Source organism: Leclercia sp. LSNIH3 (assembly GCF_002935105.1).
Classification (GTDB): Bacteria; Pseudomonadota; Gammaproteobacteria; order Enterobacterales; family Enterobacteriaceae; genus Enterobacter; species Enterobacter adecarboxylatus.
In genome coordinates this window covers 55,304-112,974 of the sequence record NZ_CP026390.1, presented here as the reverse complement: position 1 = coordinate 112,974, position 57,671 = coordinate 55,304, and the positions used below count along the sequence as shown (strand labels likewise).

Genomic DNA, 57,671 nt, shown 5'->3' with positions numbered 1-57,671 from the left:
CGCCTGACCACTGAAAACGATGCTATATCACTGATTACTATCGATATTGTTGCCCAGAGCCAGCCAAAAGGTGCGGCGCAAATCCGCATCTGGTGTGCCTGGTCTGTCTGTTATATTGCCGAACTGCAGGGAATAGCGATGGGATATGGCGTGCTGAACTACCATTTCTTCGGCTACGGCTTTATTGAAATGCTGATGGTAGGGGAACACTACCGCCGCAGGGGTATCGGTCTGGCGTTGATTGCAGCATTGAAGTCCCGCTGCCAGCACCCGAAGCTGTTCACCTCCACCCATCGTTCTAACCTGCCAATGCAACGGCTGCTGTTGAACGCCGGATTTATCCCCAGCGGTCAGGTCGACAATCTCGATGACGGGGACCCGGAAGCGATATTTTTTATTCCAGCCTTAACGTAGCGCAGAGAGAAGGGTACACAGACACCCATATCCAGGGTGCCAGGCTCAGCGAGGCCAGGGTTTTAGCGACCTCTGTATCTAACGGGAAGTGCCTCTCTGAGAAGGTTCTGGCAGTGAATCAGGCAAAAACTGGCCGGGTGTAAGGTAAATCATCTTTCTGATAAATCGGGTCTTTACCTTCAGGCTGCGTCTGAGATTGCTGCCGATAATTGATAACTGTTTTACGCAAATATTCCCGCAACGCTACCGGCTGCTGCCGCTCGGCTTGATGCGGCATCATCCTGACCTTTTCCCGGCTGTCTTTGACCGTCATCCCCGGCCAGCATTCCTCAACGTATCCGATAAGAAACCTCCCGATTGCCTTGCTGTCGATTGCGTTATCAATCATGGCAGCTAAGCTTAGTTGACACTTACCCGGTCGGGCAGCCACACCTTTCCGGCCGCAAGCAGGAGAAGATCATGAAAGCAGTTATTTACAACGGTCCCTATGATGTAAAAGTTAAAGACGTGCCGGATGCAAAAATTGTTCGCCCCACCGATGTGCTTGTCCGCATTACCACCACCAATATTTGTGGATCGGATTTGCACATGTACGAGGGTCGGACCAGCTTTGAGCAGGGACGTATTTTGGGGCACGAAAACCTGGGTGAGGTGGTTGAAATTGGCTCAGGAGTGGAGCGTGTTAAGGTCGGTGACTATGTCTGTCTGCCATTTAATGTCGGATGCGGTTTTTGCGAGAATTGTGAAAAAGGTCTGACCGGTTTTTGCCTCACCACCAATCCCGGTACTGTGGGCGCGGCCTATGGTTTTGCTGAAATGGGCTCCTGGGAGGGTGGTCAGGCGGAACTGCTTCGGGTCCCCTTTGCAGACTTTAACTGCCTGGTGCTTCCGCCTGACGCAGTAGAAAAAGAAGATGATTATGTGATGCTCTCTGACATTTTCCCTACCGGCTGGCATGCGACAGAACTCGCCGGATTAAAGCCTGGCGAAAGCGTAGCCATTTACGGCGCGGGGCCGGTGGGTCTGATGGCCGCACACTCAGCCATGATAAAAGGCGCTTCACAGGTATTTGTAGTGGATACACACCAGGACCGTTTAGCGCTGGCAGAGAAAATGGGGGCGACGGGCATCAATGCGACCGGCGATGAAGCCGTGCAACGAATTCTCGACTTAACTGACGGACGCGGCACTGACTGTGGCTGTGAATGCGTGGGCTATCAGTGCTGTAACAAACATGGCCATGAAGATAATTCGGTCACTATGAACAGCCTCGTTGCATCAACCAAAGCAACCGGGGGAATTGGTGTGGTTGGCGTGTTTATCCCGCAGGATCCGGGAGCTGCATCAGACCTTTCCAAAGAAGGTAAGATGCCGTTTGATTTCGGCAGTTTTTGGTTTAAAGGACAGTCAATCCGCACCGGCCAGGCGAACGTCAAAGCCTATAATCGTCAGCTGGCCCGTCTGATCCATCAGGGTAAAGCCAGCCCGGGCGGCATAATCTCACACCGTCTTTCACTTGCTGAGGCGCCTGAGGGATATAAGCACTTTGACGATCGCGATGAGGGATGGACGAAGGTTATCCTTAAGCCTTAACTGACGCTGATCGGTTATAAAAGTTAAATCGGAACAATTAAACCGGAACAATGTAGAAATATCGACGGGATACCATTGCGTATCCTGTCATAATATTTATCTTCTGCTGCCAGGCTCGCCCCTGTATCTATTGTGATGTTTAATGACGCATTATGAATATTATCAGGACCTGTGAATAGCGCCCGATCTTCTTCAGGCATAAACGAAATAAACGCTATTCATGTAATAACGATGAGAGTGGGTGAGAATGAAGTGCGATATTATAAGGATTCTATGTAACATCATGTCGGGATAGATCCAGAGTCAAAGCCACCTGAGTATTACAGGTGGCTTTTAAACGATTCTGAGCTGCGTTTTTACCTTAAGCTGGTTTTGAAAAACTGTTCAAACCTGGCAAAAGGGATCTTACCTGCAGCGTTGTCGTATAAGTCCACGTGGTTTGCGCCGGGGACGATCACAAGCTCTTTTTCAGTGCTGCCAACCGCTTTGTAGGCATCTTCTGCAAAATAGCGCGAGTGCGCTTTTTCACCTGTAACAATCAACACAGGAATAGTGATTTCATTTGCGTAGCTAAGCAGCGGCATATTCATAAACGACAAGGGCATCGTTGCATTCCATGCGCCATTAGAGTTAACAGAACGCCCATGGAAGCCGCGTGGCATTCTGTAATAATCAAAAAACTCTTTCAGTACCGGGTGTGGATTCGCGGGTAATGTTTCCGGCAGAATTCGCTCAGAAGCGCTTACGCTGCCATTCTTATCCACATTAATATCGTGACTACCGCGGGCGATAGTTCCGCTTTCAGCATCTTTCCAGCGCTGCTCGTTCAGGTACTGTAATACGGCACGGCGATCGGCTGTTGAATAACGGTCTTTGCCATCACCAACGCCATGTCCCATCGCCCGGCTCATGTCGTACATCACGCTGGTCGCAACTGCTTTTACGCGTGTATCCATCGCCGCCGCATTGAGTGCCATGCCTCCCCAGCCGCAAATACCGAGTAATCCAATACGATGGCGATCCACCTCTTTTTGTAATCCAAGGAAATCAACCGCCGCGCTAAAGTCCTCAGTGTTGATATCCGGAGAGGCGACATTACGCGGATAGCCACCACTTTCACCCGTGTAAGAAGGATCGAATGCCAGCGCAACAAATCCCTGTTCGGCCAGGGTCTGTGCATACAGGCCGCTTGATTGCTCTTTGACCGCACCGAAAGGACCACTTAATGCAATCGCAGCCAGTTTACGTTCGCCCCGGTTTTTGGGGATGTAAAGATCCCCTACTAATATGATCCCGTAACGGTTCTGGAATGCCACCTTGCGATGATCAACCTTATCGCTCTCTGCAAAGGTTTTATCCCATTTTTCTACCATTGAAACAGGCGAGTTCGGATTAGATGTGTCAGCATAACTCATTGTCGTAACTCCACTTAATGATACGCATAGCAGCATAGCGGGTAGCGCGGCTGTCAGCTTTCTGGTGAAAACATTCATTTAAATTCCCCTGAAAAAGAAAAGTGAGGTACCGGTTTCATACGGAGAGTACTGCTGTGCTTTGATGCAATGCGCTCATTATAGGTAGCAGAAATAGTGCTGATTAGAGGGTAAAAATTGCTAGGATTAATAGCATATTGTTATAAATGAAGGGCCGCAGCAGACATCATTTGCGGCCAGATATTCTGAGGACGCGCAAATGGCAAAACGGGAAAACTATAATGAGCTCTACTTGTTTATGCAGGTGGTGCGGGAGGGCAGTTTCACTGCAGCGGCACATCGTCTTGGACTTGCACAATCAGGCGTTAGTCGTTCTGTCCGTGAACTTGAAGAAAGGCTGGGTATACAGCTTCTGGTTCGCACTACGCGCAGGCTGTCGTTAACACAGGCAGGTGAGCAACTGTATCAGACAACAGAATCCGGATTTGATGCTTTAGATACGGGTTTTGCCACGCTGGCGTATTACCGGAATACCCCGTCCGGTACGGTACGCATCAATGCCAGCCAGCATGCTATTGATAAAGTTCTTTTACCGAAGCTGGCGCTATTTAAGCACCGTTACCCCGATATCAGGCTTGAACTCATCAGTGAAAGCCGGTTCGTCGATATTATCGCTGAGCGGTTTGATGCCGGCGTGCGGCTGGGGCCGGAGGTAGGACAGGGCATGGTCGCGGTGCGTATTACACCTGACATGGAGATGGTTGTTGTAGCTACGCCCGAGCATTTTCGTCGCTATGGCTTTCCACAAACACCGGCTGATTTAGTGATTCATCCTTGTATAGCCTACCAGTTTGCCGATGGTAGCCTTTATCAGTGGGAACTCCTTCAGGACGGTAAAAAAATAACGCACCGACCACAAGGACAGTGGGCCTTTTCTGACAGCTACATGGAAGCAAAAGCAGCCAGACTGGGGCTGGGGCTGGCTTATGTCCCGGAGGAACTGGTCGCTGATGATTTAGAGCAAGGCAATCTTATCAGGGCGTTGCCACGTTACAGCCAGCGCCTGGAAGGTTCATTCCTGTATTATCCTCACCGCAATGTGTCGCCGGCACTGAGAGTCGTCATTGATATACTGAAAATCTGAAGTTTAGCTATTTATATTCTTCGTTGTTCCGCTCTTTGTTATCGGAATAACGTCCGCTTATGGCACTAAGCGGACATTCTTACCTTCTGCATTCTTAATGTCGTCAGTTCACCCAGTCTTCCAGCACCAGGCCCGGCACCCGCTCAAACTCTCTCACATTATTCGTCACCAGAACCGCACCGGCGGCAATGGCGTGCCCGGCGATAGCCGTGTCGTTCGGGCTGATTGGCGTCCCGGCGAGGCGCAGCGCGACCTTTATATCCGTGGTCGCATCAACCGCGCCGAGGCCTTAGGACCGGTGGCACCGAAGCGCATTTCGGAGTATGTAATTGCCGAGACATCGATGCGCTGGTAGCGCAGCACTGCATGCTCCAGGCGCACGGCGGAAGGCCTTAACGCAGGACCGGGTGTCCGCTCTCATTTCGTCATCTTCCCACCTTTCGGCTCCGCCCGGGCCAGGATCAGCAACTCGGCCTGCAGGGCGCGGTTTTCTTCCCGGGCGTCCTTCAGCTCCCCCTTCGTTTCCTTCAGCTGTGCTGCCAGATGTTCGCCGGTTGCCGTCAGGCGGGCCACCTGCTCTCGCAGCGGCAGCGCCTCATCCCGCAGCTCCCGGACGTCCTGCAGCAGGCGGTCCCGCTCGGCCACCACCTCGCGCAGCACCGCCAGCTCGCTCTCCAGGGCGGTCACTTTCGCCAGGGCCTCATCCCGCTCCCGGTCGGCCTGCGCAATATCCGCGTCAGCCTGCTCGCGCGCCGCCAGGGTGACAGCGTCCGCCTGTTTCACAGCCGCCTGCCACAGCAGCCCCAGCTGGCCGGTCAGGAGCTGCGCCAGCTCCGGCGGCAGCGCCGGGGCCTGCTCGGCGCGCTGCTCCCGTTGCCGGGCGCGGAACGCGCGCATCACCGGGGAGATATGCGACAGGGAGCCGCCGCCGAGGTGGGCGCGGACCTGATCGTTGGTCGGGTTCGGGGTGCCGACGGCGATGAGGGCGGTGGCGGCGTCCTCGATACGGCGGACGGTTTCGGGTGGCAGTGTGCTCATGGTGGGCTCCGGGGAAAGTAAAGGGTCAGTGAGAGGATTTTACACGACGGGGAAAAATACACGATACAGGAAATACATATTGTACATAAAATACATTCATTACATACAATAAAATTAATACTTACATTTCTACAGTACGTACATTTCGTACTCGTTTACGCCGTCAGATCCGAAAAAAGGCAGAGCCGGATCCTTGTCCTCAGCGGGGCAGGTATAATGGATTTATAGTTTGTTACAGGTGGGTTCAAAATTCCGAGGCGGGTTAACAGGTCGCTGTAAGGAGTGGGTTCAATGTGGAAAGCTGGCCCTGTAAAAACTGTTCTGCCGGGGCATCCCTGCCGGTCACGAAGGGCGCAGAAAGCGCCCCCCACGGTTTATCATACACGGACTCAGATACCCACACCTCCCGTGCCAAAGGCCTCGCTGTGAATGCGCTCTTTTGCAATGCCCAGCGCCAGCAGGGAACGGTACTGTTCGTGCATAAACGGCACTGGCCCGCACAGATAAAAATCGGCGTCTGGCGGCAGATATTCCGCCGGTACCGCGCTGAGATCGAGCCGGCCCTGCACATGATAATCTTCCCCGAGCACCTCAGTTTCCTTCGCCTGCTCATAGGCGATAAAAATATGCAGATTACTGTTCTGCTTAGAGAGAGCCGCCAGTTCCTGGCGCAGGGCATGAACATCGGAACTGCGGGCCGCATGAAGGAAAAATATCTGCTTCCTGTCCTGAATCTGTGGCGCGTGGTCCGCTTTCAGGGAGGTATTCGGATCAGCTATTTCTGCCAGCAGATGGTGTGTCATGGACATCATGGGTGTCAGGCCGACGCCGGCACTGATAAGCACATTGTCCACTTCGGGATTTAATAAAAAGAAGTTGCCCGCCGGCGCGCTCAGTTCCACCGTGTCGCCTTCACTGACGGCATTGTGGAGGGTTGATGAGACATAACCCGGATCCTGTCCTTCCGCACGCGGATCTTCGCGTTTCACGGAGATACGCAAGTAACCGGCCCCGGGCTTGCCGGATAAGCTGTACTGTCGCGGCTGTTTCAGGCCCAGTTCAGTAACAAAGACGCGCAGCGTCACATACTGTCCCGGCCGGTAATCCGGCAGGGCCTGTCCGTCTGCGGGCGTCAGATAAAAAGAGGAGATCTCCTCGCTTTCTTTTACTTTTTTGCTAACATTAAAATCGCGCCAGCCAAGCCAGCTGCCGGGTGTGGTTCGGCGCTCATCATAAAGCCTTTTCTCGGCTCCGATAAATATGTCGGCCAGCTCCTGATACGCGGCACCCCAGGCCCCGATGAGTGGATTATCCATCGGGACGGAAAGCACTTCGCTGATGGAATGCAGTAAATTCTCACCGACAATACTGTAGTCCGGGGCCTTAATATTCAGGCTCACATGTTTATGGCAGATCAGCTCAATGACCGGCGCCAGAACCCCGGGCTCGTCAATATTCTCTGCATAGGCCAGCACCGCACCTGCCAGCGCTTTCGCCTGCGCGCCGCTGCGCTGATGACCCATATTAAAGACTTCCTGCAAATCAGGATTATTCCGTAACATCCTTTTATAGAAGTAATCCGTTAACGCAACGCCATTTTCCTTCAGTACCGGAACGGTATCTTTAACCAGTTGTTTCTGCTCTTGAGTTAGCATGCGATCCTCCGTGGGGTTTAATTCAGTAACAGTCATGGTCCTGATAAGCATAAACCATGCTGGGAAGTGTGACCCGGCGTAAAAATCCGGTACAGCCGCTGTAATCTTTCTGCCAGAAAATGGAACCGGACGCATATTTTTATACAGGGCTGATGGTGAAGATATGCGGTCCGACCGCTATGAATAAAATATGGTATAGAGTGATTTCATGTTGTCATGCACAGGGAAATGAAGATGAGGGCATTACTGGCGGAGCTGGTTGATATTATTGCGGAGCAGCATAAGTCTGAAAAGGAAGTGATTATTCAGACTGAAGCACTGAATCTGGTTGTAGCTGCCATTCTCATGCGACTGGATGACAGCGTTCGTATGCAACTGAAAAGTGAGATTGATGAGGCTTTCGCTTCACAGCATGGAGGTCACCCCTCATTTATGGATGAAACGCACATACTCCAGCGTGCTGTGGAAGAACTGTTTAATTTTCATAGGTGAATCGCCACGGGTTTAACAGACACCTCAGAGTCATTTAAGATGGCTTAAAGAGAGGTGCCCATGAGCGGTAAGCGTTATCCCGAAGAGTTTAAAACTGAAGCAGTCAAACAGGTTGTTGATCGCGGTTATTCTGTTGCCAGCGTTGCAACACGTCTCGATATCACCACCCACAGCCTTTACGCCTGAATAAAGAAGTACGGTCCGGATCCTTCCATTAATAAAGAACAGTCAGATGCTCAGGCCGAGATCCGCCGTCTCCAGAAAGAGCTGAAGCGGGTTACCGACGAACGGGACATATTAAAAAAAGCCGCGGCGTACTTCGCAAAGCTGTCCGACTGAGGTACGCCTTTATCCGTGACAACTCCTGTTGCTGGCCTGTTCGCCTGCTCTGTCGGGTGCTGGATGTTCATCCCAGTGGTTTTTACGCCTGGCTTCAGCAGCCGCATTCACAACGCCATCAGGCAGACCTGAGACTGACAGGACAGATTAAACAGTTCTGGCTGGAATCGGGATGCGTCTATGGTTATCGCAAAATCCATCTGGATCTGCGTGACAGCGGGCAACAGTGCGGAGTGAACAGAGTCTGGCGACTGATGAAACGTGTCGGGATAAAGGCTCAGGTCGGATACCGGAGCCCGCGGGCACGTAAAGGCGAGGCCAGTATCGTGTCGCCCAACAGGCTCCAGCGACAGTTCAATCCGGATGCTCCGGATAAGCGTTGGGTAACGGACATCACCTACAGTGTGCCCGGAGTTCAGGGCGGGCATGGATGCTTAAATGAACCGCGAGTCTGTCTGGAATATTGAACCGGTAACTCACGATGAGAAACCCAACAATCCCACCGGGTGTGACGGTGGAGAACCTGAGCGGCAGTGACCTGCGGCATGCCCGCAGGGTGATGTAACCCGCTGACAACGGGGATTGAGGCGAGATCACTAAGCCGAGATGATCCTCAAGGTTAAGTACTGAAAGGCTGAAGAACATGAACCCGTTAATCCGCCTCTGTGGGTTGAAAACGTCACCACGGCCTACGTGATCTGACAGGCCGTGCAGGAGGAACTGGCAGTGATACGTAAGCACTGCCGGTCGAAGGTGTTTTGACATGTATGCGAAACACCGGGGCAGCAGCGTCTATCACGCTTGCGTTGCTGACTTCTGCCAACTTGCGGCAAGCAAGGATAAAGAGTGCGACGGGCAGCCTCCTCAGTATGCCTGAGTCCAGGCAGGTAAACCGGGGAAGGTCAGCGACGGATGTTAAGGGGGCATGGCTCCGATGACGCGCTGGCTGGCGGAGCTTCCGTAGTAGTCCGCGATGGGGAAAGCCCATTACATGGCGAAGGGAAGCAGTTTGAATGTGTTTGCGACGTGAATTAACTGACCTAACGAGGTGAAGACCTTTGATAATCAGCGAAATGCAACGCAAGCTTGCCACATGGGCAGCCACCGATCCGTCCCTACGGATTCAACGGCTGCTGCGTCTGATAACACAACCAGAATGGCTGGCTGAAGCGGCGCGGATCACGCTTTCATCAAAGGGGGCCCATACCCCCGGCGTTGATGGCGTGAACAAAACAATGCTACAGGCCAGACTGGCTGTTGAGCTGCAAATCCTCAGGGATGAATTACTCTCAGGCCACTACCAGCCCTTGCCCGCCAGACGGGTTTACATCCCTAAAAGCAACGGCAAACTGCGACCACTGGGTATCCCCGCGTTGCGGGATCGTATTGTTCAGCGGGCCATGCTGATGGCGATGGAGCCGATATGGGAGAGTGATTTTCATACGCTCTCATATGGCTTCCGGCCTGAGCGCAGTGTCCACCACGCGATCCGCACGGTGAAATTACAGCTCACAGACTGTGGTGAAACCCGGGGACGCTGGGTGATTGAAGGCGACCTGTCCAGTTACTTCGACACCGTACATCATCGACTGCTGATGAAGGCTGTACGCCGCAGGATCAGTGACGCACGTTTCATGACTCTGCTGTGGAAAACCATCAAGGCGGGACATATCGATGTCGGTCTCTTTCGGGCGGCCAGTGAAGGTGTACCACAGGGCGGTGTTATATCGCCGCTATTATCGAACATCATGCTGAATGAGTTCGATCAATACCTGCATGAGCGCTACCTGAGCGGGAAAGCCAGAAAAGATCGGTGGTACTGGAATAACAGTATCCAACGGGGCCGAAGTACGGCGGTCAGAGAAAACTGGCAGTGGAAACCCGCGGTGGCGTACTGCCGCTATGCCGATGATTTTGTCCTCATCGTCAAAGGCACCAAAGCACAGGCGGAAGCCATCAGGGAGGAGTGTCGGGGTGTGCTCGAAGGCAGTCTGAAACTCAGGCTGAACATGGATAAGACTAAAATCACCCATGTTAATGACGGCTTTATCTTTCTGGGGCACAGGATCATTCGCAAACGCAGTCGTTATGGCGAGATGCGAGTGGTCTCAACGATCCCGCAGGAGAAAGCCAGAAACTTCGCCGCATCGCTGACAGCACTGTTATCAGGCAACTACAGTGAAAGCAAAGTCGATATGGCTGAACAACTCAACCGAAAACTGAAAGGCTGGGCCATGTTCTATCAGTTCGTTGATTTTAAGGCCAAAGTCTTCAGTTATATCGACCGTGTCGTGTTCTGGAAGCTGGCTCACTGGCTGGCCCGCAAATACCGTACAGGTATCGCTTCCCTGATGAGGTGGTGGTGTAAATCACCGAAACCGGGTCAGAGCAAAACGTGGGTTTTATTTGGTAAAACCAATCACGGCAAGCTCAGCGGCGAAATACTGTACCGGTTGGTGGGGCAAGGCAAGAAGCTGTTCCGCTGGCGGCTACCCGAAGGTAATCCCTATCTGAGGACGGAGACCAGAAACACGTATACATCGCGCTTTACAGAAGTGGCAATGGCGTTCGCCAGCATTTAAATGGAGAGCCGGATGCGCTGAAAGGTGCACGTCCGGTTCGGGGAGGAGAGGCAGGGAAATAGTCCGACTACGCCCTGCCTCTTACTCTACTCAGGACCCGCGAAGGCTGGCTGTATCTTGCCGTGGTTGTTGATCTGTTCTCACGCAAAATTATCGGCTGGTCCATGCAATCCCGGATGACAAAGGACATTGTCCTGAACGCACTGCTGATGGCTGTATGGCGCCGTAATCCCCAAAAACAGGTGCTGGTTCATTCGGATCAGGGCAGTCAGTACACAAGCCATGAGTGGCAGTCGTTCCTGAAATCACACGGCCTGGAGGGCAGCATGAGCCGTCGCGGTAACTGCCATGATAATGCGGTTGCAGAAAGCTTTTTCCAGTTGTTGAAACGCGAACGGATAAAGAAAAAGAGCTACGGAACGCGGGAAGAAGCCCGCAGTGATATTTTTGATTACATCGAAATGTTTTATAACAGTAAGCGTCGGCATGGTTCCAGCGATCAGATGTCACCGACAGAATATGAAAACCAGTATTATCAACGGCTCGGAAGTGTCTAGATTATCCGTGGCGATTCAGATAGTAGTATGTACAAAAGGGCGAGAAAAGGCAGGGAGATTAATTCCCTGCCTTTTTTATTATTTAATTAAGAAGTCATCAATATTGCCGCCGTTGGCAGCGTGTTCAGCCAGAACTTTTGGTGTACGGCCCTGGCCAGTCCATGTTTTAGTTTCACCGTTTTCATCGGTGTACTGGTATTTGGCCGGACGTGCTGCACGCTCTTTTTTAGGTTTTGTCTGGCCGGTGGAGTATTCAAGCAACTCTGACGGGTCAATACCATCATCCAGCATCAACTGGCGCAACTTATTCAGCTTCTCTGTACGTTCCGAAATCTCGTTACGTTTTGCTTCTTCTTCATCACGACGTTCCGAAACGATGACATTAAACTTCTCCAGAATGTCTTCCAGAGTTTCGAGAGGCAACTCACGCGCCTGAGCTCGCAGTGAACGGATGTTATTTAGTGTTTTCAGTTCTTCAGACATTTTAGCTCCAGAGAGTAGTAATCATAATCTCAGTTGATTATGAAACATTAAAAAATAAAATCAACAGAAAGCCGACTGAATTAATGAACAATGTCGAACGGCTTCACTTCTTTATGTTACTTAAAATGAATGAACTGCGCTTGAAGAGCTTCTGAGATATTGAGGCTTGTTATACGAGTAGTAACAGTCGCATGTAATCCATACCTGATAGATGGAAACGATACTTAAAGATGAAAGACAGGCAGGAATTTACCCGGCATATTTATGATAAGGAAAAGTTGGAAATTCAAAATTAGTTACAAAATCCTTAGGGCAACTCATACAACACGCCTGGTTTAAAAAGCATCAACCCTGACTACTTGAGAGTGTTTTGATAAGCGTGGGTCAGGGGTAAGGTTAACCCTTATATGAAGATAAACTGAGTTCAGCTTTAATGTAAGGTATTCGCTGATGGTGGCTATGGCGAGCATAATGCTGAGACAGGGCAATTTTGATCGTAGATAAATAAACGCACCCGGTTAAAGTTTTACTTACCATTGCAGTAGTAGTGGTTTACCGGGTGCGCATATTTTATGCTCTCTGTCGGTTACTTTGTGTTAAGCGGATTCATTTTTGCGAATCTTCTCATTTTCACGGCTTTCCTTTAAAAGCTCGTCAATCACACGTTCCGTTATTTTTTCCACGGCCTCGCTTCTTGAGAGACCTTCCATATCCGCAAGCCTGTCTATCTTCCGCAGTATTTTCATACGCAGCGATAAAGAGACCGCTGTTTTTTTATCTTTATCCAGAATGACGCGGCCACCTGACTCTGTGCTTTTCAGTTCGGCATTCTTTGCCAGATCATCACTCATCCGTCGCAGCGTTTTTTTATCAAGGTTACCCGGCGTGATCATCTGGTAAGAGTGACTGGCCTTGCTGTACTTTATTTCTGCTGAATAGTCTTCCCTGAGTGCTTTAAGGGCCCGTGTCAGGGTTGGCTCTGAACATTCCAGGCTGGTGATGATATCGGCGGCAGGAACCGGTTTCCCGGTGCCCAGTAAATTAGCCAGAGTGAAAATGCGGACCTGTCGCGTATTGAGTTGCATCGTTAGTTAAAGCCTGCGTCAAAAAAAAGTGGTTCAATTGCCTGAAAGATAAATGTCGTGCTCATCTTTCTGATAACCGGATAGTCTCCCAGCGCTTCCACCGGATCCACATGCTCTATCCCGGCAAAATTAATCGATGCCATCTGTGCTCTGCTGAATTTGCATGACAGGATGTATTCGTCTTCAAGATACCCGGTCCGTTTACTGATGCGCTGGGTAAAACCTGAGACCACCACGTAGTCAAAGGGTAGTGTATGCAGGGCAATACCGGCCAGGCGCAACAGGCACCCATGAACATGGCGTGCGTAATTTTCTCGCTGTACTTTTTGCGTCATGGCCTTTTCGGTGATTTCTGTACCGCGGGCATTCACACCGTAAGATTTATCAGGCATGTCTTCTATCTCAGGCAGATCGACATCGAGCCAGACCGTGGACTGTTCAGGTTTGACTTCGAACGTCACCAGAGTTTCCCGCGGCCACTCAGTTTGCGCCAGAACCTCACCCAGTCGGGACTCAAAGAAGGCGCTGTCCATCGCAAACTGGTCGCGGGCTTCAGCCTGCGATGCGATCAGCCTGCTTTCATGCTCCTTAGCCTCGAATTGCCAGTTGGCATACTGTTCAGCCCAGGCGGTGCGCTGCTGCTGATAGCGATGCTGGCGGAGCGTATTTTCTCGTTCCGTATCAGCCAGCGTCTGCTGCCACTGATTCCTGAGCTCCTCAAGTCGCTCTGCACGTGCCGCATCGGATTCAAACCATTTGCCAAAAAATCCTGCACCTGTGCTCTCATCCGGTTGCTCCGGTAAGGGCATTAACTCGGGTTTCGCCGGACGTACCGGCGCCGGTACCAGCCAGGGTTTCTGTCGACTGGCCAGATACTCTGTTTCCAGTTCGGACCAGCTGATGCCCCGGCGGGGATCCGGAGTCAGCTCATGGATATTGGCAATACTGCTCACAACAGACATCAGTGCGTCCACTTCCTGTTCGAGCTCCAGCCGCAGAGAAGGATCGGGTTGTGCGCTGCGGGCAGTACGTGAGCGGGCTGAGTTATCCAGTCTGGTGCGATAACTCAGCCCGGTACCCGGCAAACCCAGGTTGGCATAAGTGCCCCGGCTACCAATGGATACGGACGCCCCCCGCGGTCCTACGCTGAGACTCGGTGCGCCGTTACTTAAGTTCAGCCGTACGCCGGGAATGATGTTGATCGTTTTACGAAATCGAAATCCCATTACGACATCCTCAGTTTTTCTGTGACAGTGGCATAAGTCTGATAGCCTCTGCGCTTTGTTCCGGGATCATGCCATATATCCGTGCTCGTTCCAGGATGCTTGCTGCCCAGCGGCGATGCGTTGCCGGTTCGCACATCGCGCCCTGCGATTTGAATACAGCCTGAGTGGAGTTGAGGATCCGGAGCGCATCCGAATGTTCCCCAGCTGACACCTTCAGTGCGTTTTCGATAACATCAATCTGAGCGGGGTGGATGGCCGTTTTACCCACCAGCCCATGCGCCATATCAAGCGCCAGCTCACGCGCCATAATGTCATGATCGTCAATGTGCTCACAGACCGGCGCCGTCAGCGCAAAATCACGCGGACCGAATACTGACACCAGCATTTTAATCACGTAGCCCATAGGTCCGTCGTAAAGGGTCAGATTCCGCGGCCGTCTCAGCGAGACCACATTCATCAGGTCATTCCCGCCGATACGCAGGGCAATGATCCGCTCAAGGCATGGATGAGAAAGTAGCTTTTCCGCAAGTTCACGCATCCGGACGACATCAAACACATCGTCGGTTTCAAGGGTCGGCATAAGACAAAGGTGCGTGTCTGCCATTGCCGCCCACCATTCCGGCAACGAGGCCAGAGTGAATTTTGGAAGTACAAAACCGTCAACGGCGCTCAGGTCGACATTCTGAACCAGCCATTGCCCCATTTCCGTATGTCGCGGACGAATAAACACCAGCGGCCAGTCCTGGTTACCGGCGCGTAATTTTTCCTGACTCAGGCGCTGCAGCAGCTGTCTCAGATTTTCCAGCGCCCGCGGGATATCTGTTTCGCTGACCGCGTCCTCCAGACAAATGACCAGCGAGCGAAGTCCCGGGATCTTGCCGTCCAGGATAGCCCCTTCAATATCGTAACGGGTTGCGGGCATGTACAGCGTGGCGCCAAGATTCCAGGGCGAGAGGCGATTTTTCATCAGAGCACCTTTTTAATAATGGTCACGGCCCGGTACTGGCCAAGTGCATCACCCATTTCGGTAACGATGATCCCTTTATCGCGAGCCAGGCCTACCAGTAACTCGACATCCGGATCGCTGACTGAGCGTACAAACACATGATCGGGTACCCGGCGTAATACGGCGCGGGTTGCTTCAGCGATACCCGGTTTAATCCGGTTGATGCTGTCGACCGCATACCTGTCAGCAAGGAGGGTGATCACATCACGACTCTTCTGCCACAGGCCGGTATTCGCTGCCATATTCCAGTCGAGACCGGGTAAAGCCGCGGGATCGAGTTTTTCGCGATAAGCTGCAACCGTCCCGACCAGCGAGCGGCTGCATTCGTACTCATTCAGATGTTCGCACACGACGCAGCCGTGTAACCCTTCAGTAGTCCATACAGAGCGTGAAATAAGGCCTGATACCGGCGCCCCCATAATCCCGAACGGGATCAGCCAGTCATCATCGCCTGCCGCCAGCCAGGCGCAGCCACACGGGTCAGCGAGCACCACAAGGCGGGGGTGTTCCGGATAACCGCTGCGTCCTTCCAGTGAGCGAACCAGTTGACCCGTGATCGCGCCTTTACCGGTCCAGCCATCAACGAACACAATGCCCTGTGTGCCATGACGGGATTCAATGATATCCAGGGCAGCGGTATCGATGCCGCGATCACGAATGATGCTGATCCCGTAGTGGAAGGATGTTTTTCCCATGTCCCGCAGCGCCTGATGCAGCATCACGCCCAGCGGCACACCGGCCCGGACGAGACTTGCCAGAATAATGGGTTCATCACTAAAGCGGTTGGCCAGTTCGCGGGCAAGTTGTGTTACCTCGCGTGCCAGTCGGGCCGCGCCACGATCCAGTGCGCGTGAGAATAAATCCAGATGCCAGGAGGTAGGGGCAGGCTCCTGGCTCAGCATGTCAGAATAATGCTTTTTGCCGGACTGGATCAGCGCCTCTTTTTGGTCAACCGGCGTCATTTCCATGTCAATGGGTTTGAGCAGGAACTGGACATCACTGGCGTCGTAAGAGCCCGAAAAAGGAATGAGTGGCTGCATCTTACTGTTCTCCAAAAATTTTCATCGAGACGGCTTCAGCGAACTGGCTTTGACGCGGGATCCCGTACCAGCTGCAGAGCTTCATAAAGCGGTGATCGCTAAGGCTGTCACCGAGCCCAATCACCGGGAATACACCGCGCTCGGCACGTAATTTGTTCAGCAACCAGGTGACGGCCAGACCTTTTTCCACGGGGTGAGGAAGCCAGGCAACATTGTTGCTGTTACGGTGGATATAGAAGTCCGCGACCGGGAATACCGCTTCAATCTCGTCTGCAATGGCATACAGCTCATCAAGCCGTGTGCTGTCGCGGTGCTTCATCACCAGATAGACGGGCGTGCCGTCATATTCATAGTTGAGTCGCGCCCAGGCATTAATGCCTCTGGCTTCCATCATCTCTGTGATGGCACGTTGCATGGAGATAAGCCTCTCTTCGTACTGCGCCAGGCTCTGCAACATGTGCGCTTTCCAGTCCTCGTCAGGCTGACCCTGTGGGTTCAGAATAACGGCGCCATGGGTTGTAATCGCCCAAGAGCGGAAGGGGATCTGCACGCGGCTGATTTCTTCAGTGCCGCGGGCCGTCACCGGAATAAGTTCAGCCTGCTCCAGTAACCAGTCCACCAGCATGGACTGCTCTTCAGTCATGAAGCTGCGTGGCGCTAAACTTCTGTCCAGCGCTCCGGTTTTAAAGGGCTCCAGCGCGAGCTCATCCACCATTTTGCGTCGGGTCTGGAAGAGGGTGTCATCAAGGTCACTCAGGACAACGGGTTTATTCATAGCTAATAATCTCCACACTGGCGGCTACTCCGGCCAGCGTCTTCATCAGGTGACTGTCCACGCTGGCCGCTGGCGTCTCGGTGCAAAGCAGAACGCGATCAAACCGCTGGTGCGCAACGTTGTATAAAAAGTTGGGAATGCCAAGACCGTAGTTATCCGTGAAGGCAATGGCCGACTGAATAGCGAAGCCTGTGGCTATCGGTGATCGGGTAGTGGAACTGTAAAACGCATCCGCACCGGCCGCGGCCAGACGCTCAGCAAGCAGGAACGGTTCCCACACAAATTCACCTGTGCCCAGCACCAGCACACGTTCTCCCGGTGAGGTGGTGATATTGCGCCCCAGGTCATTAGCGGGCGCCGTCATCCCCAGTCGGCCCCAGGACTGTTTGCCGGTGATGGGGAAGTTACCGCGGGAAGTCACATTCACCGCTGGCATCACCGGGACGGGCGCGTCCGGGAGGGGTTCCCACTGCCATGCACCACTGACCAATGACAGCGTGCGCACCGGCAAAGGACAACGCGTTTCCAGCGCATCACCACTCCAGTCGGTGAGTGTGACAGCCACAACCTGCTCCAGCTGTGGCAACCGGCCAGTATTGCGCAATGCCGCAAGGAGATTGATGAAGGTGTTACCGGTTGTGGCTTCATCATCAATCAGAACCAGGGTTCGCGCTTCGGTCACTCTGCGGCGCATTTCCACATCAGCGGGCAGGTAGATCAGATGATCTGTCGCATGGCTGTGCTCTTCCTTAAATTCACACAGCAGTTCACCGTCCTGAGGATGGCGCGTTGAGGTCAGGTAAACGGAATCCGCGTACTGGTGGCGAAGTTCATCAAACACGCCAGCCCCGAGACCTACCGCAGTCTCGGCCATCCCGATAAACAGCACAGGTCCGGGAACAGACGCCGGAAACTGGCGGGCCAGACGCTGATATGCCTGACGCATTGTCGAAGGGGGAACCGGAATATGCCTGCCCAGCACTTTGCTGACAAAGAGAAAAGCACGTTTCGGGTTACGACGTTCAGCAATATCAAAAAGATCGTTAAGGGACATCTCGCCCCGGGCGCGTGTAACCTGAATCGTTCCGCACGACAATGCACGTCGATAAACAGTGTCTTCGTTCAACAGTGACATAGTGAGCCTTAATTAAGACGGTTGGTGAGGTCAGTTGGATAGACGATGACATCGGTAATGGATCGCACCGTTGCAGGCTTGAAGGAAACCATCTCGTTATCCATCACTTCATTTTTCGACATCAGGCCCAGCTGGTGGAAGGCAAACAACCCCGGCAGATTTACGCCGCTGCGCAACGTGTATCCAATCCCACCTGACGGACGCATGTTCGTTTCAAGCAGCACTGGCCTGCCGTTGTGGTCATTACGCGTCTGCACATTGATGAGGCCGTCCGCGTTCATAGCCCGGGCACAGTTACAGGCCAGCTCGTATGCTTCGCCGCAGTTGACAAGATACTGAAGCGCACCTTCTTTGCGACGTCCCACCGCAGCAAGGACTTCACCCTTGTGCGCCAGAATATCGACAGAATATTCGGGTCCAGGCAGATACGGCATCAAAACAAGGGGGGTAAACGACTTAGCGGCGCTCAGCGCTGCAATATACTGGCCGGGGTTCACGATCCGGTTGTCCGGGTTGTTGAATACCGCCATGGAGGAGGCCTCGTCATCGAAACGCCAGAATCCCATGCCATAAATACCCGTGACGGGTTTGACACAAAGCGGAGTATCCGCAAAAGGAGGATTAGCGAGATGGTCCTGCAGCGCCGAAATCGAGTTGATACGTACAGAAGGGACGACCGGCAGTCCACATTGCTGCATAAAGTCAGCGAAAGTAACTTTATCGTCGGCAAGCTTCAGCCAGTCAGAAGCCGTCGCGCCAGTGGTGAGCGTAGCGCCCGACGCTTCGATTGCAGCCCGATGTTGTTCGAACCACTGACAATTTCGTCCCGTATGAACAGCATTAATCCCATGTTTCCCGATAGTGTCGAGAATGAAAGCAAGGCGACTTTCCGGGTCAGAGGGCTCGATTAGCGCGTGGTCAGCAACGGCAAGTAATTCATTACGTTCATGACGATGAGAGGCATAAACAATAATATTAAAGTTATTAATTTTAGCGAAAGACTTCATTCCCTGAATAATATCACGCTGTGATGAAAGTCCTTCCATAAGCCAAATTTTGTTTTTCATTTTTAATTTATTACCTGATAAATTCAAGCTGTTAAGGCGGTTATGAGAGTCTAAGAATCTCTTTAGATGATGTCAATCATAATATGATTGTTAAATGCGGGTATTTTCAACGCTGTGACTGTGATCAGGCTGGGGATTTTTACACTTATATTTCAGTTATTTGAAAGGAATAAACACGTAGCAATGTAGCGAAAATACAGCCCTGGTTCAAAAAACCCTAAAAATTTGCTCTTGCCTCACAACTTCATCATGATATGATTTTTTACGTTAGTGGATAAACGTTATCTCTGGGTTAACTTTCTCATCACCATTTAAGGAAATAAATATGGTTTCATTAAGCAAGAATCAGACGGTTTCACTCACTAAACAATCTTCGGCACTCAGCCAGCTTCAGTTTGGCCTTGGCTGGGATCCAATCAAGAAAAAGGGGCTGCTGGGCGGGTTGTTTGGCGGCAGTGGCTCTATCGATCTGGATGCCGGATGTGTCCTGATGGACAGCGCCGGAAACAAAATCGACACCGTCTGGTTCCAGCAGCTGAAATCCAAATGTACGGCTGTTGTTCACAGCGGCGACAACCTGACGGGTGAAGGCGATGGTGATGATGAAGTGATCAATGTCTATCTGAGCAAGCTGCCTGCAAATGTCGAGTACCTGGCCTTCACCGTGAACAGCTTCCGTGGTCAGTCGTTCAACGATGTTGATAATGCATTCTGCCGTGTAGTTGACCAGGCCAACAAAGAACTGGCCCGTTATCAGCTGACAGAGCAGGGCGCGCACACCGGCATCGTTATTGCGTCCCTGCGTCGTAATAATGGCAACTGGGATTTCACGGCTCATGGCCACGCATGCCGCGGTCGTACGATTGCCGATATGCATGCCGATATCGTTTCGACGGTGGTCCGCTAATGAACCTGACGCCGGGGGGCAATGCCCCCGTACCATCACAGGAGCTCCGGGTTCGGATCACCTCAGGTGGACCGGTTGACGCCTCAGCGTTTCGTCTTTATGCAGACGGAAAAGTGCAGGGTGATGCGGATATGGTCTTCTACGGCCAGCTGCGCAACGATGATGGCACTGTCAGCCTGGTGAGTGAGGGGCAGTATTCAACATTTACTGTCGCGCTTAACCGGCTGAAGACCGATGTCCAGAAAATTGCCTTTACCGTTACCTGTGACGGTGGGCAGACCGTTGCTGGTCTTCGCAATCTGTCTATTGACGTAGAGCAGGGTGCAACCCGTCTGGTTAGCGGCGTCGTGGATTTAACGGGCCGTCAGGAAGCTGCGCTCATTCTGGGTGAATTCTATCGTCGTAATAATGACTGGAAATTCCGCTTTGTTGCTCAGGGTTTCAATGGCGGACTAAAGCCGCTGGCGGAACACTTTGGTGTTGATATCGCAGACTCACCAGCACCAGCACCAGCACCGACAACGGCGCCGTCTACCGTTACGCCACCAGCACCTGCGCCAGCTGCAAATAAAGTAAACCTGAGCAAGGTTTCCCTGACAAAAGAGAAACCAGCAATCAGCCTTGCCAAACGCGATAACTTCGGGGAGATCCGTATCAATCTCAACTGGAATCGCGCAAGCGGTAGCTCAGGACTAAGGGGCATGTTTGGTTCCAAAGGGATTGATCTGGATCTGGGTGCCTTTGTAGAGCTGGAAGACGGTTACAAATCGGTAATACAGGCGCTGGGTAATGCCTTCGGTGATTATCATGACGAACCTTACGTTCAGCTGCAGGGCGATGATCGTACTGGCGACAATGCTTCAGGTGAATGGCTGCACATCAACGGCCGCGAATGGAAGCACGTTCGTGAGGTCCTGATCTATGCCTTCATTTACGAAGGTGCGGCCAGCTGGGATAAAACGGATGGGATCGTCACAATCCATGTTCCGGATCAGCCGCCTATTGAAACCCGGCTGACAGAGGGTGATAACCGTCGCACCTTGTGTGCGATTGCCCGTCTTGTCAACGAAAATGGCGCCATCAGGGTGGAGCGAATCAACCAGTATTTTAAAGGTCAGTCTGAAATGGACAAGGCCTTTAACTGGGGCTTTCGCTGGAGCGCCGGTTCCAAATAACGTCACATCAAAGGATTTAACCATGAGTTTTTTCGACAAAGTAAAAGGTGCGCTCAATTCAGGGCGCGACGAACTGACCCGTCAGGTCGGCCGTTTCAAAAATAAGAAGTTCATGCAGGGTACAGTCGCTGTCTGCGCCCGTATTGCTGCCGCCAGTGACGGCGTAAGCTCGGAAGAAAAACAGAAAATGATGGGTTTTCTGCGTGCTTCCGAAGAACTGAAGATTTTCGATACCAATGAAGTTATCGAGTTCTTCAACAAACTGGTTTCAAGTTTCGATTTCGATGTCGAGATTGGTAAAGGTGAAACCATGAAGTACATCCTGGCGCTGAAAGATCAGCCTGAAGCCGCACAACTGGCATTACGCGTGGGTATTGCTGTTGGTAAAAGCGACGGCAACTTTGACCAGGATGAGAAAGCAGCCGCACGTGAAATCGCAGTCGCGCTCGGCTTTGATCCGGCTGAATTCGGCCTCTGAGTTACATCCTTTAAAGGTAAATTATGGTTTCGACACATATTGGTTTTCCGGTTGAGACAGTCACAGTGTTTATTGCGCTGTCACTCGGTGCCATTTTCATTGACCTGTTCATGCACCGTCATGACAAGCCAATTTCACTGAAAAGTGCCGCGCTGTGGTCCGTTTTCTGGGTCATTGTCGCGATGGCATTTGCCGGGTTCCTGTACATCCATCACGGTGCTGAAGTCGCGAGCCTGTTCGTCACCGGCTATGCACTAGAAAAGGTGCTTTCTGTCGACAACCTGTTCGTGATGATGGCCATTTTCTCCTGGTTCTCGGTACCGGATCGTTTCCGTCACCGTGTGCTCTACTGGGGCATTATTGGCGCCATCGTCTTCAGGGGCATTTTTGTGGCCATCGGTGCTGGCCTGCTGAGCCTGGGGCCGTATGTTGAAGTGGTATTCGCCCTCATTGTCGCCTGGACGGCTGTCATGATGCTCAGAAGTGGCGGTGATGAAGAGGAAGTCGAAGACTATTCGCAGCATCTTGCATACCGGATGGTTAAACGCTTCTTCCCGATCTGGCCAAAACTGCAGGGTCACGCTTTCCTTCTGTCTCAGAAAGAAGTGGATGCCGAGCTGGCAAAACCTGAAAACAAAGATGTGACCATCGGTCGCGGTAAGAAAGCATGGCGCTATGCCACGCCGCTGATGCTCTGTGTGGCAGTAGTGGAGCTCTCCGATGTCATGTTTGCGTTTGACTCGGTACCGGCCATCATTGCCGTCAGCCGTGAGCCACTGATTGTCTACAGTGCCATGATGTTTGCTATCCTGGGCCTTCGTACCCTGTATTTCGTACTCGAAGCCCTGAAGCAGTATCTGGTGCATCTGGAAAAAGCGGTGATCGTGTTGCTGTTCTTCATCGCAGCCAAACTGGGGCTGAACGCAACAGACCATATCTGGCACCACGGGTATAATATTGCGGCCACCACCAGCCTGTACGTCGTGCTGGGTGTCCTGGCCGTCGGGATCATTGCAAGCGTCATGTTCCCGGGCAAACCAGAAACAGAGGGAAAGGAGAGCTAATCTCCTGAGAATTTCACTAATTCCATAACTAATGCATGAGGCTGAACTATGAGTGTTTCTCTTTCGAAAGGCGGTAACGTATCCCTGAGCAAAGCCGCTCCAACCATGAAAAATGTTCTGGTTGGTCTGGGCTGGGATGCACGTTCTACTGACGGGCAGGACTTCGACCTGGATGCGTCCGCATTCCTGCTGAATGCGAACGGCAAAGTGCGAAACGATGCAGATTTCATTTTCTATAACAACCTGAAGTCAGCTGACGGCTCTGTTACCCATACCGGTGATAACCGTACCGGTGAAGGCGATGGCGATGATGAATCCCTGAAAATCAAACTGGATACTATCCCGGCCGACGTGGACAAAATTGTGTTCGTGGTGACCATCCATGATGCACAGGCCCGTCGTCAGAGCTTTGGCCAGGTGTCCGGCGCGTTTATCCGCCTGGTGAACGACGATAACCAGACTGAAGTCGCTCGTTACGATCTGACTGAAGATGCCTCCACAGAAACCGCCATGCTGTTTGGCGAACTGTATCGTCACAATACCGAATGGAAGTTCCGTGCGGTCGGCCAGGGTTATGCCGGTGGTCTGTCTTCCGTGTGTGCCCAGTACGGCATTAACGCGTCCTGATAAAAGTCGCTTTTCTGTCCCCGGGCTGTTCATTCAGCCCAAACCCTAATTAATAGCAGGAGCTTAACAATGGCAGTTTCTCTCGTTAAAGGCGGTAACGTATCCCTTACTAAAGAAGCACCAACCATGAACGTAGCGATGGTTGGTCTGGGATGGGATGCGCGTGTCACTGACGGCCAGCCATTCGACCTGGATGCGTCTGTGTTCGCGGTAGGTGATGACGGTAAAGTGCTTTCTGATCAGCACTTCATTTTCTTCAACAACAAAACCAGCCCTGACGGCGCCGTGGAACACCAGGGCGACAACCGTACTGGTGAAGGTGATGGCGATGATGAGTCGGTCAAAATTGATCTGACCAAAGTGTCAGCTGACATCAAAAAACTGGTGTTCGCCGTGACCATCTATGACGCTGAAGTCCGTAAGCAAAACTTCGGCATGGTGAGCAACAGCTTCATGCGTGTCTATAACAATGACAACGCCGCGGAGATCGCACGCTTCGATCTGTCTGAAGACGCATCCACCGAAACCGCTATGATCTTTGGCGAACTGTACCGCCATGGCGCCGAATGGAAATTTAAAGCCGTAGGCCAGGGTTTTGCCGGTGGATTATCGGCACTGGCTTCCCAGCACGGTGTTAATATCTAATAATAATTACATACTCAACCCCGGTGCTGTCACCGGGTTTTTTTATAGGTGTCAGCACATGGCAAAGAAAAAAAATGAAGGCAGTGGTGAAATGTTCATACTGTTTTTCATCGTAGCTGCATGTTTACTATTTCTTCCATTTCTAATTTTTACAGCTAATCGGTATCGTAAGCTTAAACGAAAGTACAATGCGATGCCTAACCTCCAGCGCGTTTACGATGTAAAGCTGATATTCACAAACTTTGCTGCGGTTGTTTTGTTGGTTGCTTTAATAGCTCTCTGTCTTTTCTTGTTCACATATTACATAACTGCATATATTTACCCCGAAGCTCTACCATATGTCATGCTCACATTGTTAATTGCTTTCCCGATTGCAATGTTCTGGCCATTAAAAAAGGCGGCTGAATACATCGCGATTGATTATATGGGCGTCATTTTCAATGATAACGACGGTACAATGATTTTTCCGGCAGACAGTGGTAATCAATCTTTAAGCGACATTGTACGACTGAGATTTTTGCACCGCATCTCAGAGCAGGATATTATCTCTATCAGCAGGATCACCAGCGTAACCCGTGAAAAAGGTGTGAAGTTCTTCATTCATGGAGATTTTGGTTCACGACTATTTTATTTTTCGAGTAAGCAAAAGCGTGACGAATGCCTTTCAGCGCTGCAGGCCAGAACCCGCGTAAAGGGTGGCAGAGACTACGGTTACTAAACAAGGAACAGAAGCCATGCAATTACAGTCAGGTCAGAATATCTCTCTAACTTCATCCTCTATCACGCTCAACCTGCGATATCCGGTGCGCCCGGGTTTTCGCGGCGAACCCGATACCTGCGTTTTTATGCTCAACGCACAGGGTAAGGTGAGCGGTGATAACGATTTCATCTTTTTTAATAATCTGAGTTCACCGGAGGGCGCCGTTAAACTGACTCCCGGGACACAGCAATCAAGCGTGCATATTGAACTTAACCGCGTTTCATCGGCTGTTCAGAAAATTGCCTTAACTCTGGTCATCGACGGCAGCGATACCATGACCGGCCTGCAGCAGCTGAGCCTGCAGGCACCCGGCATCGCATCCTTCGAACCGGAAACAGCAGGGCGCAGCGAGAAAGCCATTATCGTGGCGGAGGTCTATCGCCATAACGGCAACTGGAAGCTCCGGGCCCTTGGCCAGGGATTCAATGGCGGGCTTGAGCCGCTTGCCGTCAGCTACGGTGTAGACGTGTCATCTCCAGCCCCGGCACCGGCACCATCACCGGCTCCACAACATACAGCAGCTCCGGTAATCAGTCTGGAGAAAAAGCTGGAGAAACAAGCCCCACGTCTGGTCAGCCTTGCGAAAAAAGCGACCGTCAGCCTGACCAAACACAAGCTTAATACGCTCCAGGCGAGCGTAGCGTTCGTGCTCGATGCATCTGGCTCAATGAGCGGAGAGTTTTCAAGAGGGCATGTGCAGTCTGTACTGGATCGCATCGCTGTTCTTGCCGTTCAGTTTGATGATGATGGTGAAATGGATCTTTGGGGCTTTGCTGAAAAGCACCGGAAATACCAGAATGTCACGCTGAGTAATCTCGATAATTATGTCGAAACCATTCAGGGTAGTGGCAAACGTTCAAGGTGGGAATTATTGCCGGGCCTCGGCGGTGTGAATAATGAGCCTCCGGTCCTCGAAGAGATTGTTGATTACTACCGTGACAGCAAATTGCCTGTTTATGTCGTGTTTATCACTGATGGTGGAATCAGTAAAACAAAAGCGATAAAAGATGCTATTCGTCGATCCGCAAATTACCCAATCTTCTGGAAATTTGTGGGCCTTGGTGGTTCGAATTATGGCATCCTGAAAAACCTTGATGATTTTACTGATCGCAAAATCGATAATACGCACTTCTTTGCCATGGATAATTTCGCCAGTGTCAGCGATGAAGACCTTTATGATAATCTTCTGGAAGAATTTCGAACGTGGATTGATGAAGCTAATTTAAAGAGCATTCTGTAATTTAATAGAGCTTCCTAATTGGCAGAATTGCCATGTTCTGCCATGATCAAATTTTTGAGCGTCTTTGATGTTTAGACGTTAGCAGGAATTAAAGGTGATAGCTTATTTCGCATTGTCGAAATCCACTTTTCTTATGAGAAATGATGCGTTAAAGGATTTTAATATTATGTACAGGCTTGATGATGTATTTGCCTGTATTAGTAATATAATACAGCACAACAAATCAGATTATACAACTTTTGGGTGATGCTGCCAACTTACTGATTTAGTGTATGATGGTGTTTTTGAGGTGCTCCAGTGGCTTCTGTTTCTATCAGCTGTCCCTCCTGTTCAGCTACTGACGGGGTGGTGCGTAACGGCAAAAGCACCGCCGGACATCAGCGCTATCTCTGCTCTCACTGCCGTAAAACATGGCAACTGCAGTTCACTTACACCGCTTCTCAACCCGGTACGCACCAGAAAATCATTGATATGGCCATGAATGGCGTTGGATGCCGGGCAACCGCCCGCATTATGGGCGTTGGCCTCAACACGATTTTACGTCACTTAAAAAACTCAGGCCGCAGTCGGTAACCTCGCGCATACAGCCGGGCAGTGACGTCATCGTCTGCGCGGAAATGGACGAACAGTGGGGCTATGTCGGGGCTAAATCGCGCCAGCGCTGGCTGTTTTACGCGTATGACAGGCTCCGGAAGACGGTTGTTGCGCACGTATTCGGTGAACGCACTATGGCGACGCTGGGGCGTCTTATGAGCCTGCTGTCACCCTTTGACGTGGTGATATGGATGACGGATGGCTGGCCGCTGTATGAATCCCGCCTGAAGGGAAAGCTGCACGTAATCAGCAAGCGATATACGCAGCGAATTGAGCGGCATAACCTGAATCTGAGGCAGCACCTGGCACGGCTGGGACGGAAGTCGCTGTCGTTCTCAAAATCGGTGGAGCTGCATGACAAAGTCTTCGGGCATTATCTGAACATAAAACACTATCAATAAGTTGGAGTCATTACCCGTTTTTCCGAAAAGAGTTAACACTGTCAGGCGACGAGTTTCTTCAGGGCTGTTGGCAGCATTTATATCCGTAAGACCACCTGTTTTTTCTACTTATTAAAATGTACCTTTGAAAAAGTAGTCTTTCTGCGGTACGCTTCACGGGACCATTTCCCCTGAGTTTTCGCACAGCGCGCCGGACGTTTTCCGGCCGGACCGGAGCCTGACATGAGCCTGATGCCTGATGACGAACAGGAACGTAATCTTCTGGCAGCAGCGATCCCGCTGGATGAGACATTTCTGCCGGCGCTGTCCGGCAATAACGTTCCGGTAAATCCGGCCCGGGCTTACCTATTGTCCCTTAATTCCCAACGTAGCCGGCAGACCATGGCTTCGTTCCTCGGGATTGTCGCCAAAATGCTTGGTGCCGGTAGCGCTGACACCTGCAACTCGGGCAGCATTCGCCGGTATCACGTTATGGTAATCACCGAGTTACTGCGCGATACTGGCCGGGGGATGGCAACTATTAACACCTATCTGTCGGCTCTTAAGGGCGTAGCGAAGGAAGCCTGGATGCTCCGCCTGATGGACGTTGAGAGCTTCCAGCACATCCGGGCGGTACCGAACCTGCGTGGCAGCCGGCTGCCAAGCGGTCGGGCCCTGCCGCCGGAGGAGATCCGCGCGTTGTTTGCCGTGTGTGAGGCCGATCGCAGCTGCCTCGGGCCGAGGGACGCGGCGATGCTGGCGGTTATCCTGGGATGTGGCCTGCGGCGGTCCGAGGCCGTGGGCCTAGATTTACGTGACGTTGTCACGCACAATCGGGCGCTACGGGTGCTGGGGAAGGGGAACAAGGAGCGTCTGGCCTACGTCCCGGCCGGGGCCTGGCAGCGGCTGCAGATCTGGATCGATGAGGTCCGGGGCGAAACCCCGGGGCCGCTGTTCACGCGGATCCGCCGCTTCGGGGATGTGACACTGAACCGGCTCACCGACCAGGCGGTGTACCATATCCTGCAGGTGCGTCAGGGGCAGGCCGGGATCGGTAAGTGCTCGCCACATGACCTGCGCAGGACCTTCGCAACTGCCATGCTGGATAACGGTGAGGACTTAATTACGGTTAAAGATGCGATGGGTCACGCCAGCGTTACGACCACCCAACAGTACGATCGTCGCGGAGAACAGCGTCTTCGAGATGCCCGCGATAGGCTCAATCTTGTCAAATGATTTAGTCGACAGGATCAACCTTGATGCCTTCGCCATCCCTGGCTGTGACGTTTTTTACCTACTGGCAACGATCTAAAGCATCATTAAAGATGAGTGTTTAAGTTCCAGGAAATTATTGATATATATAGAAAAATATATAATAACTTTAGGGTTTATGCATGTCTATTTCTCCCCCCTCGGGATTGGTTTTAACAGTTGCCAAGTGGTTATGGGGAAAGCTAACGCAACGGTTATTAATGTCTACCTATATGCATTCTCATGAGAAATGGGCATTACGGCACCGCTTGGGAGTGAATCACTCGCAGAACGGTTCAGTAAGTGTGTTGCGTCCATCAGTTGAAATCCAGCTCAAAGCTGCCTGTCATGCCTGCTTAAAAAACAGGCTTAATGTAGGATGTTTTCCGTTTTCCAAGCGGCCCCCTATATACCCGCCTGGAGGAGATCCCGGCAGAATAAAGAAAAACACCGCCGAAAGGCGGTGTTTTTGTATTAGCGAACCAAATGTAAGAAGTGAAGATGCTTTTCATACTGGTCGAGAATATCGTTGATAATCTGTTCCTGATTCCAGCCCATCACATCGTAATCCTGACCGCCTTCTTTCAGGTAGATTTCAGCCCGATAGTATTTATGCTGTTCTGCCTGCTGCTCCTCATTATCCAGCCCGGAGATCGCAAAGGTAGGAGCAACATAACCGCGGAGTCTGACTTCGTAGATGAAGTTAAGCTCATTGCCTAAATCCACTTCGAAGCGAATACGGTCTTCGCCACTGTTGTTGATATGGCTTACGGTGCTCTGTTTGTTCAACTCATCCTGAACCATTGTCATGGCAGGCTGAATGACATCATCCATAAAACGTTTAACCAACGAACGTTTTGGCAGATGGGCGATATTGCGCAGTCTGCGCTGCCACGGAATAGGATTACGCGCAGCGGTAGGTGCAATGGTGGTCATATTCTGGCTGTCGCGCTTGGTGATGTCCCGTCGCAATGCTTTCAGCAATCCGTATATCGATATCAACAAAATCACCGAGAACGGCAGGGCGCTGGCAATGGTCACCGTCTGCAAGGCGCTAAGGCCGCCCGCAATCAGCAACGCAATGGCGACCAGCCCCATCAGTGCAGCCCAGAAAATACGCTGCCAGACGGGCGTATTGCTGGAGCCCCCGGAGGCCAGGGTATCCACCACCATCGCTCCGGAATCTGCCGAGGTGACAAAAAATACGATGACCATCGCCATGGCGATGAACGACAAAATGCTTGAGAACGGGAAGTGCTCAAGGAAATTAAACAGCGCCAGGGCCACATCCTGCTGGACGGTATTGGCGAGGTCCGTCGCCCCTTTCTGCATGATCAGATAAATCGCGCTGTTTCCGAAGACGGTCATCCATAACAGGGTGAAACCCGCCGGGACGAAGAGCACGCCGGTCACAAATTCGCGGATGGTTCTGCCGCGCGAGACGCGGGCGATAAACATGCCGACAAACGGCGACCAGGAGAGCCACCAGCCCCAGTACAGCAGCGTCCAGCCACCTAGCCAGTTGCTCGATTTAGGCTCGTAGGCATACAAATTAAAGGTTTTACTGACCATTTCGGACAGATAACCGCCAGTGTTCTCAACGAACGATTTCAACAGCAGAACCGTAGGTCCCAGCAACAGCACCAGCACCAGCAGCAGCAGCGCCAGGCTCAGGTTGATCTCGGACAGAATACGAATGCCCTTATCCAGTCCCGACACCACCGAAATCGTTGCCAGGCCAGTGATGACCACGATCAGGATCACCTGCACCGTTTCACTAATTGGCACGCCGAAGAGATGATTAAGCCCGGCGTTAACCTGCAGCACGCCATAACCGAGGGAGGTGGCCACGCCAAACACGGTGCCGATAACCGCAAAGATATCGACCGCATGGCCAATCGGTCCGTAAATGCGATCCCCGATAATCGGATACAGCGCCGAACGCAGAGTCAGTGGCAAGCCGTGACGATAGCTAAAGAAGGCCAGTATCAACGCCACTATCGCGTAAATCGCCCATGCATGGAGTCCCCAGTGGAAGAAGGTCAGGCGCATGGCCTGCTTGGCGGCTTCGACCGTTTCCGGGGTACCAACCGGCGGAGAGAGGTAATGCATCACCGGTTCTGCCACCCCGAAGAACATTAGGCCGATCCCCATCCCGGCGGAAAACAGCATTGCGAACCAGGAGTGATAGCTGAAATCAGGTTGGGCGTGGTGGGGCCCAAGTTTAATATCGCCGTAGCGCGACAGCCCGAGGAACGTCACGCTCAGGAGGATCAGCGCTACGGCCAGAATGTAAAACCAGCTGGCGTTGGTGAAGATTTGATTCTGCAGAAGTTTGAAGTTTTTATCGGCCAGATCGGGGAAAGCCGCGGCAAAGGCGACAAGAAGAAATATTAACAACGCCGAGGTGAAAAACACCGGCTTGTTAATATGGTTTTCAGACTTTTTTATTGGGGTTTCATTCTCACTCATAAGCTCATTTATTCCATTGTGTGTTCATTTCGCCCTGGATGGATGAATTTTGTCACAGCCCGATTCTAACAAAAGAAAAGGAGTGATGCCTAATGACCTTAAGAATAAGCTGAATCGCTTCTACGATACCTATAATGATAATCGCTGTTCAGGCTTGTGCCAGGATTTGCTCCGCCGCCGCCAGATCCGCCAGCGTATCAATGTCGTGCACTACCCCGACATCGCAGAGCGACAGCTCCAGAACCTCCCCCTGACGGCATGCGCGGGGCTTTGTTGAATAAATCGGATTTAGATAAAAGCGCTCCTCGTGGCTGACTTCCTCAGGCAATCTGTACACTTTCTGGCATGCCTGCACACGTCATTTTGTTTAAGGCACGGATCATGGCCATAGCCTCTCCAGCCTGCGCATCATAATCCCGAAACGTAAGATGCCCGCCAAACAGCTGTTTGACACGGTACATTGCCGTTTCTGCCACCGAATGTCGATTGTAAGCCGTGTGCCATTTCCAGTACGCATCACTTCCCGTCAGCCATTGCCGGGTAACGGCCTGATTTCTGTCGGCATATTCAGCCGGCCAGTAACCTGCCCGGGTTAACTCCGGGATCAGTATCAGCGCCATTGCGTGAATTTAATACCACCCGGCAAACCATACACAGGGTAAAGGCAGGGCAATAATGATCCTGCGTTCACAGCTGGACGGTCTGCTATAAAGTGAGGTGCAGACATTGTCACAGACTTCCGCGCCTCGCTCATAGCAGTCAGAAAGCGTTGTTGCTGGCTGCTCTGTGCTGTGAGTTCAACTGTTCGATGCAACGCTCAGACGCGCTCAGCGCGTTTCTGACATGTCCTCGTTAAAAACAGTAACAAACCACCCGAAAATGCACGCCAGAAACGCTACGTAAGAATCTATCCTATGCTGGATATGCACTCAACTGAATAACGCCTGGTTTCAGTCTGTTTTATCGGCATCAGCCTTCTTTCTGGGTAATTTCGGAGAGGTCACTTGCTGATTACTTTGCGTGCGTCGCGTGAGCCAGGGCAACCCGATATGGCCGTATCCGCCCGCAAAAAAGTGGCCCTCATCGTCGACTTTTATGAGCAGGACTCTTTCAGAGCTGCCTTGCGAAATGCCTTATTCTGAGGGTGTGCCCCGGTCCATGTCGGACCCTGATCAACCTGCTTCGTTAAATCCGGCCAAGTGATGAAACGCCTGTGCGCCCTGGCTATTTCATCGCGTGGGACCAGCCTGTCGGCAGCCACCATCACGGCGTGACCTTTACAATCTAAAAAAGTGCCGAATATCACTTTTACGGGTATTTCCCGTGCCACATTGTCAGGGCACAAATAGCTTATACGTGATCTGAATTCGGTTATCTCTAAACGTCGCGGCGCATTGTCCCCGATAAACACAAGTATGGAGAGCATATTTTTCTCCTGTTTTATCCGGACGTAAGACTAAATATCAGTATGGTTTTTAATAGTTACAGCCCTAAATAATATATATTATATCAAAATTACTTTGACAGGATAACGTACAGTCATACAGAAAATGACTCCCTGAGTCACAAATTTTCACCTCAGGCTCCGCTTCCATATAGGATATATAACGCTTTCTCTGTAAATGTTCATAAATACAGGAAGATGTCTTTACCCAAAATAAGCGGAAGATAATATTTTGCCTGATATCACCGGGCGCCTCGGGGCTTTTTCAGGCTTACGTAGTACGGATTTTCCCGGCTGGATGGCTTATATATTGCTTTTGATAGGCGCAACCGGAGGCCCTATGTCTGTGGATATGCAGTCACTTTATAAGCACGTTGCATGGTGTGTCTGGCATGAGGGCTTACGCCTTTATGATAATGGCGTTCCGGGCCAACTGAAGGAAGTCAGTTTTCTGCGGAGCAGTTGCCTGAAACTGCTGGCGCATCATGGGGCTGCGGGAGCGCTTATCTCTGCTGCATCTGATAACGAACTGACAGCTGTCATGAGCCAGATTGAATCCCGCGTCGATCGTGAACATAACCTGTCCGGGCATGTCCGGTGGGTGGCTTACCATGCGGCACGGCACGCGGAACTGCAGAACCTTTTGTCAGAGGGCAAACATAATGAAATCCGGTCAATTTATTACCGGCACCTCAATCACAACAGTAACGCCAGGTACCTTTTATCCTGCGTCAGTCACGGTTATCTGACTGTTCTGATAAAGGGGTTATAACAGCAGCCATGTATTACGGGCTCTCTCCTGCGCTGTCCGGACAGCACTACACCGGTAAGCCCGGGATGATATGGCGTGTTCTTGCAAGGATCCAGTGCGTGCCGGGAAACCCCACTGTCCTCCGCTTATGCTCCATACAACCCGGACCGGGTGAACCGCCATGACAACACCGGTTCATGGCCTGACTGGCAGTGGGGCCTGTTGTTGCCGCTCCACGTACGCCAGTTGCAACTTCCGGCCGGTATCACGCGGTGTGATCCTGCTCCCCGCTTTCATCAGAAAATACCCTATATTATTAAGGATGTGTTATGTGGCTATCAGCATTCAGATAAGGCAGGACTTATGCAAGAAGGTTTCTACTGGATACGGCACAACGGCAGGGTTCAGGTAGCTTACTACACCGATGGCGAAACGGAAGACCTGCAAACGGGGCGGATCGTCAGGGGGATATGGTATCTGACGCGGGGTTTCGATATCTGCGATGACGGTGAGGCTGAGGTATTACAGGGTCCGCTGTCGCCACCTCTTTGACAGACACGGGAACTGGCGTTTCGCTTTGAGCCTGACTAGATTTAACTGTGGTGGATCCCCCTGTGCGGCGGGACAATCCGGTTGATGTATGTAAATATGCTTGCGGCTCGTATAACCGGTAACGAGCCACCGGGAGGCACCCGGCACCTGTTTCAGAACCTGGGAAGTGCGTTTTGAGCCCATCCGTCCGGACAGGCTTTTTTATACCCGCTTCGAAACCGGTGCTATGCTTAAACTGTAACCAGGCCATAGCACCTACCCCTTATCCTCATCGGTGTACGGTCCGGGGACATGGTGAACACTTTTTAACATCCTTTACCCATGGTGATCGACTTTTTCTTCAGGTCGATCACCCACACTTTCGTGTTGTACCACCACACTTCGTAATAACCGTCCTCCTGTGTCTCCCTCAGCCCTACCTGCTCGCCCCTGAACGCCTTGCCTGCGCTCAGACTGACACCCTTCACGCTCAGCTTCCCGCTGATATCCACCTTCCTGACCATCACACCCCCGTCGTATTCCGATGGCGTTGTGTGGCTGTTGTACTACCGCGCGGATGGCTGGTAGCGCGAGGCCGGAACCGTCATATCCAGCCCCTCATGGGGCTGTTCGAGGTTATAGGCTGTCCGCCAGTGGTCGAAGGCGCGCTGCAGCTCGCTGCTGTCCGCGAACCACTTACCCTGCAGGACTTCTGCCTTCAGGCGGTGGTGAAAACGCTCCAGCTTGCCCTGGGTCTGCGGGTGATAAGGCCTTGAGTGGCTCACCCGGATCCCCAGGCGCATCAGCCACAGCTCGAGCGCCGTCCAGGTGCCGGTGGTGTCGCCCCAGGGTTCGCCGTTGTCCATGGTCATCCGGTCCGGCAGGCCGTAGCGTTCAAACACCCCGACCAGCTGCTGCTGCACGGTCTCACGCCGTTCATCGGGGCAGTGCATCAGGCATAGGGAAAGCCGGGTGGTCTTCCAGCCAGCGTTTGATCTTGCGGGCCCCCAGCGTTCGTGACGGGAATGGGCCATGCGCAACAGGTCAGCGATGTCGTCTGATGAACGGTTCGGGGAATGACGGGGTGTGCGGGGACGGTCATGAAGACCGGATAAACCGTCGTCAAAGGTTAATTATCTGGCCAGAACCCTGAGCTTCCATCACTGGAAGCACAGCCCCAATTCCCCACAGCACGCCCTTGATGTTAACGTCAATCGTACGTTCCCATTCATCCTGTTTGCCGGCCGCAAGCGGTGAAAGTGGCATGATGCCCGCATTGTTAATCAGAACGTCAACACGCCCCCAGTTATCAAGCGCTGACTGCACGAAATGAGCCATGGACAGTCTGTTTGTGACATCCAGCTCACGCGCTTCAGCCATACCGCCGGCGCTGCGGATTTCTGCTGCAATGGCTTCGATACGATCCAGTCTGCGCGCCCCTAATAGCACTCTCGCACCTGCTTTTCCAAGCTCTCTGGCAATGCCTTCCCCAATGCCACTTGACGCGCCGGTAATTAATATAACTTTATCCATGATGTGCTCCTTCAGTTGAGTTCAGAGAGATGATAGACCTTTATGATTAGTTCCAGTATCCTGCTTTTACTGGACTCAGTGATTAGCAGAATTAAACAATGAAAATTGATCTCAATCTTTTACCTGTTTTTATCGCGGTTGCTGAAGAGCGTAATTTCACCATAGCCGCAGCCCGGCTGGGGGTTACGCGCTCGGCGGTTAGTCAGGGAATACGGCGGCTTGAGGATACTTTCGGCACAATGCTGGTAATGCGGACAACACGTTCAGTAAACCTGACTGAAGCGGGAGAACGACTGCGTACATCCCTGTCATTATCTTTATCCAGCATTGACGCTGCGTTCGAAGATATTGCATCCGACAGCACGCCACGTGGACTTCTGAGGATCGCGGTGACCTCCATAGCTGAAGAGTTTCTTTCAGGTCCGCTGATCGCCTCGTTTGCGGCTGCTAATCCAGCCGTGACGATCGATATTGTCGTGATAGATGAGGAATTTGATATTGTGGCCGCTGGTTATGATGCTGGCGTAAGGCTCGGAGATGTGATCGAGAAGGATATGATTGCCGTCCCGCTTACAGAAAAGCAACGTGAAATGGTGGTTGCGTCCCCATCCTATCTCACTGCTTGTAGCGCCCCTCTTCATCCGCGTGAGCTTGTACATCATCAGTGTATCGGCTGGCGTCCTTCCCCGGATGTTGCTCCTTATCGCTGGGAATTTGAGGAGAACGGGAGAGCTTTCGACGTGGCGGTAGAACCGCGAATAACAACTAATGACCTGCGTCTCATGCTGAGGCTGGCTCTTGCCGGTGGAGGTATAACATTTGCCCCTGAGGAAACATTCAGGCCGTATATTGAAAATGGTCAACTTGTTTCAATGCTTGATGATTTTCTTCCCCATTTTCCTGGCTTTTATCTGTACTTTCCTCAACGCCGGAATATAGCGCCAAAACTACGCGCCCTAATCGAACATGTCAGGCAATGGCAGCAACCGTATGCTTAATGGTAAGCGCTAAATACTTTGTAACGTAAACCAGTTTTCTGAGGACTGACTCATTTAGTTATATGTTATGTTCGCTTCTGGCACAAAACGGACTGTCATTGTCAGGCATTTTGTCAGCGGTCAGTTAATCCAGTCTCCCTGCGTGAGGCCAGGCAACTGCTCAAACGCCCTAATATGGTCGTTACCAGCACGATGCCGGCGCCAATGGTATGCCCGGCGATCGCCGGGCCGTTCAGACCAATCGGCATCCAGCGTCGCTATTCAAAAATACTCAGTTATTACTGATGCCGAAACTGCAGCGTTGCGGGCAGGTAGCGTTGTAGCGTTTCGGGCGTATCGCCCTCGATCAGCTGGCTTATCAGATCGTAGCAGTGCCAGGCCAGCTGGCGATTATCCTGCTGGACAGTGTCGATACGCAGCGACAGCGAATCATAAAGATAGTGATCGTCAAAGCTCGTCAGATGAATATCGGAGTCGAGTAAATGGTGCTGGCTCATATAGCGCAGAACCCCTTCGAGCAGCCCGCAGGCGGCGGTGAATAGCGCCTTAGGCGGCCGCCCAAGGCGCGCGCAGAGTGCGGCAAACATCTCATAGCCGGAGCTGGGATGGTAATTGCCGTTGATCACCCATTCCGGGCGCAGGGCAATACCCGCCTGAGCCAAACCCTGCGTGAACCCGGTCAGACGATCGCGGGAGGGCGACAGACGCGCCTGACCGCCTAAAAACCAGAACTCATCGCTATGCTGAGGCGCGATGCGGGAAATCAGTTCCGCCGTTGGGGTAATCGAATCGGTCATTACCAGCGGCAGCGCGCTTTCATTGGGGCACCGGTCAAACAGCACCACTGGCAGCTGTTGGCTGAGTTTGAGATAGTCGGCATCGTTGTGCATACAGGAAGCGACGATCATCCCGTCGACCTGGCGGGCAATCATATTATTGACCACCACGCTCTCCTGACCGGGGTTTTCATCAGTACAAGAGATCAACAGCTGGACGCCCGCCTCGCGGCACAGCATCTCCAGCTCATGGGCAAAGACCGCAAAGCCGTGGTTGGTGATCTCCGGCACCACCAGCCCGATGGTGTGGCTGCGGTTGTTGCGCAGCGAGCGGGCATGAATGCTTGGCTGATAGTGATGCTTACGGGCAATCGACAGTACGCGCTCACGCGTTTCCTGCGCCACGCGCAGCTCCTTGCCACGACCATTCAGTACCAAGCTGGCGGTCGCTTTGGAGACGCCAGCCTGTTCGGCTATATCTTTAATGGTTACGCGTTTGGTTTTCATTACGACGCCATGAGCCTGAAGCAAAACGCTTATTCTACCATGCAAGTTCGCAGCGGCCAGTAGCAGAATGCGTCCGGCGTGATGCCGGAGAATGTTAGCTGACCGGAGCAGGCCGGGAAGTAGCGGCTGCTCATCACCCCTTCACCGCCGTTTATGAAAATCTCCACGCTCGACTGGTCGATGAAAACACGCAGCGAGCGGACGTTTCCGCGCCAGTAACGATAATGCATCTCGTCGCTGGCGAGACTGCGTCGGGCCAGGCGGAGTCCGCTGGCATCGCACTCAAGGGTTAATACGCCGCCAAAATCGAGGCTCAACATATCGTCCCCGCGGGTTTGCAAATCGATTTCCATCGGTGCCAGCGGCAGGGCGTTCCCCGACCAGCCGTTCGCTTCACCGCGCAGGGCGCTCAGTTCCCGTAGCGGACGCTGATAGAGCTGACCGTTGATAAACTCCAGCTCACGCAGGCAGGTCATCTGATGGATCCAGCCGTTGATGAGGGTCGGCTGAAGCATCTCTTCGCCCTCCGGCACGCCCATCCAGCCGACCAGCAGACGACGGCCATCACTGGTAAGCATGGTTTGCGGGGCGTAGAACTCAAAGCCGGCGTCCAGTTCGTGCAGTTCGCCATGGCTGAAAGCGCCACTAGCGTAATCAAACTCGCCCGCCATCCATACTGCCGGGTAGGTGTTCAGGTAACACTTTTCCTCGCGGGCAATCCCCTGCGGACAGCAGATTAGAATATGCTGGTCGCCGAGAGGAAAAAGATCCGGACACTCCCACATATAGCCGACGTCGTCGAGGCCATTGATGCCGTGGCCGGCGATTTCACTCATACTCGTCCACTGATGGAGATCCGCAGAGCTGAACAGCAGCACCTTGCCGCGCTTTTGCCGATCCTGCGCACCCAGCACCATGTACCACAGGTCTTCGTGTCGCCAGACTTTTGGGTCGCGCACGTGGCCGGTGTAGCCCTCCGGCAGCGGCAGGACCGGGCCGATTTTGCGGAAGGTGCCGTCGGCGCTTTCCCTTGCCAGGCATTGCCAGGCGGTTCGCCCTCCGTCGGCAAACTTCACGTTGCCGGTATAGCACAGGGTAAGCGTACCGTTGTTATCCACCGCGCTGCCGGAGTAGCAGCCGTTACGGTCATACTCTTCGTCCGGCATCAGCGCAATGGGCTCATGCTGCCAGTGCAGCAGATCGGGGGAGCTCCAGTGCGCCCAGCACTTAAACGTATGATCGCAGGCGAGCGGGTTCCACTGATAAAACAAGTGATAGCGTCCGGCAAATTCGACAAAGCCGTTGGGGTCGTTCATCAGCCCGGTGACCGGCGCAAGGTGCCAGCGCGGATAGTGGCTATCGGCCAGCGCACGTGGCTGGCCCTGTATTACGGCCTGCAAAATCGCAGGCAGTCGTGATGGAAGAGACATTATTCAGCGTCCGTTTTGTATTTCAAAACCAGGGAGACCGTAAAGGCGACGCCAAAGGCGATAACCATCCCGATAATGTAGTTCAACAGCGAACTGGCCTGCACGATGGCCATGCCGGGGATCGCTGTCAGGCCGACCGCGGTCATGTAGACGTGTACAGATACCACCCATGCGCCGCCCGCCGCACCACCAATCAGCGCCGCAATAAATGGCTTCACAAAGCGCAGGTTAATACCAAAAATCGCCGCCTCGGTGATGCCCAGCATGGCGGAAAACGCCGAGGGCAGAGTAATGGCTTTAATTTTTGCATCTTTGGTTTTGAACCACACCGCCAGACAGGCTCCGCCCTGAGCGACGTTGGCCATCGCCCAAATCGGCAGCAGGAAGTTGACGCCGATGGAGGGATTGCCCAGCAACCCGGCTTCAACCGCATGGAAGCTGTGATGAATACCGGTAATGACGATAACTGAATAGAGACCGCCAAACAGTAACCCGGCGAGCCAGCCGGCGTGGCTAATCAGGGTGCTGAGGACAAACGAGATACCGTCGCCCAGTGCGCGACCGGCCGGGCCGATAATCAACAGGGCTATAAAACCGGATATAATCACCGTCAGGAACGGCGTCAGGATCAAATCCAGGGCATCGGGGATTGCGCGACGCAACTGCTTCTCAACGATGCTCATAAACCATACTGCCAGCAGTACCGGGAACACCGTACCCTGATAGCCGATCATGGCAATTTCGAAGCCGAAAAAGTTCATGGTGTGGAAACCCGCGGCCACGCCCCAGGCGTTAGTCAGCGCTGGATGAGTCAGAATGCCGCCAAGCGTCGCGCCGAGATAAGGATTACCGCCGAATTCGCGGGCGGCGGTAAAGCCAATCAGAATCGGCAGAATGATAAATGCCGCCGAGCTGCACATATCCAGCATGATGTAGATGGCGTTGCCCGGGTCAACCCAGCCGTATGTTTTGACCATTCCCAGCAGGCCCATCAGCAGACCAGAGGCGACGATGGCAGGGATTATCGGCACGAAGATGTTTGATAGCAGGCGGGCGATGCGCTGGAACGGATTGAGCTTTTTTGCCGCGATGTCGGCGGCTTCCGATTTGCTGGATTCGCTAATACCCGCCGCCTGAGTAAAGGCAGCGTAGACCTTATTTACCACCCCGGTGCCGAAAATAATCTGCATCTGTCCGGCATTACGAAAACAGCCCTTCACCCCTTCAACTTTGCCGATGGCCTGCTGGTCGGCCAGCGAATCATCGACCAGCACCAGGCGCAGGCGCGTGGCGCAGTGCGCGGCGCTGGCGATATTTTCTTTGCCTCCAAGAAGCGGAAGCAGCGAGCAGGAAATCTGTTCAAAATCCATAGTACCCTCTTAAGGCTTAAACATTTTTATGTTGTCGTCCCGCGTTCACGGGAGCGCTTTTTCTGCGTCTTAGCTGAGCCCGGGGTGACAAAGATGCTCTGACCCCCGGCTATTCCTGTCATCAGGCGTAAGCCGTCAGAACCAGGTTTCCATCTGCACACCGAAAGACCATTCGCCGCCCGAGTTAAAACCGTCACTGCCCAGGGCGTCATCGCTGGCGTAATTATTCAGTTTTTTGCTCCAGTCCATCCAGGAGGTATAGAAACGAATCTCCGGGCGACTGAAGAAATCACCGATACTGCCGACCTTAAATGTCGGGGCGAAGGTGAGCTTGTAGAAGCTACCGTTCACCGCCTGACGATCGTTATAACCTTCGGGTTTAAGATCCATGTACTGGTAGCTGCCTTCGTAGGCGAGAGCGAAATTCTGATTGATTGCCTGAATCAGACGCAGGTTGAATGTTGCCCACTGATAGCTGTCGCCATCGGCATAGCGGTCTTTACTGCGTTGCGCCAGCATTGCCGGGGCAACAGACCAGTTTTCGCTGAGCGGCGTGGTGCCGTAACTGGCAATGCGCCATGTGTCGGCTCCCGGACGAAGTGCGCCATCAGATCCGATACCTTTAACCTCTGCGCCCAGACCATGACCATAAAGCAGAGCGGTTTTACTGCTACCGTCGCGCAGGCCGTAGAAACTGTCGTTATGCAGGCCGAGCAGCGCATGCACGCCGGTGTTTGCCGCATCGCCTTTTACCAGATTGCCGTTGCTATCTTTACGCTCGTCGTTATCCTTCGCCCGCAGACCGCTGACCATCATCTGCAGCGGACCTGCGAAGTGATTCATGGTGAGGATATAGTTCTGCACGCTGTTGCTGGAATCATCAATGTCGCCGAAGTTACGCCCGTACAGGGAGAAATTACTCCGCAGGCCGTCGTTCCACTTCACGTCATAGATACCACCACCGGTACCGGCGAGGAACACGACATCAGAGTCAATCCAGTGAATATCGAAATTGTCGCGGTCGAAACGTTTCCCGGCCCACAGGGTGGAGCCCTTAAATGGCCCAGCGAACGTCGGCAGGTTACCCAATTCGACAAAGGCCTGACGAACGTTCAGATCGCTGGTGCTTGCAGTCCAGTCGTTATAAGAGGTTTGCCCGTCGGCGACCATCACCTTAAAGCGGGTCGTGGCCCCATTATCCAGGGTCTGCTTATGTTCAAGATTCATTTCAACATAGGTATCGGCCTGGTTTCCCAGACGGCCGATAGCTCCGCCGGTTTCACCTGCCGGCGTTATGTAGGCTCCGGATTTGGTGCTGGCGCCGGAATCATTCATTATCACGCCGGAGCGGGCGTAACCGTGAAACTCAAATCCGCTTTTGTCATCGGCTTTTTTCTCAAGTCTGGCGGTACGCTGAGCCACTTCCTGAGTCGAGTTCTGGTTTTTTTGCTGCTGCGCGGTGAGTTGCTGAACTTTTTTCTCCGCCGCCCCGGCGCGGTTTTCCGCCGTTTGCGCCCTGTTTTCTGCCTCCTGCAGGCGTTTTTCCAGCGCGTTGAGTCGGGCTTCAATGGTGCTTATATCCGTTTGCGCATGGGCTGAGGCAGCGCTGGTTAGCAAAGCGATAAGCATCGCAAGTGTGCTTTTTCTGTACATGCTGTTGGCATCCCAAAAGTAAAAATGGAAAATTATAATTTTTGCTAAACCGGTTTAGGCGCTATGTTAAGCCCGACCTTTGTTTTTCTTAAAACAAATATGCTAAACCGGTTTAATAAATGTGATGCATGCAACAAAGTGAGCCGCGCAAAGCGGCTTTAAGGATTAAAACTGACGGTTGAGATCGCGCTGATAGGGCAAGGCGGTCATCGCACCTTTGGCTGTGGTGGCCAGGGCGCCGCAGGTCTGTGCAAGCGTGAGTGTCGGTTCCAGTGCGGTCATGTCCGTTGGCATCCCGTTAGCCGCAAGGCTGGCGAGCAGTCCGGCGACAAATGCGTCTCCCGCGCCGGTGGTGTCCACGCTGGCCACAGGCCGGGCGTTGAAATGGGTAAACTTCTGCTGAAACGCGGCAAGCACCCCCGCTTTGCCCCGGGTCACCAGTAGCAATTCTGGCTGATAGCGCTCCGTTACGCTGGCGATTCCGTATGCTAAATCATTACTGCTGCTGATGAAGACCAGCTCCTCTTCCGATAGCTTTACCACGTTGGCCATGTGCAAAGCGCGATCGAGGCAGGCTAGCAGCAAAGCCTGATCCTGCCAGAGATCGGGACGAATATTAGGGTCAAAGCTGACCCGACCGCCGGCAGACCTGATGCTCTCCATCGCCGCGAAGGTAGTGCTACGGCTGGGCTCGGCGCTGAGCGCGATGGAGCAGACGTGCAACCACTGTCCGGCGGCAAACTGTGGCAGGTCTTCTTCAACCAGGAACAGGTCCGCGCTGGGGCGTACCATAAAGGTAAAGGTGCGTTCCCCCTGGTCGTCAAGGTCGACGACCACAGTGGACGTGCGGTGCTGATCGTCGAGATACATATGGCTGACGTCGACCTGCTCCTGTTGCAGGGTATGACGCATGTAGCGGCCAAACGGGTCACCGCCGACGCGGCCGATAAATCCGCTGTTGCCGCCAAGGCGGGCAACCCCTACCGCCACGTTAGCCGGCGCGCCTCCAGGGCACTGCAGCAGGCGCCCTTCGCTCTCCGGCAGCAGGTCCACCACCGCGTCGCCCAGAACCCAAACTTTTGCATTCATGCTAAAACCCTCCAAAGCTAAACTTAATTAAACCGGTTTAGCATATTAAATCACAGTGACCGAGTGGGTGGAACGTTCCAGCCGGAAAAGCGCGGCTCATGACATAAAAACGTGAGCCGCCTTATGAAATAGCGTTGATTTGACAGCTGTGAAGACTGACGTCCTGGACACAAAACGTTACTGAGCGAAGAAGGCCAGACGTTATCAGGTCGGTCATGTATGACTGCGGGCACTGCTTGCCAGAGCCGTTCCCGGATGAACTGGCGGATGAATTCAGATTAGTGAATTCGATGAATTCGGTTTTTTTTAGAATTATCGGTAAACCAATGAGTCGCGATATTTCCCCTGCTAATGAGTTCTTCTGAAGGCGCCATCAAACCTGTCGAGGTTTAGATACCTTGAACCGGCATAGAGGCGCGGCCGCTAGCCTAAACTGGATTTATTCCGTTCGGTGGCACCGTAGCCCGGTGAAGCCGGTAAAGGAGCAGAAGGGATCACCTGTCCCCACCCTTGCCCTATAAAGCGTTAATCCACTTAAAGCTATTCAGACGCTGAATTACGCGGCCGGAGTGGTCCCGACAAGGCGAAGCCGCTGCCGGGGCGTATCTCCGAGTTAGCGCCGATTGAGGCGCTTACGAGCGTGTATTCCTATACTTACCGGTGCACTATTTACAGCGGCTCATAACCTAGTTACAACATCCATCATTAAAAGCGACACTACTCCCGGGCTTCGCCCGGGGCGGCGGCGCTATTCAGGGTTAGTCTGGGCTCAGTTGTTGCCGCTGTGCACGGAATTCGATTATTGGTTGAGATGGGCTCTCTGATTCATATTTGTGAGGGTATTTCAGGTTGCAAGGGATGTAACTCTATTCTTATGTATGTTGTAACTATAATTTAAAAAAACTCATGGTCTTCTTAGGATCGTCAACAAAGTTATCGGTCCTGATTAATCTATGCGTCTTGTTTTTCCCGCCTCGGATTGAGCGTGATGCTATCTGGGGGCCGCTTGGAAAACGGAAAATATCCTACGTTAAGCCTGTTTTTTAAGCAGGAATGACAGGCAGCAATGAGCGAACAGCGGACGTTGACGTTCTTTATAAAAATTCGGTTTGTGTTGTTTTGCATTAGTTTAGAGACGAAAAATATTGCGTCGGTGATTTACCCAGCGCTTTTCTGAACATCGTAATAAACGCGCTGACCGAATCATATCCCAGCGTTCCGGCTACACGCTGCACGGACTGACCTTCAGCCAGATGGCTCAGGGCAATCATCAAATGCAGTTGCTGACGCCAGCGACCAAAGCTCATTCCTGTCGCCTCTTTTATCAGCCTGGCCAGCGATCGTTCGCTGGTGACCAGATGTGCAGCCCACTGCTTTAACGTTCGCCGATCATCAGGCTCATTAAAAAGTGCCTCCGCCATATTCCGGATTTTAGGATGATCGGATACGGGAAGATGGAGCGCTTCAACCGGCACATCCGGAATATGCTCCAGCAGCACCGCTGCGAGCCTGGCAGTTTTACTGTCAGGAGAATAAGCCTGTCCCTGCTCTGCCAGATACAGAACAAGCTCGCGGACCAGAGAAGTCATCGCCAGGGTACAGCAGATTTCCGGCATCGCTGCCGCGCCGGGTTCGATGAACAAAAAGCAGGTATCTGCATTCTTCGTGACCCGGCAACTGTGGGGAATTTTACCCGGAACCCAGACAGCATGTCCCGGTGGAACAAGCCACAGCGCATCCTCAACCTCACAGCTCACTGCACCGCGCAAAGAGATAATAAGTTGTCCCTTACGGTGAAAGTGCGGACTCTGACCTGCATACTCGCCTGACGATGATACATGCAGCGCGATAGCAGCCTGACTGAAAGCATCGGCATTAAACTCATCCGGTGAGGTCACCGGTTTTTTATTAACTGGCATGATTTAGTTATATGTTGTCAGATTATCTATATTCTGTAACTCATGAGTCCTTTAAAGTCTTTCTTTTTACCAGAAAAAGCAAAATTTATGTCCCACACTACGAACAAGTGGTCTTCAATCATACTTGTGACCGGCATCCTTTTTATAGCTATCAACCTGCGTGTTCCTTTTACCGCTATCGCACCCGTTTTAGAGTCTATTCGCCATGATTTTGGGCTAAGTATTACTGCCGTTGGGTTGCTTAACTCGCTGCCTTTGCTGGCCTTTGCCGCCTTTTCACCGCTGAGCGCATCCATCTCACACAAGTACGGTCTTGAACGCACCCTTTTTGGTGCCTTGGCCGTGATTTCAGCGGGCATCCTGCTTCGCTCCGCAGGCAGTGTCTGGGCGCTTTATGGCGGAACCATATTGATAGGTATCGGGATTGCCCTCGGCAATGTCCTGCTGCCTGGCCTTATCAAACGTGACTTTTCTGGCAACGTGGCTTCCGTGACGGGGGCATATTCCATCACCATGGGCGCGGCTGGTGCTATTGGTTCAGCCATTGTCATTCCTCTGACGCAGAGCTGGGGCTGGAACATCGCGTTAGCCATGCTGGTTATTGCACCGCTGCTTGCGTTGCTTTTATGGTTGCCCCAGTTAAAGATGAAGCATCAGTTGCCAGGAGAGGGTGAGAAAAAAGCGGCGACCGTCGCGGTCTGGCGCTCGCCTCTGGCATGGCAGGTCACCTTGTTTATGGGCCTGAATGCGATGCCGTTTTATGTTGCTGTCGGCTGGCTACCCGCCATTCTAACGGACAGTGGACTCTCCTCAGCCCAGGCCGGTGAAGTACACGGCATTCTTCAGCTGACCACAGCTATTCCCGGCCTGATTCTGGCGGCCACGCTGCGTCGCCTCAACGATCAGAAAGCAGCCGCTGCCGGCGTCAGCCTGTTAACCGCTGCGTCCTTTATCGGCATCCTATACCTGCCAAATCTGGCGATGCTGTGGGCTGCTCTTCTCGGCTTCGGCTCGGGTGCCAGTATGATGCTGGGCCTGACCTTCATCGGGCTACGTACCAAAAATGCCGGTGACGCCGCCGCGCTGTCAGGCATGGCGCAGAGCGTCGGTTATCTGATGGCGGCGATGGGTCCGCTGTTGCTGGGCAAAGTACAGGAGTTGTCCGGAGGCTGGACATTGCCATTACTGATGACCGCAGCAATCGCGGTCGCTGGTGCCTGCACAGGAATGGCTGCCGGACGAAATGCACACCTGGAACCGGCACAGCAGCCGGGCTGAATTTGCTGACACAGCAGGAGAGCGCTCTGTTCTCCTGCTGTGGATACTCTCCATTATCGTTCCGGTGATGCTGCCAACTTACTGATTTAGTGTATGATGGTGTTTTTGAGGTGCTCCAGTGGCTTCTGTTTCTATCAGCTGTCCCTCCTGTTCAGCTACTGACGGGGTGGTGCGTAACGGCAAAAGCACCGCCGGACATCAGCGCTATCTCTGCTCTCACTGCCGTAAAACATGGCAACTGCAGTTCACTTACACCGCTTCTCAACCCGGTACGCACCAGAAAATCATTGATATGGCCATGAATGGCGTTGGATGCCGGGCAACCGCCCGCATTATGGGCGTTGGCCTCAACACGATTTTACGTCACTTAAAAAACTCAGGCCGCAGTCGGTAACCTCGCGCATACAGCCGGGCAGTGACGTCATCGTCTGCGCGGAAATGGACGAACAGTGGGGCTATGTCGGGGCTAAATCGCGCCAGCGCTGGCTGTTTTACGCGTATGACAGGCTCCGGAAGACGGTTGTTGCGCACGTATTCGGTGAACGCACTATGGCGACGCTGGGGCGTCTTATGAGCCTGCTGTCACCCTTTGACGTGGCGATATGGATGACGGATGGCTGGCCGCTGTATGAATCCCGCCTGAAGGGAAAGCTGCACGTAATCAGCAAGCGATATACGCAGCGAATTGAGCGGCATAACCTGAATCTGAGGCAGCACCTGGCACGGCTGGGACGGAAGTCGCTGTCGTTCTCAAAATCGGTGGAGCTGCATGACAAAGTCTTCGGGCATTATCTGAACATAAAACACTATCAATAAGTTGGAGTCATTACCGCCTGTCTGTTAAGTTAAAACTTTCAGTGGCATTATGCTATTTGGGCACTATCCCTTTTCATCCTCTCGGATCTCAAAAAGTTATCAACATATACACCGGTTAGATCCTATAACACGATCCTATTGAAGATCCTAAATGGATCCTTATAGTCCCAAACAGATCCCCGATCGCTGCAAGCCACGTCAGACAAGGCATTCAGAGGATTTGGGTGTGTCGTATTATGCAATAAGTGTGTCGCAACATGTAATTGGTGTGTCATGCCATGAGCAAAGTGGGTGACATCATGCTCTTGGTGTGTCATAACATGCAAAATGGTGTGTCGCATCATGTCAAATAACGAACTATCCACCTTTTGTGGATAACCTCGAATGGATTCTAACCACAGTGGTGTAACTATATGACTGATAACAATTTTATACCCTCCCAAATTACAAATGAAGGAGAGGTACACCAATTAACAGTCACAAACAATTCATCAGTTCAGCCAGCGATTTTACTGCGTCTGGGTGTCTTTGTTCCTGCCAGTCGTGCAATTCCTAAGGGGCAGAAGTCCGGTATAGATGTTTCTTCGTCGTTCTCCCAGCTTGAGTTCGCCCGTAAGGAAGGTTATGACGAAGTCAGGATCTTTGGTGAGCGACTGAACATATCAACGGACTTCAGCGTCTGGATGGGCATTATTGGTGCCTTCAGTAAATACGGCTTGAAATCAAATACCATCGAGCTGCCTTTCACTGAGTTCGCCGCGTTGTGCCAGTATGATTCTCGCCAGTTTAACAAACGTCTGCGTGACACCATTTTTGATGCTCTTACCCGGATTGGTACCAAGACTGTTCAATTCAACAGTAAGAAAACTGGAGATAAATTTTTTACTCAGCTCCTTAAGAGCGGTAAGTATACGAGAGAGTCCGATACAATCACGCTCCAGGCCGATGAGCGCCTCCATGAACTGTACCAGATTGACTACAACATCCTACTGCGCAAGCGTCCCTACCATATGCTCAAAGGTAAAGAAGTTGCTCAGACACTCTATACCTACATAGCAAGTCTGCCCGATAACCCTGCCCCAATTAGATTTGATCGCATCATTGAGCGATTGAATTTGACCTCTCCAGTAAAGGAGCAGAACCGGCTGATCAAGGCTGCTTTGAAGCAACTACAAGTCATTGGCTACATTGAGTATTCCATTATTAAAGATGGTCGAACTCTAACTGTGTTGATTCATAAGCGAAATAAAAAACTCAAAGAAATGGGGTCATAGAAGGTGGGTCACATTATGCAGGCGATCCAGTAATGGTGGGTCGTATCATGATTTTAGGTGTGTCATAACATGTTATCGTGGCACACTAGTATTCATGCCTGTTTTGTTAGGTTGATTTTTGTACCAATCCAAATGGACCCGCATGCTGTGACACACCTTTAGCATATCGCTGCCCACTTTTTCATGTTTATACCCAACATTTTTAAGATCCTCCGATGATCGTTTTTCTAAGCATGTTGCGACACACTTTATGCATGCTATGACCCACCTTTATCATTCAGGCTATTAAGAAGGTTATTCCCAATAAGTGCGGGTGATGCATTTATGAAAATTACATTTTGTAGAGGTCATGAGTACTGTTTTCAGCCGCCCTGCCCTCATGTATACAGTGTTTCGTCTGCATCAAGGAGGAAAGGGCCGCTCGGTATACGAAAAAGATACCCTACCATTTTGAATGGTTTGCAGTTAATTGTTGTCCAGTAATTTCAAACTTTCAAACTTTCAAACTTTCTTATGAGTTGAAGGATTCTGTTTAAAAAGTTATCAACTTTGCAAGATTTGATGCACTTTGCATTTTTTTAGTGGGTTTGCATATTTTTGGTTGCTTTGCTTGTTTTATCAAGATTTAATATAATTATGCAAAGTTGATTTGAAGGGGTTTCAAATGGGATTAATGGATACGCTTAACCAGTGCATTGCAGCAGGACATGAGATGACGAAAGCCATCGCAATTGCTCAATTTAATGATGATAGCCCTGAAGCAAGAAAAATAACCCGTCGGTGGCGAGTTGGTGAGGCAGCTGACCTGATCGGTGTTTCATCCCAGGCTATTCGTGACGCTGAAAAAGCAGGACGATTGCCGCATCCAGATATGGAATTACGAGGACGCGTTGAACAGCGCGTTGGCTATACCATTGAGCAAATAAACCACATGCGAGATGTGTTTAGTACCCGCCTCCGTCGCCCAGATGAAAGCTTACCTCCGGTAATCGGTGTTGCAGCTCATAAAGGTGGAGTTTATAAAACTTCTGTCTCCGTTCATCTTGCTCAGGATCTGGCTTTAAAAGGACTTCGCGTACTGTTAGTCGAAGGCAACGATCCGCAAGGGACGGCCTCGATGTATCACGGTTGGGTTCCTGATTTACATATTCATTCTGAAGATACTCTCCTCCCCTTCTATCTCGGTGAACGAGATGATGCTTCATATGCGGTAAAACCAACTTGCTGGCCTGGCCTTGATATCATCCCTTCTTGTCTGGCCTTACATCGTATTGAAACTGAGTTGATGGGACGTTTCGACGAAGGAAAGCTGCCGACAGAACCTCACATGATGCTAAGGCTGGCCATTGAAACGGTAGCCCATGATTACGATGTTGTTGTTATCGATAGTGCTCCTAATCTTGGTATCGGCACAATCAACGTTGTATGTGCTGCTGACGTGTTATTAGTCCCTACCCCCGCTGAGCTCTTTGACTATACCTCTGCATTGCAATTTTTCGATATGCTCCGGGATTTGCTGAAGAATGTAGATCTACAAGGCTTTGAACCAGATGTCAGAATCTTGCTTACTAAATATAACAATAATAATGGTTCCCAGTCGCCTTGGATGGAAGAGCAAATCAGGGATGCATGGGGAAGCATGGTTCTTAAAAACGTGGTACGCGAAACGGATGAAGTAGGTAAAGGCCAAATTCGAATGCGAACAGTATTTGAACAAGCAATTGATCAGCGTTCTTCTACTGGAGCATGGAGGAATGCGCTCGCAATTTGGGAGCCGGTTTGTAATGAAATTTTCGACCGTCTCATTAAACCTCGTTGGGAAATCCGCTAATGAAACGAGCACCTATCATCCCTAAATCTATTCCTTCAGTCGTTCCTGTAACTACTGTATCGGCCCCTGCAGCTCCTATGGTAGACACACTAATTGCTCGAGTAGGCGCTATGGCAAAGGGTAATACTATTACCCTTCCCGTGTGTGGACGAGAAGTAAAATTTATTCTTGAGACCATACCCGGTGCAGATGTCGCCAGCTCAACTAAGGTCTGGGCTGGTAATGAACGTGATCAAGCTTTTCTAATAGAAGAGGCTTTGGACGATCTCATACCATCGTTCTTGCTTACCGGCCAACAAAATCCGGCGTTTGGGCGTAAGGTCGACGGTCATATTGAAGTTGCCGATGGTAGTCGCCGTCGCATGACTGCCATCTTTACATCAACTGAGTATCGCATACTCGTTGGTGCCCTTGATGACGAACAGATGGATGCTTTATGCAAACTTGGAAATGATTACAGACCGACAAGTGCTTATGAAAGAGGTACGCGTTATTCTCAACGTTTAGAAAAAGAATTTAACGGAAATATCTCTGCCTTGGCCGATGCTGAAAACATCTCAAGGAAAGTCATAACCAGATGTATCAATACTTCTAGGCTACCAAGAGATGTGATCGCCCTCTTCTCTCATCCAGGCGAGCTTTCCGCAAGGGCTGGCGAAAGTTTACAGAAAATCTTTTCTGAGAACGAAGCTCGTTTACTCGATGGGGCTTTTGAGCTATCAGAGAAGAGAAAAGCAGGTGTAGTACTTGAGGCTGATGAAATAATTCAATTTCTTACTGCCTTGCTTAAAGATTCCAGCAAGAAAGTAAATCAGGCCCCAGAAAAGCGTGAGTTCATTCCTGGAGCAACAGCGCGTTATAAAGGAAATAAAGTGATTATCAGCCTGGATCGTTCCAAACTTTCCGAGGAAGATATTGGGAAGTTTGAAGAAATGCTTGAGCTTTTAGCTACGAAGAAAAACAAGCATTAATTCGGTAGTTATCTTCCTGCTTTACCTTCTTCAAGACCATGGTTCAAATTCCTAATATGGGACCGTGGTCCCAACCCCTTAACTGGGACCGTGGTCCCAACCCCTTAACTGGGACCGTGGTCCCAACCCCTTAACTGGGACCGTGGTCCCAACCCCTTAACTGGGACCGTGGTCCCAACCCCTTAACTGAGACCGTGGTCCCAACCCCTTAACTGGGACCGTGGTCCCAACCCCTTAACTGGGACCGTGGTCCCGACCCCTTAACTGGGACCGTGGTCCCAACCCCTTAACTGGGACCGTGGTCCCGACCCCATAACTGGGACCGTGGTCCCGACCCCTTAACTGGGACCGTGGTCCCGACCCCTTAACTGGGATCGTGGTCCCAACCCCTTAACTGGGACCGTGGTCCCGACCCCATAACTGGGACCGTGGTCCCGACCCCATAACTGGGACCGTGGTCCAATCTAGTCAGCTCGCATCAGATTATGAATTTTTAAACTTTACCTTAAAAGTTATCCACTGAATCGGTGGGTAAGCCTGTGCACAATGTGTCAGGAAAAGGAGTATTAACTGAGCTCTCAGTGCTTGAAAAAAGGATGTCATGTAGTCCGGCTTACCGCGGGACCTACACGGTGTTATGGCCACGCATCGAGTGACATTCGTGCAGACTGCGGCAAACGCCGTGCCTCTAATCTAGCCCGACCGCTGCGGCTGCAAGGGTGCGCTTGTCCGTCATCCTCGCCCATCGCAGTTATTATCTAATGTCTGCAGCCGGTCTTCCCGTCGTTCTCTCGCTCACTATCCGCTCGATAACCGTACAAGCTGCCTAGGATATTTTCTGCGCCACGGCCTCCTGTAACGCCCATTGCATTCTCCACTATTCGTCGGGCTTCGTTTCGGCACGGCGTAAGCCGGAACTCAGACGACATATACCACGGAGGAATTTTCATGAGCACAACAACACCGGCTGTATACGTTGGCACTTGGCACAAATACAACTGCGGCAGCATTTTCGAAAAGTGGTTCGACTTGACCGATTTGACGGAAAAGAGGATTTTCTCGAATCCTGATATGCCCTGCATTCAAACGAGCACGATCCGCAACTCATGTTCCAAGACTGGGAAGGTATTCCGGCCTGTTGAACGAGATTCCATAGTTGCTTCGTAGTTACTTTGATTTTGAAGCCTACGCGCGTGACTTGTTCAGCGGCGGTCTGGTGTTTGTCGACGGTAATGTGTTCAACAACTGATTAGGACGGGCAGGGGGATCCCCTGCCGCTAAGGAGAGCATCATGAAACTCGATCCACAGACCCTTGGCATATTGCGTCAGTTCAAAACATGATTAATACCAGCCGTCGTGATTCAGGTCAGGGGAAACTGACGACCGCGTAGGTAGTCGATAAAATTTGCTACTTCATGACCTGTCATTGTTGAGTGTATATGGGCGGACACTTCATTTTGAAGGTTGGGAAGGGGTAGGGCTACGGCAGGTGGTTAAGCCGCTATAAACCTGGCAGGCAATCTGCCCACCTGTGCTGTCTGTAGCCCGTATGTGCGGATGAGATTAAGCTTGATGACGGGATATTACAGGGTCGGAGGCGCGTATAAGTGATGCAAATAATGCGAAGTTTTGAAAAGAAGACCAAGACAAGGTTGCTGTAGACCTTGTCACATCCGCTGTTGCATACAAGAATGTATGAATATGCCGGTTATACCTGAAGCGGTGGCCAGAGAATAACCGTAACATCTCAAAGAATATTTTAACGAGCGGGTGCGTCTCTATCGCATCAGTACGTTGCTGCCGACCGCAAATAATCTGCGATATATCGAAATGGCTGAAGCCCATAAAAAGTAGAAAGATCTTTTCAGGAGGCGATGTCGAGAACTCCCTTCACCGGGACTTTTGCCTGAGATTCTAACCATCCTTAAGTCAGGTCTTTACGCAAAAGGCGCTGGTAAGGGTCTGAACCTTAGGTGGAAAGGAATTACTGGTTAGCAACATCACATCTTAATGACATCGCAAGTTAGCAATATAACAAATTCATAAGGTAATAATATTATAAAACAACAACTTGATAATTTTTTTAATTCTTGAGGTTACAATTGACGTCCGGTCGGGCTGTCATGCTTCATACAGAGCCAACGATGCTGTCTCTGCCAAGCTCCTCTGGGGCAGCGGGTGTCCATCCCATGACGCAACATCCATGCTCGCAGGAGCCGGAATGGCTGCGCCGCTCAGTCGCGCCGCTTCCTGCGCTTCAGGCATGGCATCAATGCCGTTGGTGTTATCGATGCCATGCAGAGGGCAATGCGCGCGGCTTACGTCATTACGGCGTGTCCCTGCCCATCTCTCACCGTATGCCTTTTCTCCGTTTATGGCTCTCCTGCCGGGTGCTGATAGCACCACAGTCTTCTTGGTTGACAAACCCTTTCGCAATATATTTCCCCCGGCCATTCCGGTTCGCTTCATTAGACCGGAATAAATTTCCCGCTTGCCCCATACAGCTGCGTCTGCCAATGATGTTTACGCCCCTGCGGCGAAGGGTCTCAAACGGATGAAGTGCATTTATCCGTGGAAAAAAAACAGTGGTTTACCATAAAGCGTTAAAGCCGCGGCTCCGGAAACTCAACGGATAATGTGGTTTTTGAAGGCCAGACCCTGTTCAGAAGGAGGTGTGTAGTGAGCAAAACCCTGAAGGAATTTCATAGCCAGCCGGAGGTGCAGTATGTGCCCACGCCTGGAGATGTGGAATTGATGTAGCCCCCTGAAACACCAGACAGTAGCTGTATCTCCAGATAAGAGATAGGCTTGAATATATGTCTAACACTAACGCCAATTTTGAGATGACCGGGATCCTGTTAGGGCAAGAAGTCCGTAAACGTAAAACTCCTCAGGAGAAGATCGCCATTATCCAGCAGACGATGGAGCCGGGCATGAATGTCTCCCATGTCGCCCGCCTGCATGGCATCCAGCCCAGCCTGCTGTTTAAGTGGAAGAAGCAATATCAGGAAGGCAGCCTCACCGCCGTTGCGGCCGGAGAAGAAGTTGTTCCAGCTTCTGAGCTTACTGCTGCTCTGAAGCAGGTCCGGGAGCTTCAGCGCCTGCTGGGCAAGAAGACGATGGAAGTTGAGATCCTGAAAGAAGCCGTGGAGTACGCTCAGTCGCGAAAATGGATAGCGTACGCGCCCTTGTTGCCAAAGGACGGGGAATAGCGCTGGTCAGCCGCACCATGGGCGTGTCGCGTGCGCAGCTGTCACTGCGAATTAACCGTTCTGCCGACTGGCAGGACAGGCGCTGTAACCGGCGTGATGACGAAGCAGACGCTGAAATACTGTCAGAGATCCTCGATATCATCAGCGATATGCCCAGTTACGGCTATCGCCGTGTGTGGGGCATCCTGCGTACGCAACGTCGTACAGAGGGACTGCCCCCCGTGAACGCCAAACGGCTTTACCGGCTTATGAGCGAGCATAATCTGCTGTTACTGCATGACAAACCAGAGCGGTCGAAGCGTGAACATAAGGGCAAAATCGCGGTGGCAGAAAGCGATATGCGCTGGTGTTCAGATGGCTTCGAGTTCGGCTGCGACAACGGTGAGAAGCTGCGGGTCACGTTCGCGCTGGACTGCTGCGACAGAGAAGCCATAGACTGGGCAGCGAGCACAGGAGGCTACGACAGTTCGACGGTGCAGGATGTGATGCTGAGGTCGGTGGAAAAGCGCTTCGGCGACGGGCTGCCGACCACACCGGTTCAATGGCTGACGGATAACGGTTCAGCATATACCGCGCATGAAACGCGGAGGTTCGCCAGAGAGCTGAATCTGGAGCCGTGTACAACAGCGGTGAGCAGCCCGCAGAGCAATGGCATGGCCGAACGGTTCGTGAAGACGATGAAGGAAGACTATATCGCGTTCATGGCAAAACCAGATGTGAGAACAGCCCTGCGAAACCTTGCAGCAGCGTTCACACATTACAATGAAAACCACCCGCACAGCGCGCTGGGCTATCACTCCCCGAGGGAATATCGGCGGCAGCGGACATCGTTAACTTAAGATACAAAAGCTGTCCGGAGATGGCGGGTCAAGATCACCTGGAGATGTGGAATTGGCGGCCGTCCTGAATGCCGGGCTGAAAAAACGGCTCTGATGCTGCCGGAAGGGGCATTAACCCGGGAAGAGGCAGTGGCGGCGCAGTATACCAATGTGATGATTGAAGACGATCAGGAGGCACATTTCCGTCTGACCATTCGTTACTACAACGGACGACTGATGGCGCGGGTGTGAAATTTCGAACCCGATGCGGGGAACCACCTTAACCGCTACATCAGACACGCGGCGACCTCACCAGAGCAGGTTCAGTAAGAAAATACCCTGTCGGAGCGCCAACTCCGCAGGACCGACAATCGTGAATATCGGAGTGGTACTAACTATGTCAGTAACAGATGTTAAAGCAAGAACCGTAAAAAAGGCCAGCGTAAAGAAACCAAACAAAGCCTAACTGGCTGCACTTCAGGCGGCGATCGATGCTGCGCAGACCGAGACTGTTCCGCTGTCTGATCTCGTTAAATCCTCCTTCACCGTCCGAACCATCCTGTGTTCCTTAGACAGCGTATGCAGCCTGGCTGAAACCATCGCCTCCGTCGGGCTGCTGCAGAACCTGATTGTCCATGACATGGATGACGGTAAGTCTGGCGTGACAACAGGTGGCCCGCCGTGTGAGCGCGATGCATTGGCTTGCGGAAGAAAACTGACTCGGCGCCGTTCAACCTGTCACGGTGAAGCGCGTGTCTGTCTGATCGACTGGCTTTTAAGCTTATGCTAAGCAGGTGTAGATATTTGGCATATGTATAGATTTGACTTCTTCGAAGTGATAAAAGTGCGCATGCGATAGATGTAAAAATGCTCTATATAACTCAATTAATCTTTACTTCAACAAGCATCGGACCTTACTCAATTAACTGGTGTAGACTTAAAAGCTAAATCTACACTAGAAAAGCTTGAATACAGGTTGTTGTAGAAACAGAGAAGAGCATGGAGAAAGCAGAAAAATGGATATTTGGCAGTGGAATAGTTAATTTAGCTTTTTAAGGAAAAAAAGCCCATGTATTCCATGGACTCTTTCTTAGATGCTTCGTTTATTCTGTCCAACTTTTGGGTGTCAGTACAAAACGAGGCCATTTGTTTGACTCGACACAAACAGAATAGCCTTTTAACTGCCGCAAGGCAAGGGAGGTAAGGCCATTTGTTAACGCCAAGCTGTAATGTCCCCTTTGAATCATTCTAAAATGTCCCCAGACAATTATCTGGGGGGACATGGTAAAAGAAACAATTACGATGAGACATAAGGAACTTGACAGACTTCAGATTATTCAGGACTCAATCAATTGCCATATAATCAGGAACAAGCGGCGGTGCGAATTGGTATTTCCATCCGGCAAGTTAAACGTCTGGTGCATCGATATCGAAATAAAGGTTCTGTTGGCCTTATCAATGAGAAATTGTGCGAGATACACGGCTTGTGTTTATCCACTGAAACTCTCAGGAAGTGGATGGTAGAGGAGGGGATATGGCGTGAACGTCGTCATAAACTTGTCCGAATATATCAGCGCCGCATGCGACTTCCATCCTACGGTGAACTCATCCACATCGATGGCTCGCCTCATGAATAGTTTGAAGGCAGGGGCCCCAAATGCACACTGATAGTCTTTATCGATGATGCCACCAATGCTCTGATAGCGCTGCGATTCGCTCCTGCAGAGACAACCCGGGCTACATGGAAACCCTTCGGGGTTACCTTAATGATCATGGCATACCACTGGTTCTCTACTCTGACAGACACAGTATATTCCGAGTAAATAACCCGGAGCGGGAAGGGGAGTTGACTCAGTTTACACGTGCGGTAAAGGCACTGGGCATCGAGCCAATCCATGCCAACAGCCCGCAGGCAAAAGGGCGGTTAGAACGCGCCAATCAGACACTCTAGGACAGGCTGGTTAAGGAAATGCGGCTTCAGGGTATCAGCAATATTGAAACAGCAAACGCATGATTGCCGACATTTATTGAAGCGTATAACGACCGGTTCGCTACGCCGCCTCGTATTGCTGATAATGCCCACCTTGATGTACACCATTCTGAAAGAACTGGGTTATATCTTGAGTCTTCAGGCGAGGCGCGTTCTCTCCAAAAATCTCACTTTCCAGTACAAAAGCATTGAGTTTCAGATACGCAGTGAAGGCCGGGGATATCGACTTCGACATTCGGTTGTCACGGTTTGCTAAAGCTTTGACGGTGAAATGAACGTTCTTTATGTCGGGAAATTATTGGGGTGGTAAAAGTATATTGATGGTCCGGAGCCTATACCACTGGATTATGAGAAGAGTGTCCATGAACGTGTGGATAATGCCCGCATAGATTTACGCTCAAAATTCTATGTAAAATCTAAAGCTGACCATCCTTGGCTTACGCGTCGCGCGCAAATTAATCAGCAAGTGAAGCCTCCGGACTTACCTAAACAGAAGGCTAATCCCGATAAAACGGACTGAAACCGGGGGTTATTCAATTGAGTGCATATCCAGTCATCGGGTAGATTTTTACGTAGCGTTTCTAGCGTGCATTTTTGGGTGGTTTGTTACTGATTAATGGGGGTAAGACGACGATTCTCGTCCTCAAGATCTTTGATTTTTTGATATCAGCAGCTTCCATCCCGCCATATCTCGCCTGCTAGTTTTAATAGCTGGCTTCGGAAATAGCGGCTTAACGACACACATCTTTAATGGTCCTGCCATCTTCGACGGACTTCAGAACGGCGATGATCTGGTGCTCGGTGAATCAGATCTTACGCATA

Annotated in this window: 44 protein-coding genes and 12 pseudogenes (1 of these 56 cut by a window edge); 30 read left to right on the top strand and 26 right to left on the bottom strand. The window is 51.8% G+C overall.

Annotation, left to right across the window (positions count from 1 at the left end; genetic code table 11):
* Nucleotides 1–414: the 3' portion of a GNAT family N-acetyltransferase gene (locus C3F35_RS24255; RefSeq protein WP_095463659.1), read on the top strand. The gene continues 9 nt to the left of window position 1, outside the view; the window shows 414 of its 423 coding nt (coding positions 10–423); its start codon lies off the left edge, out of view; the stop codon is at nt 412–414.
* 118 nt (nt 415–532) lie between these two features.
* Here C3F35_RS24255 and C3F35_RS24250 read toward each other — a convergent pair whose 3' ends face one another.
* Nucleotides 533–802, bottom strand: coding sequence for a hypothetical protein (locus C3F35_RS24250; RefSeq protein WP_103793598.1), 270 nt, complete (start codon nt 800–802; stop codon nt 533–535).
* A gap of 71 nt (nt 803–873) precedes the next feature.
* Between C3F35_RS24250 and C3F35_RS24245 the strand changes: the two genes are divergently transcribed.
* Nucleotides 874–2,007 (top strand): glutathione-independent formaldehyde dehydrogenase, encoded by a 1,134-nt coding sequence (locus C3F35_RS24245; protein WP_103793597.1) that lies wholly within the window; start codon nt 874–876, stop codon nt 2,005–2,007.
* A 356-nt stretch (nt 2,008–2,363) separates the two neighbouring features.
* Here C3F35_RS24245 and C3F35_RS24240 read toward each other — a convergent pair whose 3' ends face one another.
* Nucleotides 2,364–3,500, bottom strand: a complete 1,137-nt coding sequence (locus C3F35_RS24240) for an alpha/beta hydrolase (RefSeq protein WP_089562628.1) — start codon at nt 3,498–3,500, stop codon at nt 2,364–2,366.
* Between the two features lie 199 nt (nt 3,501–3,699).
* Between C3F35_RS24240 and C3F35_RS24235 the strand changes: the two genes are divergently transcribed.
* Nucleotides 3,700–4,584: a LysR family transcriptional regulator gene (locus C3F35_RS24235; RefSeq protein ID WP_103793596.1), complete on the top strand. Its 885-nt coding sequence runs from the start codon at nt 3,700–3,702 to the stop codon at nt 4,582–4,584.
* A gap of 103 nt (nt 4,585–4,687) precedes the next feature.
* Here the strand turns inward: C3F35_RS24235 and C3F35_RS24230 are convergent.
* The 3 genes and pseudogenes from C3F35_RS24230 to hmpA all read right to left on the bottom strand — a co-directional run bounded on the left by C3F35_RS24230 (nt 4,688) and on the right by hmpA (nt 7,277).
* A pseudogene (locus tag C3F35_RS24230) lies at nt 4,688–4,965 on the bottom strand (hypothetical protein).
* A gap of 36 nt (nt 4,966–5,001) precedes the next feature.
* Nucleotides 5,002–5,622 (bottom strand): DNA-binding protein, encoded by a 621-nt coding sequence (locus C3F35_RS24225; protein ID WP_103793595.1) that lies wholly within the window; start codon nt 5,620–5,622, stop codon nt 5,002–5,004.
* A 389-nt stretch (nt 5,623–6,011) separates the two neighbouring features.
* On the bottom strand, nt 6,012–7,277 hold the full coding sequence (hmpA, locus tag C3F35_RS24220; RefSeq protein ID WP_103793594.1) for an NO-inducible flavohemoprotein: 1,266 nt from the start codon (nt 7,275–7,277) through the stop codon (nt 6,012–6,014).
* A gap of 234 nt (nt 7,278–7,511) precedes the next feature.
* Between hmpA and C3F35_RS24215 the strand changes: the two genes are divergently transcribed.
* The 4 genes and pseudogenes from C3F35_RS24215 to C3F35_RS24195 form a co-directional block, all read left to right on the top strand.
* Nucleotides 7,512–7,769 carry a sigma-S stabilization anti-adapter protein IraP gene (locus tag C3F35_RS24215; protein WP_158251944.1) on the top strand — a complete coding sequence of 86 codons (258 nt, stop codon included), beginning with the start codon at nt 7,512–7,514 and terminating at the stop codon, nt 7,767–7,769.
* A gap of 60 nt (nt 7,770–7,829) precedes the next feature.
* Nucleotides 7,830–8,509: pseudogene (locus C3F35_RS24210) on the top strand (IS3 family transposase); the annotation flags it as partial.
* 672 nt (nt 8,510–9,181) lie between these two features.
* Nucleotides 9,182–10,690 carry a group II intron reverse transcriptase/maturase gene (gene ltrA, locus C3F35_RS24200; RefSeq protein WP_001189111.1) on the top strand — a complete coding sequence of 503 codons (1,509 nt, stop codon included), beginning with the start codon at nt 9,182–9,184 and terminating at the stop codon, nt 10,688–10,690.
* A gap of 80 nt (nt 10,691–10,770) precedes the next feature.
* Nucleotides 10,771–11,247, top strand: a pseudogene (locus C3F35_RS24195) (IS3 family transposase); the annotation flags it as partial.
* 78 nt (nt 11,248–11,325) lie between these two features.
* Here C3F35_RS24195 and C3F35_RS24190 read toward each other — a convergent pair.
* From C3F35_RS24190 to C3F35_RS24155, 8 genes are all read right to left on the bottom strand, one after another.
* Entirely contained in the window at nt 11,326–11,730 is a 405-nt protein-coding gene (locus C3F35_RS24190) for an H-NS family histone-like protein (RefSeq protein WP_103793577.1), read from the bottom strand.
* A 596-nt stretch (nt 11,731–12,326) separates the two neighbouring features.
* Nucleotides 12,327–12,815 carry a tellurium resistance protein TerW gene (locus tag C3F35_RS24185; RefSeq protein WP_103793578.1) on the bottom strand — a complete coding sequence of 163 codons (489 nt, stop codon included), beginning with the start codon at nt 12,813–12,815 and terminating at the stop codon, nt 12,327–12,329.
* A 2-nt stretch (nt 12,816–12,817) separates the two neighbouring features.
* A complete protein-coding gene (locus C3F35_RS24180; protein WP_103793579.1) occupies nt 12,818–14,041 on the bottom strand; it encodes a DUF4236 domain-containing protein in 1,224 nt (407 codons plus the stop codon).
* A 10-nt stretch (nt 14,042–14,051) separates the two neighbouring features.
* Nucleotides 14,052–15,008 (bottom strand): HpcH/HpaI aldolase/citrate lyase family protein, encoded by a 957-nt coding sequence (locus C3F35_RS24175; RefSeq protein WP_103793580.1) that lies wholly within the window; start codon nt 15,006–15,008, stop codon nt 14,052–14,054.
* On the bottom strand, nt 15,008–16,087 hold the full coding sequence (locus C3F35_RS24170; protein ID WP_103793581.1) for a cysteine protease StiP family protein: 1,080 nt from the start codon (nt 16,085–16,087) through the stop codon (nt 15,008–15,010). Before C3F35_RS24170 ends, C3F35_RS24175 begins: the two co-directional genes overlap by 1 nt.
* Nucleotide 16,088: 1 nt before the next feature.
* Nucleotides 16,089–16,862, bottom strand: coding sequence for a hypothetical protein (locus C3F35_RS24165; RefSeq protein WP_103793582.1), 774 nt, complete (start codon nt 16,860–16,862; stop codon nt 16,089–16,091).
* Nucleotides 16,855–17,997, bottom strand: a complete 1,143-nt coding sequence (locus tag C3F35_RS24160) for a phosphoribosyltransferase domain-containing protein (RefSeq protein ID WP_103793583.1) — start codon at nt 17,995–17,997, stop codon at nt 16,855–16,857. The genes C3F35_RS24165 and C3F35_RS24160 overlap by 8 nt, the downstream gene beginning before the upstream one ends.
* Before the next feature lie 8 nt (nt 17,998–18,005).
* Nucleotides 18,006–19,064, bottom strand: coding sequence for an ATP-grasp domain-containing protein (locus C3F35_RS24155; protein WP_103793584.1), 1,059 nt, complete (start codon nt 19,062–19,064; stop codon nt 18,006–18,008).
* Nucleotides 19,065–19,389: 325 nt separating this feature from the next.
* On the opposite strand from C3F35_RS24155, the gene C3F35_RS24150 reads away from it, so the two are divergent.
* The 10 genes from C3F35_RS24150 to C3F35_RS24095 all read left to right on the top strand — a co-directional run bounded on the left by C3F35_RS24150 (nt 19,390) and on the right by C3F35_RS24095 (nt 28,170).
* Nucleotides 19,390–19,971, top strand: coding sequence for a TerD family protein (locus C3F35_RS24150; RefSeq protein WP_103793585.1), 582 nt, complete (start codon nt 19,390–19,392; stop codon nt 19,969–19,971).
* Nucleotides 19,971–21,146 (top strand): TerD family protein, encoded by a 1,176-nt coding sequence (locus C3F35_RS24145; RefSeq protein ID WP_103793586.1) that lies wholly within the window; start codon nt 19,971–19,973, stop codon nt 21,144–21,146. Before C3F35_RS24150 ends, C3F35_RS24145 begins: the two co-directional genes overlap by 1 nt.
* A 22-nt stretch (nt 21,147–21,168) precedes the next feature.
* On the top strand, nt 21,169–21,624 hold the full coding sequence (locus C3F35_RS24140) for a tellurite resistance TerB family protein (protein ID WP_103793587.1): 456 nt from the start codon (nt 21,169–21,171) through the stop codon (nt 21,622–21,624).
* 23 nt (nt 21,625–21,647) lie between these two features.
* On the top strand, nt 21,648–22,688 hold the full coding sequence (locus C3F35_RS24135; RefSeq protein ID WP_103793588.1) for a TerC/Alx family metal homeostasis membrane protein: 1,041 nt from the start codon (nt 21,648–21,650) through the stop codon (nt 22,686–22,688).
* A 48-nt stretch (nt 22,689–22,736) separates the two neighbouring features.
* Nucleotides 22,737–23,315 carry a tellurium resistance membrane protein TerD gene (gene terD / locus C3F35_RS24130; protein ID WP_103793589.1) on the top strand — a complete coding sequence of 193 codons (579 nt, stop codon included), beginning with the start codon at nt 22,737–22,739 and terminating at the stop codon, nt 23,313–23,315.
* 69 nt (nt 23,316–23,384) lie between these two features.
* A complete protein-coding gene (locus C3F35_RS24125; protein ID WP_103793590.1) occupies nt 23,385–23,960 on the top strand; it encodes a TerD family protein in 576 nt (191 codons plus the stop codon).
* A gap of 58 nt (nt 23,961–24,018) precedes the next feature.
* Nucleotides 24,019–24,678, top strand: a complete 660-nt coding sequence (locus C3F35_RS24120) for a hypothetical protein (RefSeq protein WP_104456760.1) — start codon at nt 24,019–24,021, stop codon at nt 24,676–24,678.
* Between the two features lie 16 nt (nt 24,679–24,694).
* A complete protein-coding gene (locus tag C3F35_RS24115; RefSeq protein WP_103793592.1) occupies nt 24,695–25,960 on the top strand; it encodes a vWA domain-containing protein in 1,266 nt (421 codons plus the stop codon).
* 297 nt (nt 25,961–26,257) lie between these two features.
* Nucleotides 26,258–26,955 (top strand): IS1-like element IS1A family transposase gene (locus tag C3F35_RS24105; RefSeq protein WP_225988000.1). Its coding sequence is split into 2 segments (ribosomal slippage): nt 26,258–26,507 and nt 26,507–26,955, totalling 699 coding nucleotides; the frame shifts between segments, so codons are not numbered across the junction.
* A gap of 222 nt (nt 26,956–27,177) precedes the next feature.
* Nucleotides 27,178–28,170, top strand: coding sequence for a tyrosine-type recombinase/integrase (locus C3F35_RS24095; RefSeq protein ID WP_104456759.1), 993 nt, complete (start codon nt 27,178–27,180; stop codon nt 28,168–28,170).
* A 489-nt stretch (nt 28,171–28,659) separates the two neighbouring features.
* Here C3F35_RS24095 and C3F35_RS24090 read toward each other — a convergent pair whose 3' ends face one another.
* The 3 genes and pseudogenes from C3F35_RS24090 to C3F35_RS24080 all read right to left on the bottom strand — a co-directional run.
* Nucleotides 28,660–30,657: a BCCT family transporter gene (locus C3F35_RS24090; RefSeq protein ID WP_103793573.1), complete on the bottom strand. Its 1,998-nt coding sequence runs from the start codon at nt 30,655–30,657 to the stop codon at nt 28,660–28,662.
* A 148-nt stretch (nt 30,658–30,805) separates the two neighbouring features.
* Nucleotides 30,806–30,994, bottom strand: coding sequence for a hypothetical protein (locus C3F35_RS24085; RefSeq protein ID WP_062779880.1), 189 nt, complete (start codon nt 30,992–30,994; stop codon nt 30,806–30,808).
* Nucleotides 30,978–31,244 (bottom strand): annotated as a pseudogene (locus C3F35_RS24080) (IS5/IS1182 family transposase); the annotation flags it as partial. The pseudogene C3F35_RS24080 and the gene C3F35_RS24085, both read right to left, overlap by 17 nt.
* On the opposite strand from C3F35_RS24080, the pseudogene C3F35_RS27405 reads away from it, so the two are divergent.
* A pseudogene (locus tag C3F35_RS27405) lies at nt 31,243–31,333 on the top strand (helix-turn-helix domain-containing protein); the annotation flags it as partial. The pseudogenes C3F35_RS24080 and C3F35_RS27405 sit on opposite strands and share 2 nt — an antisense overlap.
* A gap of 274 nt (nt 31,334–31,607) precedes the next feature.
* Here C3F35_RS27405 and C3F35_RS27180 read toward each other — a convergent pair.
* Nucleotides 31,608–31,697 (bottom strand): annotated as a pseudogene (locus tag C3F35_RS27180) (hypothetical protein); the annotation flags it as partial.
* Between the two features lie 744 nt (nt 31,698–32,441).
* Between C3F35_RS27180 and C3F35_RS24065 the strand changes: the two are divergent.
* Together C3F35_RS24065 and C3F35_RS27175 are read left to right on the top strand one after the other, a co-directional pair.
* Nucleotides 32,442–32,873: a hypothetical protein gene (locus C3F35_RS24065; protein ID WP_103181191.1), complete on the top strand. Its 432-nt coding sequence runs from the start codon at nt 32,442–32,444 to the stop codon at nt 32,871–32,873.
* Between the two features lie 342 nt (nt 32,874–33,215).
* A complete protein-coding gene (locus C3F35_RS27175) occupies nt 33,216–33,404 on the top strand; it encodes a hypothetical protein (protein WP_103181190.1) in 189 nt (62 codons plus the stop codon).
* 305 nt (nt 33,405–33,709) lie between these two features.
* Here the strand turns inward: C3F35_RS27175 and C3F35_RS24055 are convergent.
* Together C3F35_RS24055 and C3F35_RS24050 are read right to left on the bottom strand one after the other, a co-directional pair.
* Nucleotides 33,710–34,504: pseudogene (locus tag C3F35_RS24055) on the bottom strand (integrase core domain-containing protein); the annotation flags it as partial.
* 4 nt (nt 34,505–34,508) lie between these two features.
* Nucleotides 34,509–34,916, bottom strand: a pseudogene (locus tag C3F35_RS24050) (SDR family oxidoreductase); the annotation flags it as partial.
* Nucleotides 34,917–35,014: 98 nt separating this feature from the next.
* Here C3F35_RS24050 and C3F35_RS24045 point away from each other — a divergent pair.
* The gene (locus C3F35_RS24045) at nt 35,015–35,914 is read left to right on the top strand and encodes a LysR family transcriptional regulator (protein ID WP_062779780.1); all 900 of its coding nucleotides are present in this window, start codon (nt 35,015–35,017) and stop codon (nt 35,912–35,914) included.
* Between the two features lie 278 nt (nt 35,915–36,192).
* Here the strand turns inward: C3F35_RS24045 and C3F35_RS24040 are convergent, their stop codons facing one another.
* From C3F35_RS24040 to C3F35_RS24015, 6 genes are all read right to left on the bottom strand, one after another.
* Nucleotides 36,193–37,197 carry a LacI family DNA-binding transcriptional regulator gene (locus C3F35_RS24040; RefSeq protein ID WP_000851062.1) on the bottom strand — a complete coding sequence of 335 codons (1,005 nt, stop codon included), beginning with the start codon at nt 37,195–37,197 and terminating at the stop codon, nt 36,193–36,195.
* A 29-nt stretch (nt 37,198–37,226) separates the two neighbouring features.
* Nucleotides 37,227–38,627: a sucrose-6-phosphate hydrolase gene (locus C3F35_RS24035; protein ID WP_062779778.1), complete on the bottom strand. Its 1,401-nt coding sequence runs from the start codon at nt 38,625–38,627 to the stop codon at nt 37,227–37,229.
* Nucleotides 38,627–39,997 carry a sucrose-specific PTS transporter subunit IIBC gene (locus tag C3F35_RS24030; RefSeq protein WP_000345203.1) on the bottom strand — a complete coding sequence of 457 codons (1,371 nt, stop codon included), beginning with the start codon at nt 39,995–39,997 and terminating at the stop codon, nt 38,627–38,629. The genes C3F35_RS24035 and C3F35_RS24030 overlap by 1 nt, the downstream gene beginning before the upstream one ends.
* A 135-nt stretch (nt 39,998–40,132) precedes the next feature.
* Complete coding sequence (locus tag C3F35_RS24025; RefSeq protein ID WP_001393599.1) at nt 40,133–41,650, bottom strand: carbohydrate porin; 1,518 nt, start codon at nt 41,648–41,650, stop codon at nt 40,133–40,135.
* Between the two features lie 165 nt (nt 41,651–41,815).
* Nucleotides 41,816–42,739: an aminoimidazole riboside kinase gene (locus C3F35_RS24020; RefSeq protein WP_000992321.1), complete on the bottom strand. Its 924-nt coding sequence runs from the start codon at nt 42,737–42,739 to the stop codon at nt 41,816–41,818.
* 1,124 nt (nt 42,740–43,863) lie between these two features.
* Entirely contained in the window at nt 43,864–44,658 is a 795-nt protein-coding gene (locus C3F35_RS24015) for an AraC family transcriptional regulator (protein ID WP_103793574.1), read from the bottom strand.
* A gap of 87 nt (nt 44,659–44,745) precedes the next feature.
* Here C3F35_RS24015 and C3F35_RS24010 point away from each other — a divergent pair, with 87 nt between their 5' ends.
* From C3F35_RS24010 to C3F35_RS27285, 9 genes and pseudogenes are all read left to right on the top strand, one after another.
* A complete protein-coding gene (locus C3F35_RS24010; protein ID WP_103181189.1) occupies nt 44,746–45,936 on the top strand; it encodes an MFS transporter in 1,191 nt (396 codons plus the stop codon).
* Nucleotides 45,937–46,054: 118 nt separating this feature from the next.
* A protein-coding gene (locus C3F35_RS24000; protein WP_233211685.1) for an IS1-like element IS1A family transposase occupies nt 46,055–46,752 on the top strand; the annotation gives its coding sequence in 2 pieces (ribosomal slippage) (nt 46,055–46,304 and nt 46,304–46,752; 699 coding nt in all).
* 413 nt (nt 46,753–47,165) lie between these two features.
* Nucleotides 47,166–48,026: a RepB family plasmid replication initiator protein gene (locus tag C3F35_RS23995; RefSeq protein WP_103181188.1), complete on the top strand. Its 861-nt coding sequence runs from the start codon at nt 47,166–47,168 to the stop codon at nt 48,024–48,026.
* A gap of 664 nt (nt 48,027–48,690) precedes the next feature.
* A complete protein-coding gene (sopA, locus tag C3F35_RS23990; RefSeq protein ID WP_103181187.1) occupies nt 48,691–49,857 on the top strand; it encodes a plasmid-partitioning protein SopA in 1,167 nt (388 codons plus the stop codon).
* Nucleotides 49,857–50,828 (top strand): ParB/RepB/Spo0J family plasmid partition protein, encoded by a 972-nt coding sequence (locus C3F35_RS23985; protein WP_103181186.1) that lies wholly within the window; start codon nt 49,857–49,859, stop codon nt 50,826–50,828. Before sopA ends, C3F35_RS23985 begins: the two co-directional genes overlap by 1 nt.
* 942 nt (nt 50,829–51,770) lie before the next feature.
* Nucleotides 51,771–52,077: pseudogene (locus C3F35_RS27170) on the top strand (antirestriction protein ArdA).
* Nucleotides 52,078–53,672: 1,595 nt separating this feature from the next.
* A protein-coding gene (locus tag C3F35_RS23965) for an IS3 family transposase (RefSeq protein ID WP_103181205.1) occupies nt 53,673–54,880 on the top strand; the annotation gives its coding sequence in 2 pieces (ribosomal slippage) (nt 53,673–53,994 and nt 53,994–54,880; 1,209 coding nt in all).
* A 93-nt stretch (nt 54,881–54,973) separates the two neighbouring features.
* Nucleotides 54,974–55,108, top strand: a pseudogene (locus C3F35_RS26770) (DUF905 family protein); the annotation flags it as partial.
* A 1,032-nt stretch (nt 55,109–56,140) separates the two neighbouring features.
* A pseudogene (locus C3F35_RS27285) lies at nt 56,141–57,369 on the top strand (ISNCY family transposase).
* Between the two features lie 104 nt (nt 57,370–57,473).
* Here C3F35_RS27285 and C3F35_RS27155 read toward each other — a convergent pair.
* A pseudogene (locus C3F35_RS27155) lies at nt 57,474–57,640 on the bottom strand (transposase); the annotation flags it as partial.
* Nucleotides 57,641–57,671: the final 31 nt, after the last annotated feature.

What these genes read in the sequence shown, in the direction of transcription:
- C3F35_RS24120 (WP_104456760.1), top strand. Translation starts at nt 24,019, where the DNA reads ATGGCAAAGAAAAAAAATGAAGGCAGTGGTGAAATGTTCATACTGTTT.
- C3F35_RS24235 (WP_103793596.1), top strand. Translation starts at nt 3,700, where the DNA reads ATGGCAAAACGGGAAAACTATAATGAGCTCTACTTGTTTATGCAGGTG.
- C3F35_RS24090 (WP_103793573.1), bottom strand. Translation starts at nt 30,657, where the DNA reads ATGAGTGAGAATGAAACCCCAATAAAAAAGTCTGAAAACCATATTAAC.
- C3F35_RS23985 (WP_103181186.1), top strand. Translation starts at nt 49,857, where the DNA reads ATGAAACGAGCACCTATCATCCCTAAATCTATTCCTTCAGTCGTTCCT.
- ltrA (WP_001189111.1), top strand. Translation starts at nt 9,182, where the DNA reads ATGCAACGCAAGCTTGCCACATGGGCAGCCACCGATCCGTCCCTACGG.
- C3F35_RS24115 (WP_103793592.1), top strand. Translation starts at nt 24,695, where the DNA reads ATGCAATTACAGTCAGGTCAGAATATCTCTCTAACTTCATCCTCTATC.
- C3F35_RS24025 (WP_001393599.1), bottom strand. Translation starts at nt 41,650, where the DNA reads ATGTACAGAAAAAGCACACTTGCGATGCTTATCGCTTTGCTAACCAGC.
- C3F35_RS24215 (WP_158251944.1), top strand. Translation starts at nt 7,512, where the DNA reads ATGAGGGCATTACTGGCGGAGCTGGTTGATATTATTGCGGAGCAGCAT.
- C3F35_RS24240 (WP_089562628.1), bottom strand. Translation starts at nt 3,500, where the DNA reads ATGAATGTTTTCACCAGAAAGCTGACAGCCGCGCTACCCGCTATGCTG.
- C3F35_RS24245 (WP_103793597.1), top strand. Translation starts at nt 874, where the DNA reads ATGAAAGCAGTTATTTACAACGGTCCCTATGATGTAAAAGTTAAAGAC.
- C3F35_RS24160 (WP_103793583.1), bottom strand. Translation starts at nt 17,997, where the DNA reads ATGTCACTGTTGAACGAAGACACTGTTTATCGACGTGCATTGTCGTGC.
- C3F35_RS24010 (WP_103181189.1), top strand. Translation starts at nt 44,746, where the DNA reads ATGTCCCACACTACGAACAAGTGGTCTTCAATCATACTTGTGACCGGC.
- C3F35_RS24225 (WP_103793595.1), bottom strand. Translation starts at nt 5,622, where the DNA reads ATGAGCACACTGCCACCCGAAACCGTCCGCCGTATCGAGGACGCCGCC.
- C3F35_RS24180 (WP_103793579.1), bottom strand. Translation starts at nt 14,041, where the DNA reads ATGGGATTTCGATTTCGTAAAACGATCAACATCATTCCCGGCGTACGG.
- hmpA (WP_103793594.1), bottom strand. Translation starts at nt 7,277, where the DNA reads ATGCTAACTCAAGAGCAGAAACAACTGGTTAAAGATACCGTTCCGGTA.
- C3F35_RS24030 (WP_000345203.1), bottom strand. Translation starts at nt 39,997, where the DNA reads ATGGATTTTGAACAGATTTCCTGCTCGCTGCTTCCGCTTCTTGGAGGC.
- C3F35_RS24145 (WP_103793586.1), top strand. Translation starts at nt 19,971, where the DNA reads ATGAACCTGACGCCGGGGGGCAATGCCCCCGTACCATCACAGGAGCTC.
- terD (WP_103793589.1), top strand. Translation starts at nt 22,737, where the DNA reads ATGAGTGTTTCTCTTTCGAAAGGCGGTAACGTATCCCTGAGCAAAGCC.
- C3F35_RS27175 (WP_103181190.1), top strand. Translation starts at nt 33,216, where the DNA reads ATGCAAGAAGGTTTCTACTGGATACGGCACAACGGCAGGGTTCAGGTA.
- C3F35_RS24135 (WP_103793588.1), top strand. Translation starts at nt 21,648, where the DNA reads ATGGTTTCGACACATATTGGTTTTCCGGTTGAGACAGTCACAGTGTTT.
- C3F35_RS23995 (WP_103181188.1), top strand. Translation starts at nt 47,166, where the DNA reads ATGACTGATAACAATTTTATACCCTCCCAAATTACAAATGAAGGAGAG.
- C3F35_RS24190 (WP_103793577.1), bottom strand. Translation starts at nt 11,730, where the DNA reads ATGTCTGAAGAACTGAAAACACTAAATAACATCCGTTCACTGCGAGCT.
- C3F35_RS24020 (WP_000992321.1), bottom strand. Translation starts at nt 42,739, where the DNA reads ATGAATGCAAAAGTTTGGGTTCTGGGCGACGCGGTGGTGGACCTGCTG.
- C3F35_RS24035 (WP_062779778.1), bottom strand. Translation starts at nt 38,627, where the DNA reads ATGTCTCTTCCATCACGACTGCCTGCGATTTTGCAGGCCGTAATACAG.
- C3F35_RS24045 (WP_062779780.1), top strand. Translation starts at nt 35,015, where the DNA reads ATGAAAATTGATCTCAATCTTTTACCTGTTTTTATCGCGGTTGCTGAA.
- C3F35_RS24040 (WP_000851062.1), bottom strand. Translation starts at nt 37,197, where the DNA reads ATGAAAACCAAACGCGTAACCATTAAAGATATAGCCGAACAGGCTGGC.
- C3F35_RS24140 (WP_103793587.1), top strand. Translation starts at nt 21,169, where the DNA reads ATGAGTTTTTTCGACAAAGTAAAAGGTGCGCTCAATTCAGGGCGCGAC.
- C3F35_RS24150 (WP_103793585.1), top strand. Translation starts at nt 19,390, where the DNA reads ATGGTTTCATTAAGCAAGAATCAGACGGTTTCACTCACTAAACAATCT.
- C3F35_RS24065 (WP_103181191.1), top strand. Translation starts at nt 32,442, where the DNA reads ATGTCTGTGGATATGCAGTCACTTTATAAGCACGTTGCATGGTGTGTC.
- C3F35_RS24170 (WP_103793581.1), bottom strand. Translation starts at nt 16,087, where the DNA reads ATGCAGCCACTCATTCCTTTTTCGGGCTCTTACGACGCCAGTGATGTC.
- C3F35_RS24175 (WP_103793580.1), bottom strand. Translation starts at nt 15,008, where the DNA reads ATGAAAAATCGCCTCTCGCCCTGGAATCTTGGCGCCACGCTGTACATG.
- C3F35_RS24185 (WP_103793578.1), bottom strand. Translation starts at nt 12,815, where the DNA reads ATGCAACTCAATACGCGACAGGTCCGCATTTTCACTCTGGCTAATTTA.
- C3F35_RS24155 (WP_103793584.1), bottom strand. Translation starts at nt 19,064, where the DNA reads ATGAAAAACAAAATTTGGCTTATGGAAGGACTTTCATCACAGCGTGAT.
- C3F35_RS24015 (WP_103793574.1), bottom strand. Translation starts at nt 44,658, where the DNA reads ATGCCAGTTAATAAAAAACCGGTGACCTCACCGGATGAGTTTAATGCC.
- C3F35_RS24095 (WP_104456759.1), top strand. Translation starts at nt 27,178, where the DNA reads ATGAGCCTGATGCCTGATGACGAACAGGAACGTAATCTTCTGGCAGCA.
- C3F35_RS24125 (WP_103793590.1), top strand. Translation starts at nt 23,385, where the DNA reads ATGGCAGTTTCTCTCGTTAAAGGCGGTAACGTATCCCTTACTAAAGAA.
- C3F35_RS24250 (WP_103793598.1), bottom strand. Translation starts at nt 802, where the DNA reads ATGATTGATAACGCAATCGACAGCAAGGCAATCGGGAGGTTTCTTATC.
- C3F35_RS24165 (WP_103793582.1), bottom strand. Translation starts at nt 16,862, where the DNA reads ATGAATAAACCCGTTGTCCTGAGTGACCTTGATGACACCCTCTTCCAG.
- sopA (WP_103181187.1), top strand. Translation starts at nt 48,691, where the DNA reads ATGGGATTAATGGATACGCTTAACCAGTGCATTGCAGCAGGACATGAG.